Source organism: Ruegeria sp. BB1, from assembly GCF_056539465.1.
The window spans coordinates 230,687-288,357 of the sequence record NZ_JBQFVB010000002.1 but is presented as its reverse complement, the minus strand read 5'-3'; the positions used below and the strand labels follow the sequence as shown (position 1 = coordinate 288,357).

Sequence of the window (57,671 nt, the reverse complement as noted above, 5' to 3'; positions counted from 1 at the left end):
ACCCGTATTTCCCCCGACTGCCGGAAGGCGGTGAATACCCGCAGCTTGCGGGCCGGGAGTCTGTGCCGCTGGCGGCCGAGAACCTGAGACAATATGCGGCGGTGGCCGTCATCACCGATCACAGCGCCCCGGATTACGATCTGGTCGCGCGCACGGCGACGCTGATCTTCGACACACGCAACGTCTTTGAAAAAGCAGAAATTACCGTGACAAGCGGCAAGCTCGTCAAACTCTGAACACATCAGCCCTGTGCAACGCGTCCGGCAATTTTGAAACAGAAAAAAGGTTACTAAAATTACGTACTTTCAATGAGGTAAAAATCAAAAGTAGAATTCTTGTAATGAGTGAAAAGCCCGAGAAAATTTTTGTTGATCTGGACGGGACGCTGATCAGAACTGATCTTTTTGTCGAGGCCATCCTTCAATTCCTGAAAAGGAACCCGCTTAATATCTTTCCCCTCCTTTTATGGTTGTTCAAAGGTATTCCCTACGCCAAGGAACGCATTGCCCAGGAGGTCACCCTCAGGGCCGAGACGCTGCCATACGAAACCCCGCTTCTTGAATACCTGGAACAGCAGAAAGCGGATGGCAGGCAGTTGGTTCTCGCGACAGCTTCGCACCGCATATATGCCGATAAGGTTGCCGCACATCTGGGGATATTCGAGTCCGTGCTGGCAACGGATGCAGATCACAACCTGAAAGGCGCCAACAAGCTGACCGCGATACGCGCCGCCGCCCATGGTGATGCATTTGCATATGCCGGAGACAGCGCCGCCGACAACCCGATCTGGGCCGCCTCTGCGTCGAACATATTCGTAAATGCTCCTGAATCCGAGGTGGCAACGGCGCAGGCGGCGGGCACAGCCGAGAAAGTCATCACATCACGCCCGCCGCTGTGGCGCGCCTTTCTCAAATCAATGCGGCCGCATCAATATGCAAAGAACGCCCTGATCTTTGCGCCGATCTTTACCTCTCAACAATATCTGCCCTTTTCGTCGGTTCTTGCGTCTTTGCTGGCTTTTGTTTGCTTCAGTCTTTGTGCGTCAGGCGTGTATTTCCTGAACGATCTGGTCGATCTGGCCGCTGATCGCCAGCACACAAGCAAACGGCACCGCCCTCTGCCATCGGGCGATCTGTCCCTGCATACAGGCATTGCCGGGGCCATCGCGCTGCCCGTTATCGCCTTTGCTCTCTCACTGACTTTCCTTCCACCCGTCTTTACGGTTGTGCTGATTGCCTATCTGATCATCACCATGGCCTATTCCTTCTGGCTCAAACAGATTGCAACAACGGATGTCATGGTGCTGGCGTCGCTTTACACGCTGCGTGTCATCGCGGGGTCTGCGGCCACCGGAATTGTCCTGTCATCCTGGTTTCTGGCATTCTCGATGTTTGTCTTTGTCAGCCTCGGCTATCTGAAACGCTACATCGAAGTGGCCGCGGCACCTGAAGATGACGGCAATGTCCATGGCCGGGATTATTCCTATGCCGACAGCGAAACCATGTTCAGCCTGGGCGTGGCCAATATCACCGCAGCCGTTGTCATTCTGGCGCTTTATATCAACAGCCCCGAAGTGCAGGAGATTTACCGGACACCCGAAATCCTTTGGCTGCTGTGTCTGCTACTGCTGTACTGGGGCAACCGCATCTGGGTCGGTGCCCGGCGCGGACGGGTCGCGGACGATCCGGTCCTGTTTGCCCTGCGCGACAGGATCAGTCTTATGGTCGGTGGCGCGTTTGTTCTTGTGACCCTGGCTGCGAAATACCTGACCCTTTGATGATGGCCGCGAAAACGAAGGAGAATACTATGTCGTTATACTGGTCTGCGTTGCTATTTGCGGTCTGCGCGAACATTTGCACAAACGTCTCGTTCAAACTGGCTGTGCAACAGCTTTCAGGACCTTTCGATATTCGTGCCCTTGTGGTTTCGCCCTGGGCCTGGGCCGGGTTGATCAGTGGTTTGCTGTTGCTGAGCAGCTTTATTGTCGCCATCCGCGGCCTTGAACTGAGTATCGCCTACCCGGCCGTCACCGGATTGGCGATGGTCGGCATTCTTGTCGTCGGATATTTCTTGTTTTCCGAGACACTGAACCTGCAAAAAATCGTTGGCATCGGGCTGGTCATCGCTGGTGTTTTTGTCCTGTCACAGGTGAAACAAGCCTGAGGCCTGGTCTAAACAAGCCCGGTGCGACTGGTCCAATCCCGCAACAGATCTATATGTTGGCAAGCAAACCTTCGCACATTTTTCGAGGTCTTTTTCAGAAAGCATTGCCGCAGCACGGAATTTAAGGAATAATTGGTTCAGGCTTCTTTTGGCCTCAAAAATACGCAGTGTCGAACGAGTAGTGGGGCGTTGCCCCGTCAGGTAACAATAATCAAATTTTAACCCAAGGTGGTTCACAGTTTTGCCATGATTTAGGCGCGGAATCATCGTGGGCGCTCGCTCCAAGGCATCACTCTTGCCAGTTTGGAGGGGGACACGACCAAGGTCACAGCCGGAGGGCCGAAAGAAATGATGGGAATTTTCGGAATAGCCATCCTTGTTGGCCTATGTGCTGGCGGTTTTGCCTTATATTCCGGTTCTTCTATCCTGATGGCATTGGGGGCCTATATTCTGTTTGGCTGGCTGTTCATTCTGGCAGCTCTCATCGTGATTGGGGTGGCCAAATTGTTGCACAATCGACTCCGCAAACACGATCACGCCTATTCCGGCTAAGCTCCGCTGGGCGGTTTCCATGTTGCCTAGTGTCCTGTTGCACTGAAACTTCCCTCATTCCATGTAGAAGTTATCCATATTCGAACTTCGTGTTTCTCGCGCCTGCCATTATGCGGTGAAATTCAAAGATGCGTCTCATTCCGCTTGTCTGGGCTTGCCTTTAGCGATGCGTGAAAAAAGTCGACCGTCGGTCACGGCAAAGCCCAAAGCAATGATGGCGAACCCAATCCACGCACTCGGCTCCATCCTCTCACCAAGGAATGTCACGCCAAGACCGATAGCAAACGGTGGGATCAGCAGCGTCACCAAAAGAAGATTGGCCGCACCCGCACGCGCAAGAATTGCAAAGTAAAGAACATAGGCCAATGCCGTTGACAACGCGGCCATCCCAAGAAGCGCAGACCAAACGCCTAAAGACAAATCAAAATTGGGGGCGCCATCCATCACAAGAACAATTGGGATCATAAGCACGGTGCTGCCAATCAGCATACCGAGCGCATTCACAAGCGGCGGTTGGCCTGAAAGGGCAGTTCTGCCCCAAACGCCGGCAAAAGCATAGGAAAGTGTGGCCCCAAGGATAGCCAACTGTGCCAGGTTGCTGGGATTGAACTCAGTCAACGCACTTGGCCCCATGATAAAGGCCACACCCAATATACCTAGCGCAGCACCTGCTATCTTCTTTGGCGTCAACGGCTCATCCTTGAGAAGCAAACCAGCCACAACTGCTGCGAACATTGCCGTCGTTGCGTTTAAAATTGACGCAAGTCCACTGTCGATCTGCGTTTGCCCCCAGAAGATCAGCGAGAATGGGATGGCATTGTTGAGCGCGCCCATAACAAGATAAGCGCCCCATATCCGAGGGGTGCGTGGCACGCTCAATCCTTTGATTATGACGATCAGGGCGAGAATAGGAACCGCCCAGATCACCCTGTGCAGCGTAATTGTCAGTGGCGGCACTTCGGTCAGGGCAACCTCGCCGAAGAAAAACGAACCGCCCCAAACGGCCGCAAGCAACAGCAGCATGGCAGTGGCCTTCAAATCCATTGATGGCATGGGCTGCGGAGTCATTTGTTGCCGGTTCCTCGTTAATACTTCTCCCAAAAAACTAGTCCGCGCGCCCCCAACACCGCGACCCGTTTCTTGCGGAAAGCTCTCTAATAATGGTCACTCGACCAAAACCGCGACTTCCAAAAAGGCGATGGATCACCTTGTTGCGCATAGCAAGGCATTTGCGAGATATCGCACGTTCGCGCTTCTGCTTCTCTACACGCCTGAAATTGAAAGATATTTCTAGGATTTTATCCTGATCCGCAAGACGCAGAGGCTTGAGTTCCCCGATCCGTGCCATTCTAAAACAGGAAATTATTCCGCCGCCTCAAGCAATCTTTCTAAGGGCGCCTGGATTTTCCGTTGAACGCCCTGCGGCCATCAACGACGCCTCATAAGATCTCAAAACCGGGCGCGCAGCCTCAAGACCCCGCCCTGATGGCAAATCAAGTTCTGGAAACAACGTCTGGATTTCCGAAACATCCTCTTCATCCAGCGCGGCTGTCCCCGCTTTGCCAAGAAGAAGGCTTTCTGACGCGACGCCATTGGCCCAGACAATCTGGTGATCATCAAAAAGCAGATGGAAATATTCGACTTCGCCACCGATGCGCACAGATATTCCGTCACCGTCAACCAGATACTTTGCTGCTGCCAAAACCTGGGGGCTGGCAAACTGCAACTCGATATCGGCGCCTTGTAACAGAAGGCGATGTTGCGGGCTGACCTCGAATGTGTCCTCGGCGCCCAAAACACCCGCGCGGATTCGGATGGGTGCGAATTTTCCAATAGCCGCCATCGTACGTCGACCGATCCAACGAATTGGTTGTGCGCCGCTATCCATGGTCAGCACCTGATCTCCCGCTTTCAGGGACTCGATGGGCCTGGGCCCGTCCGGGCAGGCAATCAACGCCCCCCGCACAAAACACAACGGATCGGAATCGGCCCTTTCCCCGAACAGCGAGTATCCGGTATTGAAGCCGTTCGCATAGATCGGCGAGACCAATTGAATCGACTCGATCGCGCTTGCGTCGATCGCGTCCTGATCCGCGTTATCCTGAAATTCCGGTGCCCAATAGGTGTTGCCGTTGGTATCTTGAAAAACAACAGCTGTAATACTTACGGTCGAGCCATCGGTATATGTAATGACAGCATCGAATTGCATTGCTGCATCAAACGACTGCGGCGACCCACCGTCGATGCTGAACTGATCGTTCGAGACGTTGTTGTCCAGATCATAGGCCGTAGAATCCCCGCCGCTGAAACCAGACCCTGCCTCGGCGAAAGTCTGTCTACTGTCAAACAGAGGATTTCCCGCTGACCCATAGGTGCCAAGGGACGAATTCACTGCGCCGGTTGAAAGGGTTTGGTTGCCTTCAGCCGTGTCCCAGATTTGCTGGTTGCCAAGGGAAAAGACGGTAAATGTTGTCGGCATGGAAAACTCGTAAAAAACAAAAAAACGAACGTACAGCAGTCAAATAACCTTCGACTTCTTAACAATTCAAGAATTTTTATTTGTGGATCGGGTTTGGTGGTCAAAACAAATACCGAAGCGTGTCTTATTGGTATCTGGGTCGGGCTGGTCAATCATCAGCAGAGTACAGATCTTTATCGTGTAGTGATGCGCAAAAGAACCGAACCCGTGTTGCGCATCAATTACTTAGGGTGCAAATCCTTGATGGTCTGTTTTCTCATGTTAGGATCGCGTTCATGCTCAGCTTGGTGCAAGTGAAGATCGCATTCGAAAGAGCTAATAAAAACACTGTTGATAGAAAGCAGTCTGTTGGGCCAAATACCTGCAACTGTACTGTTTTTCGATACAGCAAACAAAAAAGGCCAAAATGGCCAGTCCACCAACGGAGGTCACACAATGACTATTTCAAACTCTCTGAAGCCTGCTTTGCTGGCTTCAGCCGCACTGCTGTTAAGCCAGGGCGCTGCTCTGGCCGATCCCATCAAGATTGCTGTCAACGAATGGACCGGTCAGCATATCTCGGCCCATTTTGCAGGGGCGCTGTTCGAACAGCTGGGCCACGAGGTCGAGTACGTGACCGCCGGTGCCGTGCCGCAGCTGGCCGCCATTGCCGAGGGCAGCCTGCATTATCAGCCGGAACTTTGGACCAACAATGTCGGCGACATCTACCCCAAGGCCGTTGAGGCCGGGGATATCATTGTTGTCGGCGGCCTGGGGCTTGAGCCGCAGGAAGGCTGGATTTATCCGCCGTACATGGCCGAAAAGTGCCCTGGGCTACCGGCCTATGAGGCGCTGTATGACTGCGCGCAGGCTTTTGCCGCCGCGGATACCTTCCCGGATGGTCGTCTGATCACCTACCCGGCAGACTGGGGAACCCGGTCAGCCGATCTGGTTGAGCTGATCGATCTGCCGTTCAAGCCGGTTCCGGGCGGTTCCGAAGGAGCGATGCTGGCCGAACTGAAAAGCGCCGTGGCCGCCGAGCAGCCTATCCTGATGATGATGTGGCAGCCGCACTGGGTCTTTGCCGAGACCGATGTGAACTGGGTCGAATGGGACACGCCGCATGGCACCTGCGACGAGGCCAGCCAGAAACGCGGCGAGGCGTGCGGCTTCCAGCAGGCGACTGTCGATAAGATCGTCTCGAAAGATTTCGCGTCGACCTATCCGGATGCGATGAAGATGGTTGAGCAAATGAACCTGACCAACGACGTACAGAACGTACTGATCCTGGAAGTGGATCAGAACGGGCGCGAAGTCAAAGAAGTCGTGGCCGAGTGGATGGGCGCAAACGAAGACGTGTGGCAGCCTTGGGTTGCAGCGGCAAAACAGTAACCCGTCTCTGACCATGGTGGAGCGCGACATATGCGCTCCACCCTTTGTAAGGCTGCTAAAATGACTGCATCGTCCCCAACCAGCACCCCGAAACTGTCCTGCAAACATGTTTGGAAACTTTACGGTAAAGGGGCGGATCAACATCTGCGCAACATCGGTGTGGCAGGTCAGGACCCAAGCGAGGCTAAGGCCCTGGCTCAACACATTCGCGATGACGGCGGCATTGTCGCCTCGACCGATGTCAGCTTTGATGTCATGCCGGGCGAGATTTTTGTGATCATGGGGCTTTCAGGTTCGGGTAAGTCCACCATTGTGCGCTGCCTGTCCCGTCTGGTCGAACCCACCGCCGGGGAAATATTGCTGGATGGTGAGGATCTGCTGAAGGTCTCGGCGAAGGAACTGATAGACATTCGCCGTCACAAGATGGGGATGGTGTTCCAAAGCTTTGGCCTGATGCCGCACCTGAACGTACTGGAAAACGTGGCCTTTCCCCTGAAGTTGCAAGGGCTGGACGACAAAGAGCGTCTGGAGCGCGCCGAGCGCGTGATCTCATTGGTCGGCCTAGAAGGGCGCGAAAGCAGCTTTCCCAGCCAATTGTCGGGCGGGCAGCAACAGCGTGTCGGCATTGCACGGTCGCTGGCTGTAGAACCAGAGGTCTGGTTTCTGGACGAACCCTTCAGCGCGCTGGACCCATTGATCCGACGCCAGATGCAGGACGAGTTTCTGCGGCTACAGCAAGAGCTGCACAAATCTATCGTCTTCATAACCCATGATTTTCTTGAAGCGCTGCGCATTGCCGATCGAATGGCAATCATGAAGGATGGCGCAGTGGTTCAGATCGGGCGTCCAGTCGATCTGATCTTGAACCCCGTCGATGATTATGTGCGTGAATTCACCAATGACGTCCCGTGGGAACTGATCCTGACGGCTGGCGATGTGGCTTCGGACAACGTCCCGCCGAGCGGGATCAAAGAGGTTCCGGCCTCAACCAATGTGGCCGATCTGCTGCCCTATCTGGCCTCTCACGACAACGGGGTGGCCGTGCGCAAGGACGACAATGCGCTGGTACACATGACCAGTCAGAACGTGATTGCCGCTTTGGCCAGCGGTGTATCAGACGCCTCAGCGGTCAAGGACTGACCTAATGGATGCAGTTTCGAACAGATCGCTGGTGGTCTGGCTTGCGGTCACAGTGCTTGTGGCCATTTGCGTCGTCTTTGCCAAAAGCCTTGGGCCACTGGTCACCTATCCTGATGCACTGGTTCTGCCGGTAACCGACCCGATGAATATCGCGATGCGGTGGTTTGTGGTGACCTTCGGCTGGTTTTTCAAAGCCATTTCTTGGCTGTTGGATTGGCCCATCCTTTTGGCCAAGACGGTTCTGCATGCGGTGCCATGGGTGGCGTGGTTTATGCTGTGGGTCTATCTGGCCCTTCGTGCAGGGGGTCGGGGGCTTGCGATCTTTACCGCCGTCAGCCTTTTATACATGGTCACGTTTGGGTTCTGGACACAGTCCATGAACTCTTTCGCGCTTGTGGTTGTTTCGATTCCAATGGCGGTGGCACTGGGCTTTGCGCTGGGAACCTGGGGGTTTCTGTCTGACCGAGCCTATCGGATCATCATGCCAGTCCTGGATCTGATGCAAACCGTTCCGGCCTTTGCCTATCTGCTGCCGATCCTGCTGTTGTTCGGATTTGGCACTACGGTCGGTTTGGTCGCTTCCATCCTGTTCGCCTTTCCTCCAATGGTGCGCAATACCATCGTTGGCCTGCGCGGTGTTCCGGACGAAGTGATCGAGTCCGGCCTGATGAGCGGTGCCACCCCATCCCAGCTATTCTGGCGCGTGCGGGTTCCAACGGCGCAGCGGCAAGTCCTGCTGGGGGTGAACCAAACGACGATGGCATCATTATCCATGGTGATCATTGCATCGATCATCGGCGGCACAAACGATATCGGCTGGGAGGTGCTATCGACCATGCGCAAAGCGCAGTTCGGTGAAAGCCTATTGGCAGGGATCGTGATCGCGTTGATGGCCATGGTGCTGGATCGGATCACCTGGGGGTTCGCGGTGCAGTCCAGTTCAGCTAAACGCGGGGCCAAGGGCTGGATCATCTGCGCTGCGCTGTTTGGCGTTGCTTGGGCGCTGGCCATGGTTTTCCTACCCCTCAAAGACTGGCCCGAAGCGTGGGTGCTGAACCCCGCCCCGGCTATGAACGCGGGGCTTGAGTGGATCTTTGTCGAATTCCGCACCACGCTTGAAGCAATCAAACGGGTCGCGCTGTTCTACCTGATGCTGCCAATCAAGATCGGGCTGTCTCAGGCCGTCAGCCCGTTTACCTGGGGTTTTGCCATGACACCCGCCGTGACCACGGGTTATGCACTGATCGTCGCGGTAATAGCTGGGTATTTCGCGTTCAAAGGCAAGCAGTTGCAAGCTCTTTGGGTGATCCTATTCGGCCTGGTCTTGTATTCCGGCCTGACCGGGCTGGCCTGGATTGCGCTTTGCGCCGTGATCCTGGCCCTGGCCTGGCAGGCCGGAGGGAAGAACCTTGCACTCTGGGCGCTGGCCGGGGTCGCTTTTTTGCTTCTGACCGGAATTTGGGAACCGTCAGTCATTTCCTTGTACCTCTGCGGCGTAGGCGTTCTGCTGTCATTTCTGTTCGGCAGCGCCATCGGCATCTGGGCGTCCGAGAATGACACTGTGTCCCGCATAGTAAGGCCCGTTATCGACACGTTGCAGACCATGCCGCTATTCGTGATCCTCATTCCCTTTGTGATGGTGTTCAAAATTGGTGAATTCACGGCTCTTCTGGCCATTATCGTCTATGCGATTGTTCCGGCGATCCGATACACCGAACATGGGCTACGTAACCTGCCGCATGACGTGATCGAGGCGGCAACAGCCATCGGAACGACGCCCCGGCAGTTGCTGTGGCAGGTGAAATTGCCACTTGCGGTGCCATCAATCATGCTGGGCCTAAACCAGACAATCATGTTCGGGATTTCAATGTTGGTGATTACCGCCCTAGTGGGCACTGACGATCTGGGCCAGCAGATTTATATCGGCCTCGGAGATGGCGATTTCGGGGTCGGGATGACTGCCGGTATCGGCATGGCCATCATCGCAATGATCGCCGACCGCATCACGCAGGGGTTCAGCCAACAGATTCAAGCACGTCTGGGCGTGAAACTGAACAACGCACTTTAATCTCCAGCGGTACGATATACTGGACACACGGCCTGACAATGTTACGCGGCAGCTCCCGAAAGGTCCAAAGGCCGCAACGGTTGACCGACAGGGTATGATCTATCATCCTGCCCCGTAACGGACTGGCCCGGCGCAATTATTTTACGTTGAGCGAAATTTTCAAATAAGGCTCTCAACATGCCCGATGGATCGCAGAAGCAATATGTGCTGGACACGCATCGGCTGCGCGACCCCGAGCACACCTTGCAAATCGTCAAACCATTTCTAAAAGGCATGGGCATCACCCGGATCGCAAACCTGACCGGTCTGGACAGGATCGGATTGCCCACTGTGATGGTCGCCCGACCCAATTCCCGGTCGGTTGCTGTGTCACTGGGCAAAGGGTTGTCACTGCGCGCAGCCGAAGCATCAGGCGTCATGGAGGCGATTGAATCCTGGCATGCTGAACGGGTGCATTTGCCTCAGCGTCTGGCCAGATATGCCGAATTGGTCCAGAACGCGACCGTTGTTGAAGTGGCGGAACTGCCGCGCGTGACCGGCGGGCATTTCGACCCGCATGCCAACATGCTGTGGGTTTTGGGTCGTGATCTGGGCACGGACAACGCATGCTGGGTCCCACTTGAGATGGTCGATACCGACTATACCACCGCGCCGGTTGGCGGTCAGGCTGCCTTTCCTCGCACGACCAACGGTCTGGCGTCGGGAAACAATGTGGCCGAGGCCAGCTGTCACGCCATCTGCGAGTTGATCGAACGGGACGCCACAACATTGTGGCATCACCGTGCGAGCGCTCCCCGCCTTGATCCAGACACTGTGGATGATCCGCGCTGTCGTCAGGCCATCGAAATGATAGCCACAGCCGGGCTTGAGATAGGGTTGTGGAACACGACTTCAGATATAGGTATTGCCAGTTTCCGCTGTGTGATTTGCGAAGGCGGCGGACAGCCCGGCCATATCGGTATTGGTGATGGTTGCCACCCAGACCGTGCGATCGCCTTGCTGCGGGCCCTGACCGAGGCGGCACAGACGCGACTTACCTATATCTCTGGCGCACGGGATGATCTGGATCCAGAGGAATTCACCGATCAGGCCAAGATGGATCGGGGGCGCTATGTGCATGACCTAATTGATAGTGTCGCAGCGGATCAAAGATTTGACGATTGTCCGTCTCATGTGACCGGGTCCTTTGACGAAGACCTGGAATTGCTGCTGCAACGGCTTGCCGCCGTGGGCATTTCACAGGTGGTGACGGTTGATCTGTCGCGGCCTGAAATTGATATCGCCGTGATCCGGGCTGTGATCCCCGGGCTGGAGGCTCCGCATGACGATCCAGATTATGTGCCCGGCCTCCGGGCACAGCGCATAGTGGATGGTTTGGCATGACGGCAGTTGTTTTTGTGGGACCTACCCTGACGTCTGACGCAGTGGCCGAACATCTGGATGCGACCATTCTGCCACCCGTTCGACAAGGCGACGTCTATCGTGTCGCGCGCGAAAAACCGACCGCAATCGGGATCATAGACGGATTTTTCGAAGGGGTTCCATCGGTATGGCACAAGGAAATCCTATGGGCGATCGAACTGGGTATTCCGGTCTTTGGCAGCGCCAGCATGGGCGCGTTGCGCGCGGCCGAGCTGGCTGATTTCGGAATGATCGGGGTTGGTCAGATCTTTCAGGACTATTACACCGATGTCCTGCAGGATGACGATGAGGTTGCCGTGCTACACAGCCCGGCCGAACTGGGGTTCCAACCTCTCAGCGAGCCGATGGTGTCGATCCGCGCAACTGTGGAGCAAGCGCAGGCTGCGGGTGTCCTGCCTACGGACACGGCGTCTGAGATGCTACATCTCGCCAAGGTCATGCACTATCGCCAGCGAATTTGGGCGGATATTATCTCTGCCGTGCAGGACTTGCCAGGAGTGGACGGTTTCGCGGATTGGCTGCCGACGGGTCGGGTCGACGCCAAGGCGGTTGACGCATGCGCCATGCTGACCCGCATGTCGGATCACTTGAATGGTACACCTTTGCCCGCGACCGAGGTGACGCGTACCGAACCAACCCTGATGTGGAAAGCCTTATGCGCAAGGGTGGATGGCGGTGAGCCGAAAGCTGATCGCGCCATTGTCGACGAATTGCGTCTGAACCCTGACTTATACGCGCAATTGAAAGATCGCGCCGCGTTGGCGCTGCTGTCGCGCGAAGATGCCTCTAGACGGGATCGTACCCCTACACGCGCTGATCTGGTCCGGAAGATGGACGATCATAGGGCGGCAACAGGCTTGTCACGGCGGTCTGACCTGATGGCGTGGATTGAGGCGAACGATCTGAACCCCGAAAGCTATGAGGCTATGCTGGCAGACGCTGCGCGGATCGACGCCACCGTTGCATCCCGCGCGAGCTATTTGGACACACAACTGCTGTCAGAATTGCGTCGCACGGGTCAATACACCCTGTTGCGGGATCGGGCCGCCAGCAAGGGACAGAACGCCATTCCGGCGGGCTCATCCGGAGTGGATCGTTTGCGGGTGCTAATGTGGTATTTTGAATCTCGTCTTGACCAACAGGTGCCTGATGATCTTGACTCCTACGCAGTGGCGCTTGGTCTGACCGGGCGCGATGCGTTTTATGACCTGATAGAAGCCGAGTTTTTATATTGCCATAAAAGTGCCGACGCCGGAGCCGCCGATTAAAGGCCGCCGGAATTGACCGGGCACGATACCGGAGGGCGTTTTGTGAACTACCCCGAACAGATCGAAGACGAAGAACCCGGCACTCGATTCCTGCTGTATCCGCAGTCGCCTTTTCTGGAACCTGATGCCCCATTGGAACTGGTCGAAATCTCTGCCCCTCAGGGCAGTATCGGCCCGGGGCCGTCCGGGCCGCGCATGTATACGGTGAACCCGGTGGGAAAAACCACGCCTTACGGTGCCATTATACCGGGGCCGAACGGTCCGGGCATGTACCTGCCACCATGGGACGGATATATCCATCCGCCGGCAATGCCGGATGAGTTCGGAAATTTCATCCATATCGACCCAACCGACCCGGCCTTTGAGGCTGCGCATCTGTATGGTTCAGCCCATTTCACAATGGATGTCTGGCAGGGGTATTTCGACCGTCAGATCCCTTGGCACTTTGCCCGGGACTTCGACCGTCTGGAACTGTCACTTCTGCCCAGCCTCGACAACGCGCATATCGGTTGGGGTTTTCTGGAAACCGGTGGCACCCATGAACACGGGAATGAATACCGCCCTTACAGCCTGAATTTCGACGTGGTCGCGCATGAAGTCGGCCATGCGATTATTTACAGTGTGATCGGAATGCCAACAGACGGAGATGCCTCGGGCGAGTATTACGGGTTTCACGAATCCGCTGCCGATCTGGTGGCTCTGCTGGCGTCATTGCACTTCGGTTCGGTGGTGGACGCGTTGCTCGAAAACACGCGGGGGAACCTCTATACTTTCAACCGCCTCAGCCGTTTTGCCGAACTGTCGGACAACGCGCAGATCCGGATTGCCGCCAATGATCGGACTATGTCGGAATTCGCCACCGGATGGTCCAGCGAGCACGCGTTGTCCGAACCCCTGACCGGTGCGATGTTCGATGTGTTCGTCGACATCTACCACGAACGATTGCTGGTGCATGGCCTGATCTCGGCGGAAGAAGAGGACCTGTCGGACCAACTGGAAGGCACGCCAGAATACAGCCAAGTGATGCAGGGTATTTTTGACAAGCGATACGCCGAAAACCCCGAAGGGTTCCGCATCGCCCTTATTGAGGCGCGCGATTATCTGGGCACCTATCTGGCCGACGCGTGGGAGCGACTGGACGCGGATATGCTAAGCTATTTCGGTGTCGAAAAGGCTTTGCTGGCCGTGGATCAAGAGATTTCCGGCGGCGCATTTCGTCGCATCATCGAAGGCAATTTCCGCATGCGCGATATCGGCCTGACAACGGCCGGTCCTCGCGTGCCGGACCCCGATGAAGACAGTCATTCCGATTCAGTTCGCACGCAGGTGCCGGGTTAGCGCCTAAAATCCTTTATTTTTAAACGGTTTTATGGCATGCAATCTTGGGGTGATTATTGGAATGTATTTGCTCGAATTATTTGTTCGAGTCTAATTTAAAGGGGGGAGATGAGGGTTCAAACTCCGTCGATCCCATAGTTGGGAGAAAATGAGATGTCCGAATCTTTGCTCAGTTTTTCAGAAGTGTTGTTGTTTGGCCGTTTGTTGAATGATCTGAAGGTCGCAGCTTCGAAGAATGTGACGCCGGCTAAAACCGTAAAGCTTGTTGCGAAGAAAAAGGTCAAAGTGAACAAGACTTTGTCCGTCGCGGATGACACTATCGACGGTGAAGAAGTTGCGAACGACGAAAAGGTTCTGATTACCGGAAATCGTCCGAAAAAGAATGGTATCTATACTGTAAAAGTAACGAACTCCAACTATACACTAGAGGATCAGACACGGGTGAAAGAGGGCGCTCTTGTTAAGGTCGCCGATGGGGACAAATACGCAGACAGCTATTGGGAACAGACTTTGCCCACGCCGACTGGCTTCAATAAGCAAGAGTTTGTATTCCGCAAGGAACTTTCAGAAAAACTTGGAGCCAATCAGCAGCTCAAAGATCAATATGGCGATGACGCCAGATTGGCGCGTATCTATGGGTTCTCTTACGAGGGCACCTATTATGAGTTGCCGGAGCCCACTATTTTCCTGGTTCACGGAAAGGGTGAAAGCCCAACTGAAGGTAACAAACCCGGTAACCTTGCGTCCAGAGCCCCGAGTGACCCAACCCTCTCTGGCGTTGCTTCAGCTGATTATCAGATCGCCAACGACATCAAGGTGTGGGACTATGACAAGGCCGATTACACCGTCCGGATGGATGTAATGACTGGTCAGTTTGAACAGGTTCTGCTGGATATCTTTTTCGGCTTTGACAGCCCGGCCGTTGGCGGAGCCCGCGTGAGTGGCGCGCGTGTCAGCGGAGCTCGTGTCAGTGGGGCGCGCGTCAGCGGTGCCCGTGTGAGCGGAGCCAGGGTCAGCGGTGCGCGCGCACGAGGCTCAGAAGACTGACGCAGTTTTACAGTATCGGGAAAGAACACGGCAGGCCCTTGCAAAACAGGGCCTGTCTTTATTTAGAAACCTGCCTTTTTCAGGCCCCCAACAAAATGTTGCGTGTCTTCTTCTAACTTGTCCGGCTGCACTGTTTCCCAACGTGCCAGTGAAAAATTAGGATGCGCGATACGGTGCTTATCCGCGATCTGACGCGCAATGTCGGTTTCACCAAGTTGTGCATAGCTTGCTGCCAGCAAACGTTGCCCTTCTGTAGGGTTGTTCATCTTGTTTACGGCGTCGATGGCGTCTTGATACTGCCTGAGATTGAAATATGCCCCACCCAGATGCCATAAGTATTGGTCCGGGAAGTATGGATTCAACCGCATCGCCTGCTGCAGATGAGTGATTGCCGTTTCGTTGTCACCGTAGTGAGCCAGCGCGTCGGCATAATCTGAATGCATATCGGCGTCGTTGGGATTCAATGCCAACGCCCGCCTATACGACTGTAGGGCCGCGTCATGTTCCTTGCGGTATAGGTGGACATACCCCAATTCACCAAAACCGCGCGCGTCCGTGGGATCCAGTTCAATCGCCCGCTGTGCGAAAGTCAGCGCCTGATCCAGGGCTTGCGTAGGATCTTCGGACCAGGAATAGCGCCAGTCGATATTCAGCGTTCGTGACAGGGCAGCCGCAGCGCGTGCATAACCCCCATCCCGGTCAAGCGCACTCTGATAGAAGTTTTGCGCCTTCCGGTTGTCATTCCTGGTGTATTTGAAGATGTGATACTGGCCCTGCAAAACAGAGCCATAAGCCTCGAGGTCGGATGGGACCGACTGGATCATCCGCTGCTTTTCATGCGACTCGATCATCACCGCGGTTGCGGCCACGATGCACTCGGTCACCTCATCCAGAATGTCGAAAATATCGTCGATATTACGATCAAACCGCTCACCCCAGATGGTGCGTTCGGTTGAGGCATCGATCAGTTCCGCCGTGATCCGAATGCGGCTGGCCGAGCGACGCACGCTGCCCCGCGCGATATACCGCACGTTGAGCTTTTGCGCGGCCTCTTTCGGTGGCATCCCCTGCGTCTTGAAGAAAAAGGACGAGTTCCGCGCGATTACGAACAGATTGCGGAACTTGGACAGGTTCATGATGATGTCGTCGGTCAGCCCTTCGGCAATCCAGCTGTCGGATTCGTCTCCGCCATTACTGCTGAAGGGCAGAACCGCCACCGAGGGTGTATCGGGACGTTCCAGAATATTTCCTGGCATATCCGGCCGCATCGTTCCAGCCATCGTGGCGCCAGCGACTTCGCTGCGGACACAATAGGTCGAGACAGGCGCAAGGATGTTCTTCAGGTGTTGCGGACCGAGAAATTCATAACCATAGCGCAGCCGGTTACAGACCTGATCATAAACGGCGGAACTGACGTAAACCCTTTCTGGCTCAGCAATTTCCTGAAGACGCGCCGCGATATTCACATTGTCGCCATGAATGCCGCGATCGTCGATCAGGATTTCGCCCAGATGGACGCCCGCGCGAAAGTTGATTCGTTGTTTTTCGGCGCGATCCTGATTGTGTTGGCTGGCAATGCGGTGCAGTTCGACGCCGAACTCCACGGCACTGGTGGCAGTTTCGAACAAAGCCAGAATACCATCGCCGCGCACCTCGACCACCCGGCCCTGAAAACGCGCGCAGGTCTCTTCAAGATGAGAAATCAACGATTTCAATGCGTTATAGGTGTCCAGCTCGTTCTCACTCATCAGGCGGGAATACCCGACGACATCGGCAAACAAGACTGCACCCAGCTTCTGCGTTATGGAAGAGTTTGGACTCGTGGTGTTCACATTCATAACTCGTATTAGGGGCTGCGTTCGAACCCTATGGTCACCTTATAGCAAAATGTGCCTCTGCGCTTGCAGAGCAATTGCACACCCCGTTAGTCACACTTATCAACCTGTGGTGGCCAAGACCAGCTTGGGCACCCGTTCTCTCCGAAAGTCACAACTGTTTCTGAGCTAATGCTTTTTGCCAGGGTCGGACGAGTATTCATCCAATCCTGACGGAGAAGTCCAACAACAATCATGTCATGAAACGTTCCGTCTGCATACCAGGCTTGCCGCATGGTACCTTCGACCTGACATCCCAGTCTTTCCACAAGGTCGCGGCTGATATGATTATCCTGCCTGTAATATGAGGTCAGCCTGTTCAAACCCAGTTGACGGAATGCAAAATCCGCCACCAGTGCCGTCGCTCTGATGGCAAGGCCCAAACGCCGAACCGATTTTTCGACAAACATGGCGATGACCGCGTCCCGGTTTACCGGGGAAATCGCCTCGAGCCCAACAATCCCCACCACTTGTCCGCTATTGGAGACGACAACGAACCAGCACTTTCCGCTGCCGCCTGACGCGCTAAATGCATCGCGCCAGACGTCTTCGGTTTGCGCAAGGTTGAACGGAATCCGCGATGTACGATCAAATCGGCCGAGGTCCTCGATATCCTGAAACCAGGGTGTGATTACCTCCAGATCTGCTTTTTCAAGTGGGCGCAGTTTGAATACGCTGTCGGACTTGTCTGACAATGGACCAACTACCTTTAACTAATATCAGAAAATATACACCCCAGAGCCTAACATACATAGGCAGCAAATACGAAATGAGAAAACAGCGGCCCGGCGATTATATACCTATGGTTGCGAAGATCAGACCCCGACGTGCCGAAGATCAACATGCCCTTGGTCGCACGATCCGGAAGTATGCCCCGCACCGGTTTGTCTATTGCACGCCCAAGGCGGCGGTGATTTGGTCACATCGAACAGCCTATTGCCGTCGTCGGCGGCTGGACCAACTGAGTTGAAAGGGAACAGGATATGAAGCTGTTACGCTATGGGCCGGTTGGCGCGGAAAAGCCCGGTATTTTGGATGAGGCCGGTAAAATCCGCGATCTGTCGGGGATTGTTGACGATGTAACTGGCGCGATGCTTGGCGATGAAAGCATGGCGCGGCTGCGTGGGCTCGACCTTGGAACATTGCCTGTCGTCGACGGTGATCCGCGGATTGGGGCATGTGTCGGGAATGTTGGTAAATTCGCCTGCATCGGCCTGAACTATGCCGATCACGCAGCCGAAAGCGGTCTGGACCTGCCCGACGAGCCGGTGGTTTTCTTCAAGGCGACCTCTGCCATCGTAGGTCCGAATGACACTGTCGAAATCCCGCGCGGTTCGGTTAAGACCGATTGGGAGGTTGAACTGGGCGTCGTCATCGGTAAGCACACCAAATATATTTCCGAAGCCGAGGCGCTTGACCACGTAGCCGGATATTGTGTGATCAACGATCTGTCCGAGCGGGATTTTCAACTCCACCGCTCGGGCCAGTGGGTCAAAGGTAAATCGGCCGACACGTTCGGCCCGATCGGACCCTGGCTGGTCACCCGGGACGAGATCGCCGATCCACAGAACCTGCAGATGTATCTTGAGGTGAACGGGCATCGCTATCAGGATGGTTCGACCAATACGATGCATTTCAGTGTGGCCACAGTCATTTCGCACCTGTCGCAGTTCATGTCACTGCAGCCGGGGGATGTGATTTCAACCGGAACACCACCGGGTGTGGGTATGGGACGGACCCCTCAAATCTATCTGAAACCCGGTGACAAGATGGAATTGGGCATCCAAGGGCTGGGCGTGCAGCGACAGGACGTAGTGCAGGGCTGAACACCCTTACTCTGGCCAGGGCAAGGAATAGGTCTTGACGTTGGTGAAGAATTTCATCGCCTCGATGACCCCTTCTTTGACCCCGTTGCCGCTGTCCTTGATGCCCCCAAAAGGCGACATTTCGCTCCGGTACCCGGGTTGTTCCCAGATATTGCAGGTTCCGACATTCAGACCATTGATATAGGCAATCGCGCGGTTCAGATCGTTGGTGCAGACGCCCGAGGACAGGCCAAACGCAGTTCCGTTTGAGATTTCCATGACCTTGGCGTCATCATCTGGCACGCGGACGATGGGTATGATGGGACCGAAGGTTTCCTCCATCACCAGCTCGCTGGTGTGGGGAACCTTGTCGACGACAATCGGCGGCAAAAGCGCGCCCTGACGACCGGGGTGGTAGAGAATCACCGCGCCCTCGCCTTCAGCCATGTAAACACGTTTTTCGAACAGTTCCGCAGCCTCGGAATGGATCACGCAGCCCAGTTGCGTTTCAGGATCCTGCGGATCGCCAAAGCGAATGGCCTTGGCCTTTTCCAGAACCAACGGCACAAATCTATCCGCCACGCTTTCCTGTACGAGAATACGTTTGATCGCCGTGCAACGCTGCCCGGAATTGCCAGTGGCCCCGGCCACGGCGATGGCTGCGGCCCGGTCCAGATCGGCCTCGCTCAGATCGTTCAAGACGATCAGGGGATCGTTACCGCCCAACTCTAGCGCCTGACGTTTAAACCCCGCTTTTTCGGCAATCATTTTGCCCACCGGCACCCCACCCGTGAAGGTGACGATGTCGATGTTTTCATTGGTGACCATCTCATCACCAATGTCCTGTGGCCAGCCAGTGACCACCTGGAACATTTCGGGCGGCAACCCTGCCTCGTACAGGATGTCAGCCAGTGTCAGCGCTGTCAGCGGGGTCAATTCGGTCGGTTTGCAGACCATGCAATTGTTGGTGGCAATCGACGGTGCAACCTTGTGGCTGACCATGTTCAGGGGGTGGTTGAAGGGCGTGATCGCGCTGATGGCTTTGACCGGTTCGCGTTTGGTGAAAATCTTCCGCTGCTTGCCACTATGGGTCAGATCGCACGAGAACACCTCACCATCATCCTTCAGCGCTTCGGCTGCGGCGAACTGAAATACATCCTGCGCCCGCTTGGTTTCGTAAATCGCATGCTGGTGGCAGATGCCAAGTTCCAGCGTCAGCCACTTCGCCAGATCGTCGCGTTTTTCACCTATCAATTCACCTGCGCGCTGCAGAATCTGGCTGCGTTCGTACCGGGTAAGCTTTGGGGTATAACTTGCAGCGACCTCAAAAGCCTTGCGTGCGTGTTCGGCGGTGCCTGCTGGCACTGTGCCAATAACCTCGTTGGTATAAGGGTAGTGAACGGGAACCGTAGCCTCGGTAAAAACGATCTGCCCCCCGATGCGCATGCCCTCGTTGCGAATGTCGGATGTATTCATGATCCCGTCCATTTTTCTTAAGCGCCGCTGTTGTTTCATAGATAAATACGTCAATAATCCTGTATATCGTCTCGTACCGTCAGAACGCCATTTTCGCACCAAAGAAATCCCTGCTCATGGTCCGTCAGAATCTGTGCGACACCTAATTGTTATCCTTATTGCAAAAGGCTTGGAAATTGTTCAGGCATTTTGTATTTTGGATACAAGTTTCCAGTACCCGAGACGAAGTGAATGCCCAGAACGCGTGCGATCCCCCGACAAAGCCTGCCCGACGTCATCACCAACGATCTGCGCGAGCGGATTCTGAGCGGTGAAATCGCCGAAGGTGAAACCATTCGTCAAGAGGCACTGGCTGAGGATTACGACGTCTCGCGCATGCCGATCCGCGAGGCGCTGAAACGGCTGGATGCCGAGGGCCTCGTGCAGCTAACCAACAACCGAGGTGCTGCGGTCACATCGCATTCCCTGTCCGAAATCGGAGAGATTTTCGACCTGCGGGTCTTGCTTGAGGTGGATCTTTTCAAACGCGCCATTCAGCAGATGACTGCCGCCGATTTCAACGAATGCGATCGGATTCTGGATGCGATGGAAAAGTCCTATGATGCATATGATGTGGGCCGCTGGGGCAGCTTGAACAATGAATATCACATGGCGCTTTACGCCGCTGCCGGTCGCGGGCTGAGCAACGAAATCCTTCAGCGGGTAAACGTGCAGTCCGACCGCTATGTTCGCATGCATCTAAGTGTAATGGAGCAACGCGAACCCGCCAAGAAAGACCACCGCGAGCTATTGTCGCTGGCCCGTGCGGGGCGGGTCGATGATGCCTGTGACCTGCTGACCCGGCATATCCAGCGCACCAAGGAACAATTGCTAGCCATGATTACGGCGACGCGTAAAACCGAATAAGCGGGTTTAGTCCAACGGGTGCAGGCAAGCGACCTGATGCCTGTCTCCGCTCAGCTCGGGCGGCGCGGCGCGGCATTCTTCGGTGGCCAGCCAGCACCGCTGCGCAAAGGCACAGCCCTTGGGGATATTCATTGGGGACGGCAATTCACCTTCCAGCTTGATCCGCTCTTTCCGGGCCTCAGGGTCAGCGCGGGGTGTCGTAGACAACAGAGCCTTCGAATAGGGATGACGGGGCGCGGCGAATAGCAACTCTTTTGGGGCTTTTTCAACCGCGCGGCCCAAATACATGACGATCACATCATCTGCGAAGTGTTTTACCACCGACAGGTCGTGCGAGATGAACAGATAGGCAAGGTTCAAACGCTCCTGCAACTCGACCAGCAGGTTCAGAATCTGCGATTGGATCGACACGTCCAGCGCCGAGACCGGTTCGTCCAACACAAGTACTTTGGGGTTTAGCATCAGCGCGCGGGCAATGGCGATGCGCTGGCGCTGACCGCCTGAGAACATGTGCGGATAGCGGTCGTAGTGCTCGGGGCGCAGGCCGACAAGGTCAATCATCTCACGCGCTCGGGCCTCGCGGTCGGCGGCAGACATGTCGGGGCGGTTGATGATCAGCGGTTCCTGCAGGATCTGCCCGATCCGCTGACGCGGGTTGAGCGAACCATAGGGGTCTTGAAACACGATCTGCACCGTCTCGCGCATTTGCGCCCATTTCGACGGGGTAATGTCGACCCCATCAATGGTCAGGCTGCCCGAGGTCGGTTCTTCGATCATCGTTACCACGCGCGCGAGCGTGGATTTTCCGCAGCCGGATTCTCCGACAATCGCCAGTGTTTTGCCGGGTTGCAGGTCAAAATCCACACCTGACAGCGCCTTGACCGTTGCCGGTTTCGACAGCAATCCGCCTTTGACAGAATAGAATCTGGCCAATGCGCTGGCCTGAACGATGGGGGCGGTCATGCCAGTTCTCCGGCGGTTATCTTTTCAACATAATGGCAACGGGCCTTACCGAAATCCGCGCTGTGCGGGGTTGGCGGCAGAGATCGGCAGAGGTCGTCCGCATATTGGCATCTGGGGCTGAACAGGCAGCCTTTGGGCCGGTCGAACTGACCGGGCACGACACCAGGAATAGTCGGCAACAGTTTCGAGGTCGCCCGTTCTGGCAACGCGCTCAGCAAGGCAGCCGTATAGGGGTGGCGCGGGGTGCGGAACAAGTCCTTGACTGGCTGCTCCTCGACCTTTTGACCGGCATATTGCACCTGAACCCGTTCAGCGGTTTCAGCGACCACACCCATATCGTGCGTGATCAGTACCAGCCCCATCCCTTGTTCGTCCCGCAGCCGAACCAACAGGTCCAAAATTTGCGCCTGAATGGTCACGTCCAGCGCTGTTGTCGGCTCATCTGCGATCAGCAGCTTGGGATTGCAGGCAATGGCCATGGCAATCATGACGCGCTGGTTCATCCCGCCCGACATCTGGTGCGGAAAGGTGTTCAGGCGGCTTTCGGGGGCCGGGATACCGACCTGATCAAACAGCTCGATGGCGCGCTGGTGGCGATCCCTGCGATTCAGGCCGAGGTGAATCCGCAAGGCTTCCTTGATCTGGAAGCCGACTGTGAAACAGGGGTTCAGTGACGACATCGGCTCTTGAAAGATCATGGCGATGTCTTTGCCGATGATCTTACGGCGGTCACGAGCCGAAATTTTGGTGAGGTCGATGCCTTCAAAACTCAGTTGATCGGCGGTGATAGTAGCCGTCCATGGCAGCAGGCCCATCAACGCCAGCATCGACACGGATTTACCCGAGCCGCTTTCGCCGACGATGGCCATAAGCTCACCCTTGTCGACGGACAGATCGACGCCATCCACGGCGCGGAATTTCCCCGAAGCGGTGGCGAATTCGACGGTGAGGTTTCGGATGTCCAACAGGCTCATGTCGTCAGCTCCGCTTTAGTTTCGGGTCCAGCGCGTCGCGCAGACCGTCGCCCATCAGGTTGATGGCCAGCACGGTGACCAGGATGGCCAGGCCGGGGAATGTCACAACCCACCATGCACGCAGAATGAACTCTCGCGCTTCGGCCAGCATGGTGCCCCATTCTGGCGTGGGCGGCTGCGCGCCCATGCCTAGGAAGCCAAGGGCTGCGGCGTCCAGAATGGCGGTCGAGAAGGACAGCGCCGCCTGCACGATGATCGGGGCCAGGCAATTGGGCAGCACGGTCTTAAACATCAGCCGCGCTTTGCTGGCACCGGCCACGCGGGCCGAGGTGACATAATCCTTCTGACGTTCAGACAAGACCGAGGCACGGGTCAGACGCACGTAGTGCGGCTGAAAAACGATGGCGATGGCGATCATGGCGTTGGTCAGAGAGGGCCCGAGTATGGCGACCAGTACCAATGCCAGCAGTAGCGACGGGAAGGACAGAATGATATCCATCACCCGCATGATCATCGTATCAACCCATTTGGGTGCAAAGCCGGACAACAGACCAATGATCACACCGCCTGTCACGGCCACACAGACCACAACGATGCCGACAAAGAAGGAATAGCGGGATCCCATGATCAGGCGCGACAGCATATCCCGGCCCAGTGGGTCAGTGCCCAGCGGAAAGGCCCAGCTGCCACCCTCTTGCCACGCCGGGGGCTGCAGGATGTGATTGCGGAACTGTTCCGTCGGATCGTAAGGCGCCAGCAGCGGAGCGAAGGCGGCGCACAAGACAAACGCGGCAAAAACCCAAAGCCCCATGACCGCGCCGCGGTTTTCGCTGAAGTAATACCAGAACTCGCGCAATGCGCTGGGGCGGTCTTCGGTTTTGGGTGGGGTTGCGGATAGTTCAGCCATCACCGCCTCCGGATTTTGGGGTTGATGATGCCGTAGAGGACATCGACCAGCAGGTTCACCAGCATGACAATCACCGCGATCATCAACAGGCCACCCTGCACCACCGGATAGTCACGGCGGAAAATGCTGTCGACCATCCACTTGCCGATACCCGGCCAGCTAAAGATCGTCTCGGTCAGGATCGCCCCGGCAAGCAAGGTACCGACCGACAGGCCGATCACGGTAATCACCGGGATCAACGCATTGCGCAGTGCATGCAGCCCGTTGATCCGTGTCGGCGCCAGACCCTTGGCGCGGGCAGTGCGGATGTAATCCTCGCCCAAAACCTCAAGCATGGCCGAGCGTGTCTGACGTGCAATGACCGCCAGCGGGATGGTGCCCAGTACGATCGTCGGCAGGATCAGGTGCCGGACGGCCGAACCAAACGCCCCCGCCTGGCCTGACAACAGACTGTCGATCAGCATGAAACCGGTGACACTGGGGAAATAATACAGCAGGTCAATCCGACCCGAGACTGGCGTCCAACCCAGATTGCCCGAGAACACGATGATCAGCAGCAGAGCCCACCAGAAGATCGGCATCGAATACCCGACCAGGGCTGACGACATCAGCGCCCGATCGAAGAACTTGCCCCTGTTCACCGCCGCGATCACGCCGGCAGGCAATCCCAGTGCCACCGCAAAGATCATTGCACAAAGCGACAGCTCCAGCGTGGCAGGGAACAAGGCGAAGAACTCATCCCAGACCGGCTTTTTGGTGACAAAGCTCTCGCCCAGATCGCCATGCAGGACGCCGACAAGGTAATCCCAGTATTGTTGCAGGACCGGTTTGTCGAAGCCCAGCTTCTCGACCATCTCCTGATAGCGTTCCTCGGTCATGCCGCGTTCGCCAGCCATGACGATGATGGGATCACCGGGCAGAACCCGAATGAACATGAAGGAAATCAGCGTCACGCCCAGAAATGTCGGAACGAACATGCCAAGGCGTGTGAGTAAGTAGCCAAACATCAGCGACCTATGATTGTGAGATCTTTGGGAAAGCGGGTCAGCGACCGGCAGCCATCCCGTGTAACAAGCACGTCATCTTCTATGCGAACGCCGAAATTGTCCAGATCATAAAGGCCCGGTTCGTTGGTCCAAACCATTCCGGGCAAGATTTTCTGGTCATTCCCGCGCATGATATACGGTGCTTCGTGGACGTCCCGGCCCAGACCATGTCCGGTCTTGGTGCGGATGCGGTGGGCAAAAGGCGAAGCCTCAAGCACGCTGATGACCGCGTCGTCGATATCGTGCGCGGTCACCCCGGGGCGGCAGGCCTCGAAACCGGCGAGATTGGCGCGCAGGACTGTATCGTAGACCGCCCTGCCCTCGTCCGAGACCTCTTTGACGAAAAAGGTCCGGGTAATATCGGCGGCAAAACCGTGTTTGCGGGCACCGAAATCGAACAACAGCGCGTCGCCGGGTTTGATTCTGTAATCCGCCCGCGCCTTACCATGCGGCTGCGCCGAGTTATCACCCGCGGCCACAATCGGCGCAAAAGCCAGCGAGGCGGCGCCTTCGGCAAACAACGCCTGGATCAGGGCCTGTTCGATCTGAACCTCGGTCTGGCCGACACGCACATCCTCAATGACCCGCTGCAACGCCCGTTCCGAGATATCAATCGCAGCCTGTAGCGCCGCGATATCCTCATCGGTCTTGATGATACGCAGACCAGAAATCTCACGCTCGCCGTCCACAATGCGCAGATCCGGCATCGCGCGGGTTAGTGCCTTGGATACGAAAACCCGCATCACCTGCCCTTCCACCGCCAGTGACGACAGTGGCATACGCGCGGCCAGCGCGGTAAAGGCATCGTCATAGCCTGCCTGATCGCGCCAATCAAAGACAGCGCCGTCAAACCCGACCAGCGCCCATGACCCCAGCTCAAGATTTGGCACAATCGCAGCTGGGGCACCTTCGGCTGGGATCACAACCACGAAAGGCCGTTCGTGGCTCATGAAGGGTTTTCCCAAAGCGCGGGTGAAATTCGGGCCGGGCACAAGCGCCACGGCGTCTACTGACATGTCCTTTGCCAGTTGACGGTACTCGGACAAATCCGGCATTCGCGCCGACCTCCAGAAATAGAAAACCGGAGCCGCCAATTTGGGCGGCTCCGGTCAGTGAGTGGTGATTTATTCGACGCTCACGCCATAGAAGATGTGGCCACCCAGCGGGTGCACCTTGTAGCCCTGCACCTTATTGCTCATCGGCATGTAAACGACCGAGTGTGCGATGGTGGCCCATGGTGCCTGCTCTTTGAAGACGACCTGAGCATCCTCATACAGCTTGGTGCGTTCAGCCTGATCGGTGGTTTGCTTGGCTTTCAGGATCAGATCTTCGAACGGTTCGTGGCACCATTGTGCACGATTCGAGGCTTCGCGACCGTCACAGCCCAGAAGCACGGCCAGGAAGTTGTCTGGATCGCCGTTGTCACCGGTCCAGCCCAGCAGAACGGCGCCATCGCGGTTCAGTTCTTTCGAGCGCGACAGATACTCGCCCCATTCATAGGACACGATCTCAACATCCACACCGACCTTAGCAAAATCCGCCTGGATCAACTCCGCCATGCGGCGTGCGTTCGGGTTGTACGGACGCTGTACCGGCATCGCCCAGATCTTCATCGACAGATCGGAAACACCTTCGGCTTCCAGCATCGCCTTGGCCGCTTCGGGATCATAGGCATCATCGGTAATGGCGTCGTTGTAGCCCCACATGGTCGGCGGGATCGGGTTCTTGGCCACTTGGCCCGAGCCCTGGAACACAACGTCGATGATGGCGTTCTTGTCGATCGCCATGTTCAACGCCTTGCGGACGTTCGGATTGTCGAACGGCTCCATAGTGGTGTTATACGCCAGATAACCGACGTTCAGGCCTTCCTGCTCCATCATGTTGATGTCGCCGTCATCCTTCATCGCCTGAATGTCAGCCGGGTTCGGATACGGCATGATGTGGCATTCGCCAGCCTTCAGCTTTTGGTAACGAACCGAAGCGTCTGGAGTGATCGCAAAGATCAGGTTTTCTACGTCCGCCGGGTCTTTCCAGTAGTCCGCATTCTGCGCATAGCGGATTACGGCGTCTTTCTGATAGGCCACGAACGAGAACGGACCAGTGCCGATGGGCGCAGTGTTCAGCTTTTCAGGTGTTCCTGCTGCCATCATCGCATCGGCATATTCGGCCGACAGAATCGAGGCGAAATCCATCGCCATGTTGGCCACAAACGGCGCCTCAGGCTTGGTCAGAGTGAACTTGACCGTATAGTCATCGACCTTTTCGATGGACTCGACCAGATCTGGCATGCCCATACCCTGGAAGTATTCCCAGGTGCCGCCGGACACCTGATTGAACGGGTGACCTTCGTCCTTCTGACGCATGAACGAGAAGATCACGTCATCGGCGTTAAAGTCACGGGTCGGGGTGAATTCGTCGTTGGAATGGAACTTGACGCCCTGACGCAGTTTGAACGTGTACTCCAGACCGTCATCGCTGGCTTCGACGCTTTCGGCCAGACCGGGAATGACGTTGGTCGTTCCGGTTTCGAATTCCAGCAGGCGGTTGTAGATCGGGTGCGAAGACGCATCAAAAGTCGTCCCGGCGGTGAACAGGGCCGGATCGAACCCTTCGGGCGATCCTTCAGAGCAATACACCAGAGTGTTTGCCTGTGCCGCGGCAGCCGACAAGGCGATCGCAGCAGTTGCGGCCATCAATTTCAGTTTCATGTGGGTCTCCCAGAAATGAATTTATTCAGACATTCGCGTTGCTCTTTGTGGTCAGAGCATTCCTAGACGACTCGTGTCATCGCGATATCTCTGCCCAATGTATCCAAAATACAAAATCCATTGTCAACTGACTTGCACACGCTAATTTGAACAACCCGTTAACAAGGCGGATACCCCCACACGTTCGGCCTTTTGGGTCGTTCGGGCAAGAGGATAATCACCATGACCTAACGGCCCATGTCTTGCTACGTGACAGCGTGCCGGCCGCCATCGCAGGTCAAGATACAAGAGATCAGTTGGCGCTCAGTGCGAAAAAGTGGGCGTAACCCCGACAGGTGGCCGTTCATTGATATAGGCACCGATACGGTCCAAAAGCGGTCGGCGGGGACAGCCCGGACGCGTTGCCGCGCCCAGGTTTCGCAGATTGCCCGGGCCTTCGAACGGGACAAAGCACAAAGGCCACTTGTCCCGTTTGAACTGTTCCGCCGCCAATGCCGAGACGATGGTGCAATCATCAGAGTGGCAGATATGGCGGCAGATCGTCTCGAACCGAAGCGCACTTAGATCAAACCGCTTGCTGGCCCGGTTCGAGGGGTCTGATTCAGGCAACCGGTCTTCCAGTTCATAACCAAAACTATGGGGAAGCCGGATAAAATCATGCACCGGCACATCTTCTGGTGCGATAGATGGCAACATGCACAGCGGGTGGCCCTCGCGTACGGCCAGAAACAGGGGTTCAGACCAGATCGAGGTGAAATCCAGCGCTTCGCTGTTGTTGACCTTTGCCACCAGGGCGACGTCCAGCGTATGATCTTCAACCATTTGCAACATGTTCTGTGGCAGATCTTCAACCATGGTGACACGCATGTTGGGAAAAAGCGCGCTGAACAGCTCGGAAAAATACTGCGTCAGATAGGGGGCCAGTGTCGGGGTCATACCGATATTGAAAGGCACTGCCTCGGGGTTGCGAAACTGAGTCGCGGTATCGCGGATGTTCTGTGCGTCTTTCAGGATGCGCTCGGCAATGGCGATCACGCGATTGCCACAGGCAGTGGGGCGCACTTCGCTATTCAGGCGCAGGAACAGATCCGTTCCCAATTCCTGTTCCAGCTTCTTTACCTGATTAGACAAAGCGGGCTGCGAGACATTGCAGGCCACAGCCGCCTGACTGAACTGACCGTGTCTGGCAATGGCAAGCACATATTCCAGGTCTCTGAAATTCATGGTTTTGGGCCCGTGATCCGTTTCCCGATCCCGCTGGGGATGCCCTTTACATACGCCAACCGGCGCGCCGCTGCAGGAAATCGGCATCACAATCACTGACAAAACCGTCAATCCGCGCCATTGAATAGAAGGGCGCTGCGGAGACATGCCACGTAACCAATTGAAAAGAAACGAGGCACGGTGGCCAGATATCACGCCATCCGTGACTATTTGTATTGGTTATACCGCCAATTCGAAGGATGAATTTTAGCTGCGCCGTGGTGGTGACTACCCCTTTGCTACGTGGAATGCCCAGACCAGCGGGCGGACCGCATTACGCAAACCCATGATGGAGTCCCCCATGCTGTCCCAACTTATGGAAAGCTTACGCGCACGTCTCTTAACCACGTCCACATTGGCGCAAGAGACCAGCCGCGATGGCCAAACCCTTTTGAACAACTTTTTCCAAAGCACGGTTGTCGATGACACTCCGGCCTTTGTGCTAGCCAATGATTTCTCGCGCCTGCTGAACTTTGGTGAGATAGTCACCAACAACGCGGTGGCCGCGGTGAAGGCGCAGGGTGAAGATGTCGACATCTTCAACTTTGCCTCGGGCCGGATCGAAGCAAATAACGGTCCCGAAGTTCTGGCCACCGGCGTTCAGGTGACCGGCAGCGCCGCAGTCCGAAACTTCGGAGAGATAGCCGGGGAATTTAACGGAGTGCAGTTTGCCGGGCCTGACAGCTCTGGCAGCCTGGATAATTTCCGCGGCGGCGTGATCAGTTCGGACAGTCGTGCGGTTGATATTCAGGGTCAGGGCATTGATGTGCGCAACTTTGGCGACATCATCGGCACCGGCGATCAGCGCAACGGCACGATCTATACCAACAGCACCGCCGAGGATATTGCGATCTCGAACTTCTCAGGCGCCACGATTGATGCCGGTGACGGCAATCAGGGCGCCGGTATTTCGCTGCAAGTTGGTGATGAGCTCGGAGACCGCGTGGAAACCGAAGTGTTCAACGGCTTTGGCGCGACCATTCAAGGCCGCGGTCAGGCGGCGGCAAATACAGGTCTGGCCGGAGACGGCATCCGCATCGATGATGGTGCCGAAGGTGCCATTCTTGAAACCGAGATCATCAATAGCGGTCTGATTTCGACCGAAAGTAATCAGGGCACCGCCGCCGGTATTCGCATTGCCAATGGCGCAAATGCCGAAGGTGAGATTCTGAACACCTCGACCGGTGTGATCGAAGGGCCTCGCAACGGTCTCTATATCGGTGAAGGCGAACATGATCTGGATGTGCTGAACTTTGGCACCATCCAATCCGGCAGCCGCGCGGTTAATATCGACGGCTCCGGCGTTGATCTGGTCAATGGCGGTGACATTCTGGGCTCTGGCGATCAGCGCAACGGCACGATCTACGCCGACGACACCGCGTCTGATTTCTCGATCAACAACCTGGCAACCGGCTCCATCGATGCGGGCGAAGGCAACCAAGGCGCTGGCGTTTCACTTTCCCTGTCTGCCGAAGGCAATGGTGAGGTCGAAGTTACCAACGCAGGCTCCGTCGCCGGTCGCGGCAATGCAGGCGCTGGTCTGGGCACCGCCGGAGATGGCATCCGTCTGGAAGGCGCCCGGCTGGAAGGCGGCGGCTTTGGCCCTGCTCTGTTCACCGGAACGATCACCAACACAGGTTCGGTCTCGTCCGAAGGTGCAAATGGCACTGTCGGCGCGTTCCGCGCTGTGAACAACGTCAATTTCCAAGGCCAACTGGTCAACGAGGAAACCGGCGTCTTTGCGGGTGGTCAGAACGGTGTCTACTTTGGCACAGGCGATCATTCGGGCGGGTCCTTCGTCAACCGGGGTATTGTCACCTCGGACAGCCGCGCGCTGAATATTGACGGAGAAGGGCTCGAGGTCATCAACGAAGGTGACATTCTGGGCACCGGCAACCAGCGCAACGGTACGGTTTATGCCGATGGTACCGCCGACAACTATACCTTTACGAACACCGGTCTGGTTGACGCAGGCGAAGGCAATAACGGCTCAGCCGTCTCGTTGCAAACCGGCGATGTGTCTGGGGATGTGGTCTCGGCCGCTGTCGTCAACGAAGGCACGCTGCAAGGCCGTGGAGACGCCGCAGAGGGCAACCAGGTGGGCGATGGCTTGCGCCTGTTCACCAGCCAGGATGACGCGTCCTTTGCCGGTGTGGTCGTCAACGAAGGTCTGATCGCTGGATCCGAGGACTCGGACGCTGCGGCGGGCTTGCGCGTTGATGGCGGTCTGAACCTTGTTGGTGCCGTCCTGAACGAGGGCGAAATCCGCGGCACGGTCAACGCAATCGACGCCTCGGACGCAGGCACAGTCACCATCGTCAATGACGACGAAGGCGTGATCAACGGTGACGTTCTGCTGAGCGATGGCGACGATATCTTTGTCGATCTGGGCACTACCAATGGTGACATCGACGGTGGCGCAGGTGATGACGTTCTGATTGCCGGCGATGCCGATAATGTTCTGACCGGTGGTCTGGGCAATGACTTCATCGACGGTGGAGACGGCATCGACACGGCCGACTTCTCGGATCTGGACGTCGCGGTCGAGGTTCGTCTGGACGCCAACGGCAATGGCACCGCCACCCGCGATGCCGGGTTCAACATCTCGGTCACCGATGCGGTTGTCGCGGCACCGGATCAGTTCGGGTCTAATATTGCCGATGGTGCCGGTTTTGTTGATCAGGCGGTTCGAGGCAACCTCTACTACAACATCCACACCAACCAGTTCCCGGCGGGTGAAATCCGCGGGCAGCTATCGGTCGACAGCGACGTGACCGAAAACGGTATCCGCACCGTTAGCCTGAGTGGCGGTTTGGACGCTGCGCAAGAGCCAGGGCCGCTGTCAAACAGCGAAGCGGCCGGTGAGGCCACCGTTGTCATCACGCAGAACCTGAACACTGGTGAGGTCACCTATTCCAGCGAGCTGAGCGTTGTTGGCATCAGCGAGGCAGAGCTGGGCACCCCAATCCCGGGCACTGTTTCGGCGATCCATCTGCACAATGCTCCGGCGGGCGTGAACGGCCCGGTGGTGCAGGACACGCTGGTCGACGCAGGTGCAACGCTGGATGTGAATGCGACCGGGGGCACCGGTGTCATCGGTCAGGACGTTGTCGAAAACCAGTTCGAGACCGACGTGCTGCAGTCCATTGAAAACGTCATCGGGTCCGATGATGGCGACGTGATCGTCGGCAGCGATCTGTCCAACGTGCTGAATGGCGGCGCGGGCGGAGACCTGATCTCGGGCGAAGGCGGTGATGACATTCTCATCGGCGGGCTGGGACGAGACACGTTCTCGTTCGGTGAAGACTTCGGCAATGACGTGATCCAGGACTTTGAGATTGGTCGCGATCAGCTGCAGTTCGGCGACCTCGGACCCGATTTCGGCGGCGCGGTGAATGTTGCGCAGGATGGCAATGACACCCTGATCACCTTTGGCAACGAAGGCTCGGTCCGTCTGGCTGGGATCAACAGCGCAGACCTAACCGAAGACGACTTCGTCGCCTAAGCGATCCACAACGGGGCGGTCTTGTGGCCGCCCCGCTTGCCAAACCGGAAAGGGCTATCCGATGTTCCAGAATTCCAATCCCGTCAAAACCGCCTGGGGATCGCTGCGCAAAGGCTTTGTTGCGGTTGCGATCTTCAGCCTGTTCCTGAACCTCTTGATGCTGGCCGGGCCGCTATACATGCTGCAGGTCTATGACCGGGTTCTGACCAGCCAGAACATAGACACATTGATCGCCTTGTCCGTGCTGCTGGCGGGGGTATTCATCGTCATTGCGTGCCTCGACCTGATGCGGATGCGCATTCTGGGCCGCTTGGCCGCCCGGTTCGAACTCAGCGTCGGCGCGCCCGTCCTGGGGGCCGCCATGCGCCGCCGGGTCCAAGGAGAAGCTGAGGCAGGCGAAAACCTGGTCGAGGATGTGAACGGGTTCCGCGAATTCATTTCCGGCACCACCCTGACCGCCTTTTTCGATGCTCCGTGGATACCCATCTATCTGATGGTTCTTTATGTGCTGCACCCGTTTCTGGGTTTGTTGGGTCTGGCCGGAGCGCTGACCTTGACATTGATGGCGCTGATCAACAACGCCCGATCCCGAGGTCCGATGCAGCAGGCCGCGCAGGCACGAGGGCGGTCGGATGCGCTGTTCAAGATCAGCGACAGGAATGCCGAACTGGTCCATGCGCTGGGTATGAAATCCGATCTGGTACGCCGCTGGACCGCGCTGCAAACTGACGCGCATCAACACAAAACCCGCGCCGCTGATCGGGTGGCCAGCTTTTCCGTATTGTCCAAGACCATACGTATGGGCCTGCAATCAGCGGTTCTGGGGATGGGTGCGGCACTGGCCGTGATCGGCGAGTCCACCGCAGGCGTCATGATTGCTGCCACGATTGTTCTGGCCCGAGCGCTTGCTCCGATTGATCAGTTGATCGGGCAGTGGCGCACTTTTCTGGCTGCACGCGGGTCCTATAGCAAAATCAAACAATTGACCGAAGATTTTGCCGAGGCGCCTCAAAACCTGAACTTGCCGCGTGCGTTCAAATCGATGGACGTCCGCATCGCTCAGGCAGGCCCTCCGCTTGCGATCAATGCCACCATCCGGGCGATTGATTTCAGCCTCACGGCCGGGGACGTTCTGGCAGTGATTGGCCAGAGTGGTTCGGGCAAGACCACGCTGAGCAAGATGCTTGCGGGCATCTGGCATCCGCAACGGGGCGAGGTCCTGCTGGACGGCAGCCCGATGTCGAAATGGAATCCCGAAGACTTGGGCAAACAGATCGGATACCTGCCACAGGATGTCCAGCTGTTCGATGGCACAATCCGCGAAAACATTGCCCGGTTCTCCACCGCGATCGACGATGCCGAGGTCCTGCGTGCCGCGCGCGAAGCAGGGGTTCACGAACTGGTCAGCGGTTTGCCCGACGGGTACGAAACCAGGCTTGGCCGCGGTTTTTTCCTGTCCGGCGGTCAGCGTCAGAGGCTGGCTCTGGCACGTGCGCTATACGGTGATCCGTTTGTTCTGGTTTTGGATGAACCCAACTCGGATCTGGACGCCGAGGGCGAACAGGCCCTGCGCGACGCTTTGCTGGCCGTGCAGGAACGCGGCGGGATTGCCATTGTCATGACGCATCGCCCAGCCACGCTGCAGGCGGCGAACAAGGTGATGGTGTTGCGCAATGGCAATCAAACCCAGTTCGGCGACAAGCAGGACGTTCTGAAAGTCAATCGCCGCAACGTTCTGGACAAACCAACACAGCCGGCACCCAGCCGGGTGGATGAAACTCAGATCACAGGAGCGGCCCAATGACTGACCTGGTCAAATACTCAGCCCCTCGCACTGCCGTGGGATTTCACGACGCACAGCTGAAAGAGATTTCGGACAGTTCCCCTGGCGTCGCCCGCTATGTCCTGTTCGGCCTGTTCACCCTGGCGGTATTCGTCGGTGGTAGCGCCTATTGGGCCTTTGCCTCGAAACTCGATGGTGCCGTGGTTGCACCCGCATCCTTTGTGGTAGAGGGCCAACGCAAAACGGTCGAACATCTGGACGGCGGCATAATTCAGTCGATCCTGGTCACAGACGGCCAATTTGTGCAGGCAGGGCAGCCTCTGGTTCAGCTCGACAGCACCGAGATTAACGTGGATCTTAGCGTTCAGGGTAGCCAGTTGGGTGAGCTGTCGGTTCGCCGCGCGCGCCTGCTGGCGCAAATGAGCGGGCAGAGCCAATTTGAAGAAACCACCGCCCTGGCGGGATTCCGCGAAGGAATGGACCGCCTGCATTGGGTGTCGCCTTACCTGACCCAGAAACAACTATTTGACGCCGAAGCCCGTGCCCGCCGGACCGAAGCGCAGATCAACGCGCAACGTATCGCGGGCCTACGCAACCAGGTCACGGGTCTGGATGAACAGCGCCGCGCGGCCCGGAACCAGATCAAGATCACGCGGGTTGAGTTGTCCAACTTAGAGACGCTGTTGAATAAGGGTCTGGTCGCCGTCACGCGGGTCAGCGCACGGCAGATCGAGTTGGAACGGCTGGCTGGCGTTGACGCATCATTGCGCACCCAGATCGCCCAGGCCGAAGATCAAGTGCAAGAGTTGGAGCTGTCCCTGCTCAGCCAGCAAAAACTACGCGATGAGGTCCTCGCCGGGGAGCTGGCTGTTGTTGAGGCCCAGCTTGATCTGGTTCGACCGCAATTCGCGGGCACGCTGGCACGCCTGAAGCGAACACAGGTTCTGGCCCCGACCAGCGGACGCGTTGTGAATTTGGAAGTGTCAACCAATGGCGGGGTGATCCGCCCGGGTGCGCCGATCATGGATATCGTCCCAGCCGATCAAGCCCTGATCGTCGAGGCACGAGTCAAGACCGGCGACATTGATAAGCTGCGGATCGGTCAATCCACGCGCATCCGCCTGTCGGCCTTTGCGCAAGCGGACGTGCCCGAAGCTGTGGGGCATATCTTCGACATCTCAGCCGATGCGCTTGAGGATGAACGCACCGGCGAAGCCTATTACAAGGCGCGGGTAAAGCTGAATGCCGAACAACCGCGAGACGTGGCCGCATTGGAACTGGTGCCCGGCATGCCCGCAGATTTGTTCGTCAATACCGGCGAACGCGCCGTCATAAGCTATCTGTCGCAACCCATAAGCGACCGGTTGGCCAAGACCTTTATCGAGTGATTTTAGACGCCTGCGTCCGAGACTTGGGCGCAGGCATTTCTGAGATCGTTGTCCCGATCCAACCAGTATCAATGCGTGCTTAAGTGTCAGACGCCGTAACGCGCCATGAACATGTCCACTGCGTGCAACGCGATCTCATCAATCTCGGATTGTTTGAAATTGGTCTGGATGCCCAACGCGGCTTTGGTCCAGAAGCGAACCTTGCACAGTTCTGAGAACTGTTCGGCTGCAATCTGAACATCTTCGATAACCAATTCGCCTTTTTGAACGGCCTTTTCCAAATATTCGACCATATGACGCTGGCCATTCTGAGGTCCGGATTCGTAAAACGCCTGGCCCAATTCAGGGAACCGATCCCGCTCGGCCACGCAGATACGAAACACCTGCTGCGCGAAATCGGACACTAGAAATGCGGTTAGCTGCGTCGCCGTGATCGTCAACACTTCGCGCGCAGGTTTGGAGTCGTCGATCATCGAAATGACTCTTTCAGCCATACGCTTGCATTCGGTCTGGGCGACTTCCATGAACAGCAGACGCTTGTCGGGGAAATAGCTGTAGAGCGTCGCCTTGGAGACGCCCGCCGCCCGCGCGATGTCATCGACGCTGGCACCTTCGAACCCATCCGCCATGAAAACTTCTCGGGCTCCGCGCAAAACCTGATCGAATTTGCGGCCCGTGCGAAGGATGGCGGCTGTCTGAGTCATGAGCTCTCCTAGGGTTAGTGTTCCCCTCAAACTATAAACCGATCAGTACAGATACAACGATTCGCGTTGTCCCGTTGCGTAACGGAATGTGAATTCTGAATGTTTTGCCCCGCAAACCCGCGGCTTCCGGTCGTTGTCGTTCAAGGCTTGCTGCGCGGTCAAACGATGCTAACACTTTGGGCATGGTCGAAATATTTCTGCGCACGCTTCCGTTTTTTGCAATCATCGGCCTGGGATACTGGGCCGGGCGCAGCCGCTTTTTCACCGAAGACGCGACAGCCTATCTGACAAAGTTCGTGTTCTATTTCGCACTGTCGGCGATGCTGTTTCGCTTTGCCGCCACCCTGCCCTTTGCCGACATTTTCAACGGGCGGCTGATGGCGGGCTATCTGCTGGGAACTCTCGCCGTGTATGGTCTGGCAACTGGAGTGGCCTGGGTTCGCAGGCTTGATATTCCTACCGCGGCGGTCGAGGCCCAATGTGCTGCCATCGGAAATGTCGGCTTTCTGGGACTACCGATGCTGGCGCTGTTGTTGTCCGAGGCCGCCATTGGGCCGGTCATGCTGGTTCTGACCGTTGATCTGGTGGTGTTTTCGTCCTTGATCGTGATTTTGATCAACGCGGGGCGCGACGGACGGCTGACCCCGGCAACGTTGCGCCTGATTGGGTTGGGATTGTTGAAGAACCCAATGATCGTTTCGATTTCCGCAGGGCTTCTGTGGTCGGCTGTGCAAGTGCCGGTTCCGGCGGCACTCAATGATTTTCTGACCATTCTGGGCGGGGCGGCCACACCGGGGGCTTTGTTTGCAATTGGGGCCTCTTTGGCGTCCAAGTCCGCCGAACGCATTCAGGTTGCGGCATGGCTGAGTTTTTGCAAGTTGGTCATTCACCCGGCTTGTGTGGCCGTGGTGCTGCTGTGGTTGATGCCAGTCGATGCCTTTTCCGCCACGGTCGCAATTGCGGCAGCGGCGCTGCCGGTGGCCGGAAATGTTTACATGCTGGCGGCCCACTACCGTGTGGCCCCGCACCGGGCCTCAGCAGCGATCCTGCTGTCGACTGCGGTCAGTATCCTGACCGTGCCGGTGGTCATCGCCTGGGTTGGGACGCTCTGAGCCAAAGCATTCAAAAAAACGCGCGCCGAAGTCGTGCGGCCTTTACGCGGCGTCCCTGGATCGTTAGCCATAACGCGATCTAAATTTAAGGACTCTGCCAGATGGAAACCCTTTCGGAAAACGCCTGTTTCGGTGGCGTGCAGGGCGTCTACCGCCATGCGTCACCAGCCTGCCAATGCGACATGACCTTTGGTCTGTTTCTACCTGCCGAAGCAAAGGACGGCCCGGTTCCCGTCCTGTGGTATCTGTCTGGCCTGACCTGCACCCACGAAAACGCCATGACCAAGGCTGGTGCGCAGGCCTGGGCAGCCGAACAAGGCATTGCCGTTGTATTCCCCGACACCTCTCCACGGGGTGAAGGCGTGGCCGATCACGATGACTATGATCTGGGCCAGGGTGCCGGGTTCTATGTGAATGCAACACAAACCCCATGGGCACCGCATTTTAACATGTGGAACTACGTGGCCGAGGAACTGCCGAACCTGTTGGCAGAAAACTTCGCCATCGACATGGATCGTCAAGCGATCACTGGTCATTCAATGGGTGGCCACGGGGCGCTGACCCTGGCGATGAACTTGCCAGGTCGGTTTCGGTCGGTTTCGGCCTTCGCGCCGATTTCGAACCCGACCGGCGCGGATTGGGGGCGCAAACAGCTGAGCGCCTATCTGGGTAATGACGAAGCCACTTGGGCCAAGCACGATGCCTCGCTGATGATGAAAGAGGTTGGCTTTGACGGACCGATCCTGATCGACACCGGTGCAAATGATCAGTTCATCGACCTACTGCGTCCCGAGGCGCTGGCGACAGCCATCGCGGAACGACGCCAGCAGGCAACCTATCGTTTACAGCCGGGCTATGATCACTCGTATTTCTTTGTATCGACCTTCATGGAAGACCACATCACCTTCCACGCCGAAGCGCTGTACGGGGACTGACGGATGAGCAAATTTGACTATGACCTGATCATCATCGGGTCAGGGCCATCAGGGCGTTCCGCGGCAATCCAGGCGGGCAAACTGAAACGTCGTGTGCTGGTGATTGACCGCAAAGACCGATTTGGCGGCGTGTCGGTTCATACCGGCACAATCCCCTCGAAAACCTTGCGCGAAACGGTGCTAAACCTGTCCGGCTGGCGCGAGCGCAGTTTTTATGGCCGGTCTTACCGGGTCAAGGATCAAATCCGCGCCGAAGACCTCAAGGCGCGTCTGCACATGACGCTGGATCACGAGGTTGACGTGCTGGAACATCAGTTCAACCGCAACCACGTGGAAACCCTGAACGGTCTGGCCAGGTTCGTCGGCCCCCATGAGATTGAGGTCGCCACCGATGCCGGTGAAACCACGCGCCTGACTGCAGCCAAGTTCCTGATCGCCACAGGGACCAAAACCTACCGCCCGGATTACGTGCCCTTTAACGGCAAAACCGTGGTCGACGGCGATGACTTTCTGGAAATGGCCGAGATTCCGCGCTCGCTTGTCGTGATCGGCGCGGGGGTAATCGGCGTTGAATATGCCACGATGTTCTCGGCACTGGATGTACGCGTGACTCTGATCGAGCCGCGCGAAACCTTCCTTGATTTCATCGACAAGCGGTTGATCCACGATTTCACCCATCAAATTCGCGAAAACGGCGTCGATCTGCGGCTGGGCTCTGCCGTGGAAAAGATCGAGGACACAGGGGATCATGTCGAAGTCACACTGGATAATGGCCGCCATGTCCGTGCTGAAATGCTGCTGTTTGCGGCCGGGCGCATGGGTGCGACCTCGGCGCTGAATTTGAACTCAGTTGGTTTGGAGACGGACCATCGCAACCGCATCAAGGTGGACCGCAAAACCTATCAGACCACTGTGCCGCATATCTATGCCACCGGCGATGTGATCGGGCACCCGTCGTTGGCCTCAACTTCGTTGCAACAGGGCCGTGTCGCGGCCTGTCATGCGTTGGACACCCCCACACTGCCAGAAAGCCCTTGGTATCCATATGGCATCTATTCGGTGCCCGAGATTTCCACCTGCGGTATGTCCGAGGAAGAATTGGAGGAACGCGGCATCCCATATGAGGTTGGTGTCGCACGATTCCGTGAAACCTCGCGCGGGCATATCATGGGGTTGGAGCATGGCATGCTGAAAATGCTGTTCTCGCTGAAAACCCGCCGGGTGCTGGGCGTGCAGATCGTGGGCGAAGGGGCGACTGAGTTAATCCATATCGCGCAGGCGGTGCTGAACCTGAAAGGCACGGTGGACTACTTCGTGCAGAACACGTTCAACTACCCGACCTTGGCCGAAGCCTACAAGATCGCCGGTCTGGACGCGTTCAACCGGATGCCGATCCCCGAAGAGTTCAAGGTGCGCAAGAAACCCGCAGAACCCGCCAAGAAACAGGCCAAGAAGGCGTGACCACCCTGTATGTCGATGGCGATGCCTGTCCTGTGAAGGCCGAAGCCGAGCGGGTGGCGACACGCCACAAGGTGCCGATGGCGTTGGTCTCGAATGGTGGGTTGCGGCCATCGGCCAATCCCCTGGTGCAGGTCGTCATCGTAGCAGAAGGCGCGGACGAGGCGGACAAGTGGATCGCCGAGCGTTGTGGGCCTGGGGATGTGGTGGTGACCTCGGATATCCCTTTGGCCGCCAAATGCGTTGAAGCCGGGGCACGCGTGCTGCGCCCAAATGGTGAAGCGTTTACGGCAGCCAATATCGGCCAGCAGCTAGCCATGCGCGATCTGATGGCCGACCTGCGGGCAGCCAATCCGCTGGGGGCTGGTGGCGGAGGCAAACCTTTTGGCAAGGCGGACCGATCGCGGTTTCTGGATGCGTTGGAACGTGAACTGCGCGCAGCGCGGCGCAGGTAACTCTCCCGCCGTCGGCGACGAATCGATGATGCGCCTTCTCCCGTTGGGCCGGGCAGCGCTGCGCGCTGCGGTTCCGACTTGAAAGTCCTGTCCGGGATTGGTTCAGTCGGGCGCAAGCAGAGACTAATTTGACAGGGGCGTAACATGCCGATTGAAGCCGTAATTTTCGACATTGGAAATGTTCTGATCGAATGGCAGCCAGAGCGTTACTATGACAAGGCCATTGGAGAAGACCGCCGCCGCGCCATGTTTGCCGAGGTTGATCTGCACGGGATGAACGATCTGGTTGATCAGGGCCACCATTTTACCGATACGATCTATGATTGGGCTGAGAAATACCCCGAATGGCGCGACGAAATCCGCTTGTGGCATGACAAGTGGATCGAATTGGCCACGCCGGAAATCCCGCATTCCGTTCGCCTGCAACGAGCTTTACGGGCCAAGGGCGTTCCAGTTTTTGCGCTCACTAATTTTGGGGTGCAGAATTTCGACTATGCCACCACGATTTATCCGTTCCTGAACGAATTTGACCGGCAATATGTCTCGGGCCGGATGAAAGCGGTCAAGCCGCACGCCCCGATTTATGAGATGGTCGAGGATGATTGTGGTCTACCGCCCAGCAGTTTGCTGTTTGCCGATGACCGGATCGACAACATCGAAACTGCACGCGCGCGGGGCTGGCAGACGCATCACTTCACTGGCCCTCAGGGCTGGGCGGAAAGGTTGGTGGCCGAAGGTCTGTTGACCCCGGACGAGGCCAAGTAGATCAGGCCGGAACCGCCGTTCCGCTGCGGTTTTCTCGAATGGGCAGGTGAACTATAGCGCTGAAGGCGCCAACGGCTACGCCAATCCACCAGACCATCGTGTAATCGCCATAGACATCATACATGCGCCCGCCCAGCCAGACGCCCAGGAAACCGCCAATCTGGTGGCTGAGGAAGATGAAACCGTACAGGGTACCCATATAGCGCAGCCCGTACAGATGCGCGACAAGACCCGAGGTCAGAGGCACAGTCGCCAGCCAGAGCGAGCCCATGACAATCGAAAATACGATGACCGACATTGGTGTAATCGGCATGAGGATAAAGACCGCAGCCGCCAATGTGCGGGCGGTATAGATCGACGCCAGCAGGTATTTCTTGGGGAAGTGATTACCGGCCCAACCGGCCAGTAAGGTGCCACCAATATTCGCCAGCCCCACCAGCGAGATTGCCACAGCCCCCAGGGCCGAGGTGGTGGTGATGCCCAGCGAATGCAGCACACCACCGGGTTGGATCGGGCCGCACATCTCGGTCACGAAGGCTGGGAAATGGGCGGTGATGAACGCCAGTTGATAGCCGCAGCTGAAGAACCCCAGAAAAATCATCGCATAAGAGGGGTCGCGGAACGCACGGCTCAGAATCTGGCTCATGCTCTCTTCCAGTTCGGCCTTGCTGACCGGTTGTGGTGCGCGCATGAAAGGCAGCGTCAGCACAAGGGCTAGAATCGCAGCTGCAAAGACAAGAAACACCTGTTGCCAGGGCAGGAAGCTGAGCAACCATTCCGCCGTCGGTGCGCCAATCACCTGTCCGAAACTGCCCGCCGCCGTGACAATGGCCAAAGACATCGAGCGGTTCTTGTCGGACGACGCACGCCCGACCACCGCCAGTACGACACCAAATCCCGTGCCCGCGATGCCAAATCCAACCAGCCACGCATACATTTGATGACCAAACGGCGTTACAGACCAAGCCGACAGAACCATACCAGCCGCATAGGTCAACGCACCAAGAATGATGGCTTTCCGGTCGCCAATCTTTTCAGCCATTGCAGCAAAGATCGGCTGTCCAATCCCCCAGGCCAGGTTCTGGATCGCGATGGCCAGCGAGAAATCGGTGCGTAGCCAACCAAACTCAGTGGCAATTGGAATCTGGAAAACTCCGAACGACGCCCGCACGGCAAAGCTGACCGTGATGATAATACATCCTACGATCAGGATCGGATTCAGCAGGCGCGTAGAATGCGACATAGGGACCTCGGGGGTATCGGTTCGACGGACGGTAGTGGATTTGAGCAGTCGGTCAAATCAGCAGATTTGCGGTCACGGATAAGGAAATTTGATGGGTCGTGGGAAATGGCCGCTTTTCAAGGCTCAACGCGGGCGCTATGGCTCGAATCCATGACGGATCTGATTTCGATTTACAACGCCCGCATTGCCGAGGGCAGCCTGACCCGGGACGATGCGCAAGAGGCCGTCCTACCCCATTTCGAACGCATCCGCGCGGCGCTGTCCGCCCCGGTTAAACGCGGGTTGTTCCGCAAGGCTCCGCCCCCGCCCAAGGGGTTGTATCTTTGGGGTGGCGTGGGGCGCGGGAAATCCATGTTGATGGATATGTTTGTCGATGCGCTGGAGGATATTCCTGCGCGTCGAGTGCATTTTCATGCGTTCATGCAGGAAATTCATGCCGGCATGCACAAAGCCCGTCAGGATGGGGTCGAGGATGCCTTGGCTCCGGTGGCGAAAGAGGTCGTGAATTCGGTCAGGCTGCTTGCTTTTGACGAGATGCAGATTATCGATATCACCGATGCCATGATCGTCGGGCGTCTGTTCGACCTGCTTTATGAAGGCGGCGTTGTGGTTGTGACCACGTCAAACCGGCACCCTGACGATTTGTACAAGGACGGGCTGAATAGGCAGTTGTTCCTGCCTTTCATCGCCCGCATCAAGGAACAGCTTCAGGTGTGGGAGCTGGTATCTCCCACAGATTACCGCCAAAACCGGCTGGAGGGCGCACCGGTATACTTCACTCCAATCGGACCCGAGGCACGGCAGAACATTCGTGACGTCTGGACCGATTTGTCGGGCGGTGCGGCGGAACCGCTAGTCTTGCAGGTCAAAGGCCGGTCGGTCGAGCTGCCGGCCTTTCGGAACGGAGTTGCCCGGGCCACGTTCTACGATCTGTGTGGTCGCATGTTAGGCCCGGCGGATTACCTAGCAATTGCAGATGAGTTGAAGGTTCTGGTGCTAGAGGACATCCCGCGCTTGTCGCGCAACAACTTCAACGAAGCCAAACGGTTCGTCACATTGATTGACGCCTTGTACGAGGCCAAGGTTCGGTTGATCTGTTCCGCCGCGGCTGAGCCCGAGATGTTGTATGTCGAAGGCGAAGGGACGTTCGAGTTTGAACGCACTGCCTCGCGACTGCGGGAAATGCAGGATCAGGACTGGGGGAAATAGGGGGCTGAGCCCCCGCCGCGCTTTGCGTGGCTCCCTCGAGGTATTATTGGCCAGATGAAGCCCCTGCGGGCAGAGAATTTAGCCGTTTTCGCGCAAGATGTTTCCCGCCAGATACAGCGAACCGCAGATCAGAACACGGGCTTGTGAGTTTTCCCCGACAATTGCTTTCAGAGCGTCGGCAACACTGTCGGCGGTTGTGGCGGTTAGGTTGACTTTAGCCGCGGCAGCGGCCGTGTCTTCGGCACTCAGCGTTGCGGCCTCGCCAGGGATCGATACTGCGGTCAGGCTTTGGGCCTGTTTCGCGAGCGGTGCGAGGTAACCCGTCACGTCTTTAGTGTTGAGCATTCCGCAGATCAAATGCGTCGGGCGCTCTGGCAGTTTGGTCAAAACATCCGCCAGTGCTACTCCAGCAGCGGTATTGTGGCCACCATCCAGCCACAGCTCAGCTTGTGGCGCAGCCTCGACCAGGGGACCGGTTTTCAGGCGCTGCATACGAGCGGGCCATTCGGCACGGGTCACTGCGGCCTCGTAGGCGTCGTCGCCCAGATCAAGGTACCGTAGAACGGCCAGCGCGGCACCAGCGTTCTGAATTTGATGCGCACCCAGCAGGTTGGGCAATGGCAGATCACGTAACCCGGTTTCGTCCTGATAGATCAGGCGCCCGTTTTCCTCATGCACATGCCAGTGCTGACCGTGGACCAGCAGCGGCGCTCCCAGGCGTGCGGCGGTGTATTCGATGACCTCTAGCGCCTCGTCCTGTTGCGGGCCGACGATACAGGGCACACTAGGTTTGATGATGCCCGCCTTTTCGGCTGCGATCTTGCCCAGCGTATCTCCCAAAAACTGTTCGTGGTCGATCGAAACTGGCGTGATCACCGTTACTGCCGGTTCGTGTATGACATTCGTGGCATCCAGACGGCCACCCAAGCCGACCTCAAGCAGCGTGTAATCTGCCTGCGTCCGTGCAAAAGCCAGCAGGGCCGCGCAGGTCGTGATCTCAAAATAAGTGATGTTTTCGCCATCATTGGCGGCGTAGCATTCATCCAGAACGGCGGTCAAAGCGGGTTCCGAAATCAGCTCTCCGGCCAATCGGATGCGTTCGTGAAACCGCGCGAGGTGGGGCGAGGTATAGGCGTGGACTGACAGCCCCGCGCCCTCCAACCCGGCACGGATCATCGCCTGGGTCGAGCCCTTGCCATTGGTTCCGGCGATATGGATCACCGGTGGCAGCTTGACCTGCGGATTGTCCAAAGCTGCCAGCAAACGCCAGACACGATCCAAGGTCAGGTCAATGATCTTGGGATGCAGCGCCATCATCCGGTCGAGGATGACGTCAGATGTCGGGCTGGTCATTCTTCGACCGTTTCCTCGGCTGGGGTTTCGGCCTTGGCCTCTTCGGGCTGAGGCGCGGGAAGATCGCCTTTGACCGCTGGCGGCTGGTTCATCAGCATCCGGGTAATGGTGATCAGTTCCTCACGCATCTCGGTCCGTTTGGTCACACGGTCCAACATGCCATGATCCAGCAGGTATTCCGCGCGCTGGAACCCTTCGGGCAGTTTTTCACGGATGGTCTGTTCAATCACGCGCGGCCCTGCAAAACAGATCAGCGCATTGGGTTCCGAAATATGGACATCGCCCAGCATCGCGTAAGATGCGGTCACGCCACCGGTAGTGGGATGAGTCAGCACGACAATATAGGGCAGGTTCGCCTCTTTCAGCATCTCAACGGCCACGGTTGTACGCGGCATCTGCATCAGGCTGAGGATACCTTCTTGCATCCGTGCGCCACCAGCGGCTGAGAACAGAACCAACGGGCGCTTCAATTTTACCGCCTCTTGTGCGGCGGCGATGATGGCGTTGCCGACATACATGCCCATCGATCCACCCATGAACGAGAAGTCCTGTGCGGCAGCCACAATCGGGGTGCGCCCGATTTCGCCCCGAGCAACCAGCATTGCCTCAGACTCACCGGTCTTTTTCTGAGCTGCTTTCATGCGATCCGGGTATTTCTTCTGGTCCCGGAATTGCAGCGGGTCAGCTGTTGGTGCGGGAACTTCGACCTCGGTGAAAATACCACCGTCAAACAGGTGTGCGAAACGGTCCCGCGGGGTGATCGCCATGTGGTGATCACATTGGGTGCATACATTCTGGTTTTCCGCCAGCTCGCGGTGGAACAGCATCGTGCCGCATTCATCGCATTTGTGCCAAAGGTTTTCGGGCACTTCCCGGCGCGAGAAGATCGAATTGATCCGGGGACGGACGTAGTTTGTGATCCAGTTCATGTCGGAACCTTGTTTTGCGGCATTGACGTCAAATAAGACGCAACGGAAAGAAATGCAATCAACGCCTGAGCGCAAGACGTGCAGTTAACCAGCTGACAGTCATTACCGCAAAATCAACGAACAGCCATTGCCGTAACGAGCCGGTTTCGGACATGTCGTAAGGCAGCAGATACAATGCCAACCCGCTTAACGTTTCAGGCAGCGAAATGAACAGTAGCGCGACCGCATTGTTCAGAAAATGCAATGCAATAGCAGGTCCTAATGTTCCCGACCTTGCGGTCAAATCCGCCGCCAGCAGGCCGAAAATACACGCCCAAATGGCCACCAGAAGGGCATTCTCGCCGGTGACACCGGGCGCATAATGCCCTGCTGCGAACAGTACCGAAGGTACTCCCATCCAGATCGCCGGAGATCGGAATCTAGCCGCCAAGCATTGCTGGATATAGCCGCGAAACAGCACTTCTTCGGCGCTGGTCTGAATCAGGACCGCAATCACCGACACTGGCAGCAAAAGCAACCATGTGGACAGGGCCAGGTTTTGCGTCAGCGTCTCACCCATACCATAGGGTGGCAGGGCCGCCATGATCAGGCCCAGAATCACCAAGGCACGCAGGACCATCCAGAATTGTTGCAATAACAGGCGGCGCGGGCCAAGGATGGCCGCCAGAGACCGGTGCTGCATTTGACGGGCGGCGATAGCCACGCCCAGCGTCAGGAAACCGAAACTCAACAGCAGAATCAGCGCGGCCGACGTTGAGGTTCCTTGCAAAAGACCCTGCGCCTGATCTGGTTGAAGCAATTGCCCGACAAAGGCAAACAACACTGCGTTCAACGTCACATAGAGAACAAGGACAATACCCAGACCCGCCGCGAGGCGCCACAGTTCGGGCCGGGCGCGTGCGTCGCCCACAAGCCCCTCATGGGCGGCATATGCGTGAGGGTCAGGCATTGTTGCCAGAGCTTTCACCTTCGATGGATTGTGGGATTTCAGGGAACACCTCAGATGCGTGTTGGATGGTGTTGATCCTTGTGGACAACGTGGTCAGATACCCGGCAACGGTTTGCAGCAACTGAACCGCGACCGACGCATCGCTTTCGATCACAGCGCGCAATTCCTCTGCTCCGATGCGCAGGAACGTACAATCTGTGGCCGCTGTCAGATCCAATTGACGGACATCGCCGGTGATAATTGACAGATCGCCGATCAACCGACCGGGTTCAATGATCGATATAGTGCGCGTGCCACCGCTTTCATCGGTCCAGTCCAGATTGGCCTGCCCCTTGATGCACAGATACGCCGCGTCGGGTGCTTGCCCTCGGGAAAAGATCATCTGCCCCGACGCAGCCTCGTACCATTGTGCCGAAAAGGCCAGCAGCCGCTGATTGCGCGCATCCAGCCCCGAAAACAGCTCGGTCGAGGATATGATCTGCAGCTTGCGACTCAGATCAGCCGAGGCCCCGTCTTCGTGGTGGGTTTGGGTGCGCGAGACACCGTCAATCCGACCATCCTTGATCTCGATGAACAAGTCATAGGCCTCAGGGTGCGCAAAATGATCCTCCATGAAGATCATGATCGACTCGGGCAACAATTCGCGCAGCCGCAGACGTGTGCGCAGACGGCTTTGGGAATCGTGGCTGGCCAATGCCTTGTCGAGGATCAGGATATCGGGACGTTTGATCCCCGCGCGGGAAAACGCCGCGCGCTCTTGAAACACGGTTGGCAGGTTGTTTCCGCCCAGCCCGGTCGGTAGATCGTACAAAGTCGACGCAGCCCGACGGCGCAGACCAGCCTCGTTCACGGCCTGAGCAACGACATCTTCGATCTCATCGGCATGGGCTCCGGCCATCAGGGACACCCGGCCATAAATCGCATTCTCCATCACCGTCAGGCGCGGGATGTAGCTGTCGGGCGACAGAGGCACGAACATACCATCCAGCGCCCCACGCAGCCGTTCGGCCTGATCCTTGCGGATTGACAGAATCTTGTCCTTGTATTCCTCGGGGAAGTCCGGGCCAATCTGCTCAGCCGTCAGCAGGAACGGCAGCGTCAGCAGCAAAGCGCGCTCATCCTCGGAAATTCCGTTGTCTCCTCTCGACTTACGCCGATCCTTGATGTCGAGCAGACGGTGATACATGTCCTTGGACATCCCCAGACGCAGGAACAGCGGGTGATCGGTGCCGTCGCGGCCAAAGGCCTGATCCAATGTTTCCATCACGGCGCTGGCCATGGACATGGCGTCATCGGCAAGATCATGCATCCCAAGCATGTTCTTGAACCGCCGATCATCCGCCATAGACTCGGGCGTGATATCCCGAGACGGAGTCGCATAGAGCAGGTTACCCCCCAAAGGAACAGCCGGGTTAAAACGATCCGGGTCGAACCGATAAACGTGTTGGTCCAGCCCTTTTTCCTGCAGCTTTTCCGCAATCGTCCCCCGCAGGTTGACCACGTCCTGCGCCAGATCAGGATGCAAAATGGGATCAAATTGTGTGCGCAGGGTACGGCGCAGCATAAGTTCGTCAGTACCCATCGCTTCGACCAGTTGGAACCACCAGGCGCGAATGTCATCAACATCGTCCAGCCCGGCAAGCCCCGGATCAATCCATTCATCCGTCAGCGAATCCGTCGGATTTCCAGCGCGGGCAGCTTCGATTTGCCAGCGAGTCGGCGCCACGGCGGCATCGGCCTCATGCTGAGGATGCGGACGCAGGGGCATTAACAGATTGTCGCCCAGCGTGCCGTCGAACAGATAGGGCCGCGAATAGGCATAGCCGATCCGGGCCGCAATCACGACCTGATGCAGGTCTTTCAGATTGTGACCCGCCATGATCACGTCGCCCTGCACCGGCAGGACTTCGCGGGTCAGGACCTGCGCCAGCGCATTTCGTTCCGCGGCATGGGTCGATTGGATGGCGACCCGCGCACCCTTGGGAATGGTCAGGTCGATATCTTCCAGAATGGTCTTGCCGTCATCATCGCGCACGGTGACGTTTCGCAACTCGATATCGCCCGTCAGATGCGGAATAGTCTCGGGCTCACCCACGAACAGATTTTCAGGGATCATGTTTGAAGGCGCAAAGCGTTCGGTCACGACCTCCCACCGCAGGGACATGTCCTGTACCTGATTGTAATAGGTCAGCAGGTCCTTCCACGGGCCGCTCAGATCCTTATAGGCCCCAAGTGCAGCAACCAGCGCCCCGACTGTCACCTCACCCGTGATCGCCAGATAGCCGCCTACCGAATAGAACAGGAACGGCGTCATCTGCGTGATCAGATTGTTGAGGAACTTCATGAAGAACTTTTTGTTGTAGATCTTGAACCGGATCTCGAACAAAAGCCCCAAACGATGACTGAACTGCGCCTGCCGATACCGCCAGCCGCCATTGGTGCGCAGATCGCTGATCCCAGCCGCACTTTCGCCAATTTCTGAACTGAGGTTGCGGACCTCTTGAATACGTTCCTTGTTCAGCAGGTTGATCTGGCGTTGCAACTTTGGAATCAGCCAGGCCTGTAGAGGGATTAGAGCCACACTGGCAAGGCCGAACCAGACGCTCTGCATGAACAGGAAGGTGACGATGGTCATCATCTGCCCGAACTGGAACACCGGCTGCGCGATCGCGTCGCCCATCAGGCCACCCATCGGTTCGGCCTCAGAGGTGATCATCGACACCAGCTCACCCTGACTGGTGGTGGCGAAATAGGATTTCGGAAACCGCATGGTGCGATGGATCAAAGTGAACCGCAAACGGCGCAACATGCGTTCAGCAAGGATGCCCTTCATCGTGTTGATGCGCATTTTCATCAACCCGCTGGCAATCACGGTTGCCAAAAAGGCGAAACACAGGATCAGCAAATACTGCACCTGCGTTACCGAGAATCCCAGGATCGTTACCGTATTACTTGGCGCGCCAATGGCCCCGTTGATAATCTGCTTGGGCAACTCAAGCGAGGCATAGAGGAACGGGAATGACAGAACCGTCAGAAACAGCAGCACAAGCTGTTGTTTTTTCGAATGTTTCCATATGAAAGCGAATAGAGTGGGTTCCATGCCCCGGCCTTGCCTCAAATCTATTGGATGCGTTTTCGGATGATCCACTGCAATCAGGTATCAGACGGTACGCACTGACCTTTACGATTGCAAGAATGGCTGGGCTAACAGGTTTCAAATCGATTGCCCATCCGCCCCATCAGTCACAAATTCGCGAGATTTGCCCCTCAGTATCGTTTATTCTCCTTTAAACCCTGCGTTGTCTTTGACTAAACAGGGTCACACTCTGAATGATGGGGCCATGGGCAGACTTCTGGATCGCTATATTCAACGCCGCGCCGTCGAACGCTGGCGTCAGGCCCTGCGTGGCGCACCTGCTGCACCTGAACCGCAACTGCGGCAACAGCGCGATGATGCGCGCAAGCTGCGCACGCATCTGCAGATGCTGATTCATGAGGCCGACAGCCGTCTGGCCCGACCTCGAATTGGGTCGACCCAATTCCCCAAACCCCTTGGCACCGATTGGTGCTGGCGACCGGATCTGTGGCGCGGGCCATTGGCGCGTCCGGGTGTGGCCTCGGCTGCCCGTAAGGCACAGATGGACCGGCAGGTGACCTTGTTCCACGACTGTTCGCTGGCCGAAATAGCAATGCGGCAGACCCGGAATTCCCGCGACAAGGATCTGGCCGCATATGGGATGACAGTCGAGGTGTTCGGGTTTTCGGGCTCTTTCCTGTCCCTGTCTGTGGAATTGCCGTACGAGGCTGCTCAGGGCCTGACCAAACAGCATCTCATGCGTGTGGATACCCTGATCGAGGCCGAGCAGCCGCTTGAGATATTCGCCCGTCTCAACATCCAGCACGGACCCAACGCTGAACAGGTTCTGCGCAAGCTGGACCTGTCTGCAAGCTCCTGCTCAGTCGATTTCGATCTGGCACATTTGCCCTTGAATGAGTCGCGGATCGAGAAGATCTGGCTGGACCTGATCTTTGAAAACCCGCAGATGAACCGCGTTTCCCTGCGCGATCTGACCTTCTGCCGCCACCATCGCGCCGATTTGTAAGAGGTCCGGCCATGACGCAACCGACATTGACACCCATCCGGTTCGAGAACGGCCTCTGGCAGGGTCACCTGCAGGCCGAGGTGACTGTTGAGGTTCTGTACCTGGGCGAACCTTTGGAAGACGTACGCGTGACACCAGCAGATGACGGATGGGCACTGACTGTCCCTGTACCCGTGAAGGCACTGTCCGATGGCGTGCATTGCTTTGTCATCGTGGACGCAGGCACGTCCGAAAAACTTGGCGATTTTACCATTATCGCAGGCGCCCCGGCAGCGGATGATCTTCGCGCTGAGGTCGAGCTGCTGCGCGCGGAACTGGATATGCTGAAACGGGCATTTCGGCGGGCGCAGAGCGTGGGCGAATAGCCCGTATAGGGCCAAGTCCCTATCTTTTCATCAGAATCCCGTGCATCCTTGAGCGACCCGCAGCAACTTGGGCAAGCTCATGGACCGCAGCAGCATCATTAAACTCATCGCGCTGATGGTGACGGGGTTCGGGATCGGCATCGACTTTACCGGCGCGTTGATCCTGGTTCCGGCTATCGAAAACGGTTTCGACGCCGATATCACCAGCACCCAATGGGTTTTGAACATCTATGCCCTGTTCTTTGCCATGACGATGGTCGCCGGAGGGCGGCTTGGCGACATGTACGGGCACCGCAAGATGATGCTGATCGGCCTGTCGATCTTTATGTTTTCCTCAGTCATGTGTTTTGTATCGCCTAGCCTGGATTTTCTGATTGTCTCACGCGCATTACAGGGGATCGGCGCGGGATGTGTCTGGCCCTGCACGCTGGCCTATGGCGCCACCAAAGTCTCGCGCCCCGAACATCGCGCCATGATCATGGGGCTTATTCTGGCAGGCGTCACATGCGGTAACGTCATTGGCCCGCTGATCAGCGGTACGGTCGTGAACCTTGGGGATTGGCGGCTGTTTTTCCTTGCAAACGTTGTGTTTGCGACCATTTCAATGGTCACCGCCCTGGTGTTGATGGAGCGCGAAACCCAGCACAAAAAAGGCGAACACATCGATGTCGCAGGTATGGGTGTACTGTCTGTGGCTGTCCTGCTGTTGCTTTATGGGTTGGACGTGGGTGCAGATTGGGGCTGGACCTCATCGCCGTTGCTGATGCTGTTCTTCGTCTGCGCTGTTTTGTTCGTCTTGTTCCCACAAGTGGAAAAACGCGTGAAAGAACCCCTGTTGCTGCCCCAGATGATGGCGAACAGAGAGTTTCGCATCACGCTGGGCCTGAACATGTTCAATGTCTCAGCAGCGTTCGTAGGGTTGATGTATTTCCCCCAATACATGCAAAAGGTATTGGGCTGGTCGACGTTGCAATCTGCATTCGGGTTGGCCCCGCTTACTGTTCTGCTTGCCGTGGGGTCCATCTTGTCGGGCAAACTGTACAACGATTTCGGTCCCAAACGGCTTTTGTTCTGGGGTTACCTGTGCGCCACTATCGGTGCGGCCAGTGTTGTCGTGTTGCCCGCAGGGTTGGGCTATTTTCAGATTCTGCCCGGTATGGCGATGATTGGGTTGGGGGCCACGCTGACGGTTGGCCCATCAGGCACCGCTGCGGTTTGCGCGGTGAAACCGGAACGGGCCGGGTTGGTCGGTGGGCTGAGTTTCATGACTCACCTCGTCTATGGTGCCATCTCGGTGGCCTGCGCGACCGCGATCATGTATCTGGCCAGTCTGCGTAGCCTGGGCGAACGTCTGGCGACCGCCGGGATTGATATGTCGGAATCCGATCAGCGAGCCATCAACGGTGGGACGCTGACCACATCCTCTGCACGCGCGATCATGGACAAACTGAGCACGGCCGAAGCCGAAAAGGTCAAAACCGCCATCACCGCAGCGTTTGACACCGGCATGAACATGGCGTTCATTTTCGCCACTGTGTCAGTATCTGTCGGCGTCTTATTGGCGATGTTGCTGGATGAGGAAAAGCTGCACAAAGTGGAAAGCTGATCCACCAAAGAAGAAGGGCCGCCTGTCTGGCGGCCCCGTTTGTTTACTGCGACGGCCCGTTCGGGTTGAAGGCCGACAAACCTTTGAGGATATCGATAGCATAGGCCATTTGATAATCTTCTTCCCGTAGCTCGGCTGTGGCTTCGGCCCGGGCTCGGTCTTCCTCGATCTGACGAATCTCATCTTCGCTGAGGCTGTCATTGTTCAGGCTGCCGCGCAGGTCGGCTTCGGACCGGGCGGGACGGTTCGAATCTTCCTCTTCCGAATCCGGCACCGGGCGCGGTTGCTCGACAATGATGTCGGGGCTGACGCCAAGCGCCTGGATCGAACGACCCGACGGTGTGTAATACCGCGACGTAGTCAGGCGCATGGCCCCGTCGCCACGCAGCGGCATGACCGTCTGAACAGAACCTTTGCCAAAGCTTTTGGTGCCGACCACGATGGCGCGGCGGTGATCCTGCAAGGCACCGGCAACAATCTCGGACGCCGAGGCCGAACCCCCATTGATCAGAACCACAATCGGCTTGCCTTCGGCCAGATCGCCTGGGGTTGCGTTGAACCGCTCACCCTCGCCCGGATCGCGGCCACGGGTAGACACGATCTCACCCTCGTTCAGGAAGGCATCGGAAACCTTGATCGCCTGCGTCAGCAGACCGCCCGGGTTGTTGCGCAGGTCCAGAACAAAGCCATTGACCTTTTCGATGCCACCAGCCTCTTCGATCTGTTCGTTCAGCCCTTCCTGAAGGTTGGGGAATGTCTGGTCGTTAAAGGTGGTCACTCGCAGCACGACGCTGGTGCCTTCGGTGCGGGCACGCACAGCGGTCAGCTTGATCGTGTCGCGAATGATCGTGACGTCAAAGGGTTCCTGTTCCCCTTCGCGCACGACCGTAATCACGATTTCCGAACCCACAGGTCCGCGCATCAGATCCACCGCCTTGTCCAGCGTCAGGCCCAGAATGCTTTCGCCATCGACATGGGTGATGAAGTCCCCAGCCTCGATCCCAGCCGCATCCGCCGGGGTGTCATCGATCGGAGAGACGACTTTCACAAAGCCCTCTTCCTGCGTGACTTCGATACCCAGCCCGCCAAATTCGCCGCGTGTCTGCACGCGCATCTGTTCGGCATCGTCAGGCGACAGATAGCTGGAATGCGGGTCCAGCGATGTCAGCATGCCATCAATCGCGGCTTCGATCAGCTCCTCGGGCTCAACCTCTTCAACATATTGCGCACGTATGCGTTCGAAAATGTCCCCGAACAGATCAAGCTGCTCATAGACGCTGGCCTTGTTCTCAGCCTCTTGTGCCAACAGGGGTCCTGCGATCTGAGTAGTTGCGAGTATGCCTGCCACGGTTCCGGCCAAACCGGCCATCACAAATTTCTTCATATGTATTTATCCATCCTTGCTGGTCCGAAACCACGATTCCGGGTCCACGGGGCTGTTATCCTGTCTTACCTCTATATAGAGCGTTTCTGACCGATCAGTTCCAGTGCCATCACTGCTTGTTGACAAAATAGCGCCGATTTCGGGCGTTTCACCAGGCATCAAGCCGACCGGAGTGCCCTCGGGGATCACCTGACCGGGGTTGCCGTAGACCTCTTGCAGCCCCGAAAATACGAATAAAAGACCGGGTTGAGGCTCTAGGATGACCAGATTCCCCAAATCCAGCAGTGGCCCGCGATAACGTATCGTAGCCGCGGTAGGCGATGTCACAATCGCGCGTGGACGTGTGCCCAGCACCACACCCGGGCGCTTGACCCCTGCTGCATCCGTGTCACCAGCGCGGTGCAGCACAACACCCTGAGCGGGCAAGGCAACTTCACCCTTGCGCTGTGAAATATCCGCGTTGGTTTCAGCAATCTCCCCTTCTGAGATTTCCGACAGTCCGCTGGCAAACCCTTCCAGCGTTTCTGTGGACGAGATCAGGATCGCCGTTCGAACCGGATCTTCGACAAAACGCACCGGCAAATCGGTCCGATCTGCTATGGCGGTACTGAGCTTCGTGCGCGCGGTCTGCACACCGGTCAGGCCTTCGGTCAGAGTATCAGCGGCGCTTTGTTGTAGCTGCCGCAGGGTTTGGACCTCTTGCAGGTCGTGGGCCAGTTCTTGCGCGTGAGCGTTCAAACCTGGCGTGACCTCGGACAGCATCATACCTGCGCGGGCCGATCCCAACGGGCCAGAGGGGTGCAGCATCAAAACCGGCGGCGCGGTTGTTTCGATGGTTTGCAACACGCCCAGCAACTGCGCGATTTCATCCTCGCGGCTGCGCAATTCAGTGGTCAACTGTGCCTCGCGCGTGGCGGCGCGGCGCAGGCCCTCGCGCATGGCGGTCAGACCGGCCTCATAGGCCTGAATGGTTTCGGTCAGGGCACGCACGCGGTCACGGGCGCTGTCGGCCTCAGTCAAGGCAACGGATGCGTCTTCCAGCATTTGCACCGCATTCAGCGCCGCTGTGGACGGGTCGGTCTGGGCGTGGACCGGCGTCGCAAACAGCACTGCCCAAAGAAGCGCGCGCAAGGTCATAACAACAGACTCTTGCCGGTCATTTCGGGTGGCTGTTCAAGGCCCATCAACTGCAACAGGGTCGGTGCCAGATCGGACAGACGCCCATTGCGCAACGTGGAACCCTCCGGCCCACCCACCAGCGCCACGGGAACGGGATTCAAGGTATGCGCGGTGTGCGGTCCGCCGGTTTCGGGATCCACCATCATTTCACAGTTGCCGTGGTCGGCAGTGATGATCATCGCACCACCTGCCTTTTTCAGCGCGGCAACCACCTGTGCCAGGCCCTGGTCCACCGCCTCGCAGGCTTTGATTGCGGCTTTCAGATCACCGGTGTGACCCACCATATCGGGGTTGGCATAATTGGTGACGATCAGGTCGTACCCGGCCTCGATCGCCTCGACAAACTTGGCGGTAACCTCAGCCGAGGACATTTCGGGCTGCAAATCATATGTCGCCACTTTTGGTGACTTCGGCATAAAACGATCTTCGCCCACTTCGGGCGTTTCTTTGCCACCGTTGAGGAAAAACGTAACATGCGGGTATTTCTCGGTCTCGGCCAAGCGGAACTGACGCAGCCCCTGTTTAGCGACCCATTCGCCCAGCGTGTTCACGATATCGCGCTTTGGGAACACGGTTGTCATATAGGCATTGTGACCGTCCGAGTATTCCACCATACCCAATAGCGCAGACAGGTGCGGGCGCGGACCGGTGTCGAAATCAGCAAAATCCGGCTCGCCAATCGCGCGTAGAATCTCGCGCGCCCGATCAGCGCGGAAGTTGAGGCAGAAAACACCATCGCCATCACTTACGCCGTCATAGCCTTGTAGAACCGTCGGCACAATGAACTCGTCGGTTTCCGACTGGTTATAGGCGTGGTCAACCGCACCGTGGGCTGTGGCCGCAGTCCGCCCCTGCCCCTTGGTCATCGCTTGAAAGGCCTCACTGACGCGTTCCCAGCGGTTGTCGCGGTCCATCGCGAAATATCGCCCGCTGACAGTCACAACGCGCGCACCTTCGGGCAGTCGGTCCTCAAGCTCGGCAATGTAAGTGAAAGCCGATTTCGGGGCCACATCGCGCCCATCCGTGATCGCGTGCAGCGCGACAGGAACGCCCGCATCGGTGATGGCTTTGGCCGCTGCGATGATGTGGTTCAGATGCCCATGCACCCCGCCATCCGAAACCAGCCCCATCAGATGCGCTGTACCACTCGCGGCCTTCACCTTGGCGATGAAGGCCTGCAGGGCGTTGTTGTCGAAGAATGAGCCATCTTCGATCGCCAGATCAATCTGACCCAGATCCATGGCCACGATGCGGCCCGCGCCAATATTGGTATGGCCGACCTCGGAATTGCCCATCTGACCGCTGGGCAGGCCAACATCGGGCCCGTGCGTTATCAAAGTGGCATGCGGCCCGTTGGCCATGATTGCGTCGAACGTAGGGGTATTGGCCAGATACGGCGCGTTGGCTTTGGTGTCCTCGGACAGGCCCCACCCATCGAGAATGCACAGGACAACGGGTTTGGGGGCGGTCATTATAGCTCTCCGGATTTCTGCTCTTGGTCGATCTTTTACCGCCTGACCATCGGCGGGTGAACCGCCTTTTGGCCTGTGGTGGGCAGATTTAATGCCGGGGCGGTTTTTCATTGCCGATATATTCGGTGAATGGCCGAGCCTTGCGCCCCCGGTACTTTACGGTCAGATCCAGCGGAGCATCGTTTTCGTCATAGACCCCGACAACAACACCCCTGCCGCGGCTTTTGGTCCGCATATCGATCAGTTGTTGTTCCGAGCGCGTGGTCCGTTGCGAGGCGCGGCGCGTCCACGCGAAAAGGTAATCGTACATACGGTCGATAATTTCGGCATGATCCGCGCTTTCACCAAGATCAATCAACTCGTCCGGGTCGTATTCCAGATCAAACAGGATCGGCCGGTGGCCACCTTCACAATGGATCAGCTTCCACTTTTTGTCGGCAATCATGAACATCACCGCATCCCGGACCGAGGCGTTCAGCGTATCGGCAATCGGTGAGGCCGAATAATCATATTCACATATCACCACATCGCGCGCGGTCTCTTCCTGCTGCCCGTATAGGATCGGCAGCAAGGAATGCCCTTCGAGGATGTGCAAAGGCGCATCGCCCCCCGCAACCTCCACAAAAGTCGGGGCAAGGTCGATGGATTCGACCAGCGCATCACTGACAGTGCCGCGCGTGGCGTCGGCCTCGGGTGACGGGTCGTAGATGATCAGGGGCACTTTGGTCGAGGCATCGTGGAAGAAGGTCTTCTCCCCCATCCAGTGATCGCCCAGAAAATCCCCATGGTCCGAGGTCAACACGATCATCGTATCGTCCATCCGGCCGGTTTTCTCCATCCAGTCGAACAGGCGGCCCATCTGGTCATCGGCCTGTTTGATCAGGCCCATATAGGCGGGGATCACCGCCTCGCGCACATCCTGGCGCGAGAATGTCTGGCCGATCTTCGTGTCCATAAAGGCCCGCAGCACCGGGTGGGCTTTTTGGCGCTCGACCTCGGATCGC

At 57.2% G+C, this 57,671-nt stretch carries 47 protein-coding genes (2 of these 47 running past the window's edge); 25 read left to right on the top strand and 22 right to left on the bottom strand.

Annotated features, from left to right (window positions below; translation table 11 throughout):
- The 4 genes from ACR0AL_RS09040 to ACR0AL_RS09025 all read left to right on the top strand — a co-directional run.
- Positions 1-236, top strand: partial view of a nucleotide sugar dehydrogenase gene (locus ACR0AL_RS09040; RefSeq protein WP_170350079.1) — the 3' portion only. Its footprint begins 1,135 nt before the window's first position; 236 of the gene's 1,371 nt are visible here — the last part of the coding sequence; its start codon lies beyond the left edge, outside the window; its stop codon occupies positions 234-236.
- A gap of 104 nt (positions 237-340) precedes the next feature.
- Entirely contained in the window at positions 341-1,777 is a 1,437-nt protein-coding gene (locus tag ACR0AL_RS09035; protein ID WP_480647443.1) for a UbiA family prenyltransferase, read from the top strand.
- A gap of 29 nt (positions 1,778-1,806) precedes the next feature.
- Positions 1,807-2,163 (top strand): DMT family transporter, encoded by a 357-nt coding sequence (locus ACR0AL_RS09030; RefSeq protein WP_170350077.1) that lies wholly within the window; start codon positions 1,807-1,809, stop codon positions 2,161-2,163.
- 348 nt (positions 2,164-2,511) lie between these two features.
- Positions 2,512-2,715: a hypothetical protein gene (locus tag ACR0AL_RS09025; protein ID WP_170350076.1), complete on the top strand. Its 204-nt coding sequence runs from the start codon at positions 2,512-2,514 to the stop codon at positions 2,713-2,715.
- Between the two features lie 135 nt (positions 2,716-2,850).
- On the opposite strand, the gene ACR0AL_RS09020 is transcribed toward ACR0AL_RS09025, so the two are convergent.
- Together ACR0AL_RS09020 and ACR0AL_RS09015 are read right to left on the bottom strand one after the other, a co-directional pair.
- Complete coding sequence (locus tag ACR0AL_RS09020; protein ID WP_480662720.1) at positions 2,851-3,783, bottom strand: DMT family transporter; 933 nt, start codon at positions 3,781-3,783, stop codon at positions 2,851-2,853.
- 307 nt (positions 3,784-4,090) lie between these two features.
- A complete protein-coding gene (locus ACR0AL_RS09015; RefSeq protein ID WP_480662719.1) occupies positions 4,091-5,194 on the bottom strand; it encodes a Hint domain-containing protein in 1,104 nt (367 codons plus the stop codon).
- A 435-nt stretch (positions 5,195-5,629) separates the two neighbouring features.
- On the opposite strand from ACR0AL_RS09015, the gene ACR0AL_RS09010 reads away from it, so the two are divergent.
- The 7 genes from ACR0AL_RS09010 (at position 5,630) to ACR0AL_RS08980 (ending at position 14,848) form a co-directional block, all read left to right on the top strand.
- Entirely contained in the window at positions 5,630-6,565 is a 936-nt protein-coding gene (locus ACR0AL_RS09010) for an ABC transporter substrate-binding protein (RefSeq protein ID WP_170361707.1), read from the top strand.
- Between the two features lie 60 nt (positions 6,566-6,625).
- Positions 6,626-7,705, top strand: coding sequence for a quaternary amine ABC transporter ATP-binding protein (locus tag ACR0AL_RS09005; RefSeq protein ID WP_170551862.1), 1,080 nt, complete (start codon positions 6,626-6,628; stop codon positions 7,703-7,705).
- 4 nt (positions 7,706-7,709) lie between these two features.
- The gene (locus ACR0AL_RS09000) at positions 7,710-9,773 is read left to right on the top strand and encodes an ABC transporter permease (protein WP_480662717.1); all 2,064 of its coding nucleotides are present in this window, start codon (positions 7,710-7,712) and stop codon (positions 9,771-9,773) included.
- Between the two features lie 177 nt (positions 9,774-9,950).
- Positions 9,951-11,156 carry a YcaO-like family protein gene (locus ACR0AL_RS08995; RefSeq protein ID WP_170350071.1) on the top strand — a complete coding sequence of 402 codons (1,206 nt, stop codon included), beginning with the start codon at positions 9,951-9,953 and terminating at the stop codon, positions 11,154-11,156.
- Positions 11,153-12,463 carry a TfuA-like protein gene (locus ACR0AL_RS08990; RefSeq protein WP_170350070.1) on the top strand — a complete coding sequence of 437 codons (1,311 nt, stop codon included), beginning with the start codon at positions 11,153-11,155 and terminating at the stop codon, positions 12,461-12,463. The genes ACR0AL_RS08995 and ACR0AL_RS08990 overlap by 4 nt, the downstream gene beginning before the upstream one ends.
- A 42-nt stretch (positions 12,464-12,505) precedes the next feature.
- Positions 12,506-13,801, top strand: coding sequence for a gluzincin family metallopeptidase (locus ACR0AL_RS08985; protein ID WP_480662715.1), 1,296 nt, complete (start codon positions 12,506-12,508; stop codon positions 13,799-13,801).
- Positions 13,802-13,954: 153 nt separating this feature from the next.
- A complete protein-coding gene (locus ACR0AL_RS08980; RefSeq protein ID WP_170350069.1) occupies positions 13,955-14,848 on the top strand; it encodes a hypothetical protein in 894 nt (297 codons plus the stop codon).
- A gap of 62 nt (positions 14,849-14,910) precedes the next feature.
- On the opposite strand, the gene ACR0AL_RS08975 is transcribed toward ACR0AL_RS08980, so the two are convergent.
- Together ACR0AL_RS08975 and ACR0AL_RS08970 are read right to left on the bottom strand one after the other, a co-directional pair.
- Entirely contained in the window at positions 14,911-16,629 is a 1,719-nt protein-coding gene (locus ACR0AL_RS08975; protein ID WP_480662713.1) for a tetratricopeptide repeat protein, read from the bottom strand.
- 143 nt (positions 16,630-16,772) lie between these two features.
- Positions 16,773-17,417 carry a GNAT family N-acetyltransferase gene (locus tag ACR0AL_RS08970; protein WP_170350067.1) on the bottom strand — a complete coding sequence of 215 codons (645 nt, stop codon included), beginning with the start codon at positions 17,415-17,417 and terminating at the stop codon, positions 16,773-16,775.
- Between the two features lie 288 nt (positions 17,418-17,705).
- On the opposite strand from ACR0AL_RS08970, the gene ACR0AL_RS08965 reads away from it, so the two are divergent.
- Positions 17,706-18,548, top strand: coding sequence for a fumarylacetoacetate hydrolase family protein (locus ACR0AL_RS08965; RefSeq protein WP_170350066.1), 843 nt, complete (start codon positions 17,706-17,708; stop codon positions 18,546-18,548).
- A 6-nt stretch (positions 18,549-18,554) separates the two neighbouring features.
- Here ACR0AL_RS08965 and phnY read toward each other — a convergent pair whose 3' ends face one another.
- The gene (gene phnY / locus ACR0AL_RS08960) at positions 18,555-20,003 is read right to left on the bottom strand and encodes a phosphonoacetaldehyde dehydrogenase (RefSeq protein WP_480662711.1); all 1,449 of its coding nucleotides are present in this window, start codon (positions 20,001-20,003) and stop codon (positions 18,555-18,557) included.
- A 231-nt stretch (positions 20,004-20,234) separates the two neighbouring features.
- On the opposite strand from phnY, the gene ACR0AL_RS08955 reads away from it, so the two are divergent.
- Complete coding sequence (locus ACR0AL_RS08955; protein ID WP_170350064.1) at positions 20,235-20,909, top strand: GntR family transcriptional regulator; 675 nt, start codon at positions 20,235-20,237, stop codon at positions 20,907-20,909.
- Positions 20,910-20,915: 6 nt separating this feature from the next.
- Here the strand turns inward: ACR0AL_RS08955 and ACR0AL_RS08950 are convergent, their stop codons facing one another.
- The 7 genes from ACR0AL_RS08950 to ACR0AL_RS08920 form a co-directional block, all read right to left on the bottom strand.
- The gene (locus ACR0AL_RS08950) at positions 20,916-21,872 is read right to left on the bottom strand and encodes an ABC transporter ATP-binding protein (protein ID WP_170376836.1); all 957 of its coding nucleotides are present in this window, start codon (positions 21,870-21,872) and stop codon (positions 20,916-20,918) included.
- Positions 21,869-22,846, bottom strand: a complete 978-nt coding sequence (locus ACR0AL_RS08945; protein WP_170350062.1) for an ABC transporter ATP-binding protein — start codon at positions 22,844-22,846, stop codon at positions 21,869-21,871. The genes ACR0AL_RS08950 and ACR0AL_RS08945 overlap by 4 nt, the downstream gene beginning before the upstream one ends.
- 4 nt (positions 22,847-22,850) lie before the next feature.
- A complete protein-coding gene (locus ACR0AL_RS08940) occupies positions 22,851-23,753 on the bottom strand; it encodes an ABC transporter permease subunit (RefSeq protein ID WP_170350061.1) in 903 nt (300 codons plus the stop codon).
- Entirely contained in the window at positions 23,753-24,760 is a 1,008-nt protein-coding gene (locus tag ACR0AL_RS08935) for an ABC transporter permease subunit (RefSeq protein ID WP_170376837.1), read from the bottom strand. The genes ACR0AL_RS08940 and ACR0AL_RS08935 overlap by 1 nt, the downstream gene beginning before the upstream one ends.
- Entirely contained in the window at positions 24,760-25,854 is a 1,095-nt protein-coding gene (locus ACR0AL_RS08930; protein ID WP_480647428.1) for a M24 family metallopeptidase, read from the bottom strand. The genes ACR0AL_RS08935 and ACR0AL_RS08930 overlap by 1 nt, the downstream gene beginning before the upstream one ends.
- Positions 25,855-25,923: 69 nt before the next feature.
- Positions 25,924-27,507 carry an ABC transporter substrate-binding protein gene (locus tag ACR0AL_RS08925; RefSeq protein ID WP_170350058.1) on the bottom strand — a complete coding sequence of 528 codons (1,584 nt, stop codon included), beginning with the start codon at positions 27,505-27,507 and terminating at the stop codon, positions 25,924-25,926.
- Between the two features lie 303 nt (positions 27,508-27,810).
- Entirely contained in the window at positions 27,811-28,731 is a 921-nt protein-coding gene (locus ACR0AL_RS08920; protein ID WP_170350057.1) for a LysR family transcriptional regulator, read from the bottom strand.
- Between the two features lie 340 nt (positions 28,732-29,071).
- Here ACR0AL_RS08920 and ACR0AL_RS08915 point away from each other — a divergent pair, with 340 nt between their 5' ends.
- From ACR0AL_RS08915 to ACR0AL_RS08905, 3 genes are all read left to right on the top strand, one after another.
- Positions 29,072-32,275 (top strand): beta strand repeat-containing protein, encoded by a 3,204-nt coding sequence (locus ACR0AL_RS08915; RefSeq protein ID WP_170412048.1) that lies wholly within the window; start codon positions 29,072-29,074, stop codon positions 32,273-32,275.
- 61 nt (positions 32,276-32,336) lie between these two features.
- Positions 32,337-34,079, top strand: coding sequence for a type I secretion system permease/ATPase (locus ACR0AL_RS08910; RefSeq protein ID WP_480662708.1), 1,743 nt, complete (start codon positions 32,337-32,339; stop codon positions 34,077-34,079).
- Entirely contained in the window at positions 34,076-35,446 is a 1,371-nt protein-coding gene (locus ACR0AL_RS08905) for an HlyD family type I secretion periplasmic adaptor subunit (protein WP_480662706.1), read from the top strand. Before ACR0AL_RS08910 ends, ACR0AL_RS08905 begins: the two co-directional genes overlap by 4 nt.
- Positions 35,447-35,532: 86 nt before the next feature.
- Here the strand turns inward: ACR0AL_RS08905 and ACR0AL_RS08900 are convergent, their stop codons facing one another.
- Positions 35,533-36,150: a TetR/AcrR family transcriptional regulator gene (locus ACR0AL_RS08900; protein WP_170350053.1), complete on the bottom strand. Its 618-nt coding sequence runs from the start codon at positions 36,148-36,150 to the stop codon at positions 35,533-35,535.
- Between the two features lie 182 nt (positions 36,151-36,332).
- Between ACR0AL_RS08900 and ACR0AL_RS08895 the strand changes: the two genes are divergently transcribed.
- The 5 genes from ACR0AL_RS08895 (at position 36,333) to ACR0AL_RS08875 (ending at position 40,875) form a co-directional block, all read left to right on the top strand.
- Positions 36,333-37,262, top strand: a complete 930-nt coding sequence (locus ACR0AL_RS08895; RefSeq protein ID WP_170350052.1) for an AEC family transporter — start codon at positions 36,333-36,335, stop codon at positions 37,260-37,262.
- Between the two features lie 101 nt (positions 37,263-37,363).
- On the top strand, positions 37,364-38,197 hold the full coding sequence (gene fghA / locus ACR0AL_RS08890; protein ID WP_170361673.1) for an S-formylglutathione hydrolase: 834 nt from the start codon (positions 37,364-37,366) through the stop codon (positions 38,195-38,197).
- 3 nt (positions 38,198-38,200) lie between these two features.
- A complete protein-coding gene (gene sthA / locus ACR0AL_RS08885; protein ID WP_170350050.1) occupies positions 38,201-39,658 on the top strand; it encodes a Si-specific NAD(P)(+) transhydrogenase in 1,458 nt (485 codons plus the stop codon).
- Positions 39,655-40,110, top strand: a complete 456-nt coding sequence (locus ACR0AL_RS08880; protein WP_170350049.1) for a YaiI/YqxD family protein — start codon at positions 39,655-39,657, stop codon at positions 40,108-40,110. The genes sthA and ACR0AL_RS08880 overlap by 4 nt, the downstream gene beginning before the upstream one ends.
- A gap of 144 nt (positions 40,111-40,254) precedes the next feature.
- On the top strand, positions 40,255-40,875 hold the full coding sequence (locus tag ACR0AL_RS08875) for an HAD family hydrolase (RefSeq protein WP_170350048.1): 621 nt from the start codon (positions 40,255-40,257) through the stop codon (positions 40,873-40,875).
- A gap of 1 nt (position 40,876) precedes the next feature.
- Here the strand turns inward: ACR0AL_RS08875 and ACR0AL_RS08870 are convergent, their stop codons facing one another.
- Positions 40,877-42,118, bottom strand: coding sequence for an MFS transporter (locus ACR0AL_RS08870; RefSeq protein WP_170376857.1), 1,242 nt, complete (start codon positions 42,116-42,118; stop codon positions 40,877-40,879).
- A gap of 150 nt (positions 42,119-42,268) precedes the next feature.
- Between ACR0AL_RS08870 and zapE the strand changes: the two genes are divergently transcribed.
- The gene (zapE, locus tag ACR0AL_RS08865; protein ID WP_170376859.1) at positions 42,269-43,327 is read left to right on the top strand and encodes a cell division protein ZapE; all 1,059 of its coding nucleotides are present in this window, start codon (positions 42,269-42,271) and stop codon (positions 43,325-43,327) included.
- Positions 43,328-43,405: 78 nt separating this feature from the next.
- Here zapE and ACR0AL_RS08860 read toward each other — a convergent pair whose 3' ends face one another.
- The 4 genes from ACR0AL_RS08860 to ACR0AL_RS08845 are packed head-to-tail and all read right to left on the bottom strand — an operon-like array spanning position 43,406 to position 49,658.
- Positions 43,406-44,680, bottom strand: a complete 1,275-nt coding sequence (locus ACR0AL_RS08860) for a bifunctional folylpolyglutamate synthase/dihydrofolate synthase (RefSeq protein WP_480647412.1) — start codon at positions 44,678-44,680, stop codon at positions 43,406-43,408.
- Positions 44,677-45,609, bottom strand: coding sequence for an acetyl-CoA carboxylase, carboxyltransferase subunit beta (gene accD, locus ACR0AL_RS08855; RefSeq protein ID WP_170350044.1), 933 nt, complete (start codon positions 45,607-45,609; stop codon positions 44,677-44,679). The genes ACR0AL_RS08860 and accD overlap by 4 nt, the downstream gene beginning before the upstream one ends.
- Positions 45,610-45,667: 58 nt before the next feature.
- Complete coding sequence (locus tag ACR0AL_RS08850; RefSeq protein ID WP_170361657.1) at positions 45,668-46,558, bottom strand: CPBP family intramembrane glutamic endopeptidase; 891 nt, start codon at positions 46,556-46,558, stop codon at positions 45,668-45,670.
- Complete coding sequence (locus ACR0AL_RS08845) at positions 46,551-49,658, bottom strand: ABC transporter transmembrane domain-containing protein (protein WP_170350042.1); 3,108 nt, start codon at positions 49,656-49,658, stop codon at positions 46,551-46,553. The genes ACR0AL_RS08850 and ACR0AL_RS08845 overlap by 8 nt, the downstream gene beginning before the upstream one ends.
- Before the next feature lie 241 nt (positions 49,659-49,899).
- Here ACR0AL_RS08845 and ACR0AL_RS08840 point away from each other — a divergent pair, with 241 nt between their 5' ends.
- The 3 genes from ACR0AL_RS08840 (at position 49,900) to ACR0AL_RS08830 (ending at position 52,632) form a co-directional block, all read left to right on the top strand.
- Positions 49,900-50,661, top strand: coding sequence for a DUF6478 family protein (locus ACR0AL_RS08840; RefSeq protein ID WP_170350041.1), 762 nt, complete (start codon positions 49,900-49,902; stop codon positions 50,659-50,661).
- Positions 50,662-50,672: 11 nt separating this feature from the next.
- Positions 50,673-51,026 (top strand): hypothetical protein, encoded by a 354-nt coding sequence (locus ACR0AL_RS08835; protein WP_170350040.1) that lies wholly within the window; start codon positions 50,673-50,675, stop codon positions 51,024-51,026.
- A 79-nt stretch (positions 51,027-51,105) separates the two neighbouring features.
- Positions 51,106-52,632 carry an MFS transporter gene (locus tag ACR0AL_RS08830; RefSeq protein WP_170350039.1) on the top strand — a complete coding sequence of 509 codons (1,527 nt, stop codon included), beginning with the start codon at positions 51,106-51,108 and terminating at the stop codon, positions 52,630-52,632.
- A gap of 43 nt (positions 52,633-52,675) precedes the next feature.
- On the opposite strand, the gene ACR0AL_RS08825 is transcribed toward ACR0AL_RS08830, so the two are convergent.
- From ACR0AL_RS08825 to ACR0AL_RS08810, 4 genes are all read right to left on the bottom strand, one after another.
- On the bottom strand, positions 52,676-54,016 hold the full coding sequence (locus ACR0AL_RS08825) for a S41 family peptidase (RefSeq protein ID WP_170350038.1): 1,341 nt from the start codon (positions 54,014-54,016) through the stop codon (positions 52,676-52,678).
- A 6-nt stretch (positions 54,017-54,022) separates the two neighbouring features.
- Entirely contained in the window at positions 54,023-55,153 is a 1,131-nt protein-coding gene (locus tag ACR0AL_RS08820; protein ID WP_170350037.1) for a murein hydrolase activator EnvC family protein, read from the bottom strand.
- On the bottom strand, positions 55,150-56,667 hold the full coding sequence (gene gpmI / locus ACR0AL_RS08815; protein WP_480662703.1) for a 2,3-bisphosphoglycerate-independent phosphoglycerate mutase: 1,518 nt from the start codon (positions 56,665-56,667) through the stop codon (positions 55,150-55,152). The genes ACR0AL_RS08820 and gpmI overlap by 4 nt, the downstream gene beginning before the upstream one ends.
- Positions 56,668-56,755: 88 nt before the next feature.
- Positions 56,756-57,671 carry the 3' portion of a sulfatase-like hydrolase/transferase gene (locus ACR0AL_RS08810; RefSeq protein ID WP_480662701.1) on the bottom strand. 773 nt of this gene lie beyond the right edge of the window, so 916 of the gene's 1,689 nt are visible here — the last part of the coding sequence; the start codon falls outside the window, past its right edge — the gene reads right to left on this strand; its stop codon occupies positions 56,756-56,758.

Excerpts from the sequence above, each read along its gene's own strand:
- ACR0AL_RS09035 (WP_480647443.1), top strand. The coding sequence starts at position 341 with ATGAGTGAAAAGCCCGAGAAAATTTTTGTTGATCTGGACGGGACGCTG.
- ACR0AL_RS09030 (WP_170350077.1), top strand. The coding sequence starts at position 1,807 with ATGTCGTTATACTGGTCTGCGTTGCTATTTGCGGTCTGCGCGAACATT.
- ACR0AL_RS09025 (WP_170350076.1), top strand. The coding sequence starts at position 2,512 with ATGATGGGAATTTTCGGAATAGCCATCCTTGTTGGCCTATGTGCTGGC.
- ACR0AL_RS09020 (WP_480662720.1), bottom strand. The coding sequence starts at position 3,783 with ATGACTCCGCAGCCCATGCCATCAATGGATTTGAAGGCCACTGCCATG.
- ACR0AL_RS09015 (WP_480662719.1), bottom strand. The coding sequence starts at position 5,194 with ATGCCGACAACATTTACCGTCTTTTCCCTTGGCAACCAGCAAATCTGG.
- ACR0AL_RS09010 (WP_170361707.1), top strand. The coding sequence starts at position 5,630 with ATGACTATTTCAAACTCTCTGAAGCCTGCTTTGCTGGCTTCAGCCGCA.
- ACR0AL_RS09005 (WP_170551862.1), top strand. The coding sequence starts at position 6,626 with ATGACTGCATCGTCCCCAACCAGCACCCCGAAACTGTCCTGCAAACAT.
- ACR0AL_RS09000 (WP_480662717.1), top strand. The coding sequence starts at position 7,710 with ATGGATGCAGTTTCGAACAGATCGCTGGTGGTCTGGCTTGCGGTCACA.
- ACR0AL_RS08995 (WP_170350071.1), top strand. The coding sequence starts at position 9,951 with ATGCCCGATGGATCGCAGAAGCAATATGTGCTGGACACGCATCGGCTG.
- ACR0AL_RS08990 (WP_170350070.1), top strand. The coding sequence starts at position 11,153 with ATGACGGCAGTTGTTTTTGTGGGACCTACCCTGACGTCTGACGCAGTG.
- ACR0AL_RS08980 (WP_170350069.1), top strand. The coding sequence starts at position 13,955 with ATGTCCGAATCTTTGCTCAGTTTTTCAGAAGTGTTGTTGTTTGGCCGT.
- ACR0AL_RS08965 (WP_170350066.1), top strand. The coding sequence starts at position 17,706 with ATGAAGCTGTTACGCTATGGGCCGGTTGGCGCGGAAAAGCCCGGTATT.
- phnY (WP_480662711.1), bottom strand. The coding sequence starts at position 20,003 with ATGAATACATCCGACATTCGCAACGAGGGCATGCGCATCGGGGGGCAG.
- ACR0AL_RS08955 (WP_170350064.1), top strand. The coding sequence starts at position 20,235 with ATGCCCAGAACGCGTGCGATCCCCCGACAAAGCCTGCCCGACGTCATC.
- ACR0AL_RS08950 (WP_170376836.1), bottom strand. The coding sequence starts at position 21,872 with ATGACCGCCCCCATCGTTCAGGCCAGCGCATTGGCCAGATTCTATTCT.
- ACR0AL_RS08945 (WP_170350062.1), bottom strand. The coding sequence starts at position 22,846 with ATGAGCCTGTTGGACATCCGAAACCTCACCGTCGAATTCGCCACCGCT.
- ACR0AL_RS08940 (WP_170350061.1), bottom strand. The coding sequence starts at position 23,753 with ATGGCTGAACTATCCGCAACCCCACCCAAAACCGAAGACCGCCCCAGC.
- ACR0AL_RS08935 (WP_170376837.1), bottom strand. The coding sequence starts at position 24,760 with ATGTTTGGCTACTTACTCACACGCCTTGGCATGTTCGTTCCGACATTT.
- ACR0AL_RS08930 (WP_480647428.1), bottom strand. The coding sequence starts at position 25,854 with ATGCCGGATTTGTCCGAGTACCGTCAACTGGCAAAGGACATGTCAGTA.
- ACR0AL_RS08925 (WP_170350058.1), bottom strand. The coding sequence starts at position 27,507 with ATGAAACTGAAATTGATGGCCGCAACTGCTGCGATCGCCTTGTCGGCT.
- ACR0AL_RS08920 (WP_170350057.1), bottom strand. The coding sequence starts at position 28,731 with ATGAATTTCAGAGACCTGGAATATGTGCTTGCCATTGCCAGACACGGT.
- ACR0AL_RS08915 (WP_170412048.1), top strand. The coding sequence starts at position 29,072 with ATGCTGTCCCAACTTATGGAAAGCTTACGCGCACGTCTCTTAACCACG.
- ACR0AL_RS08910 (WP_480662708.1), top strand. The coding sequence starts at position 32,337 with ATGTTCCAGAATTCCAATCCCGTCAAAACCGCCTGGGGATCGCTGCGC.
- ACR0AL_RS08905 (WP_480662706.1), top strand. The coding sequence starts at position 34,076 with ATGACTGACCTGGTCAAATACTCAGCCCCTCGCACTGCCGTGGGATTT.
- ACR0AL_RS08900 (WP_170350053.1), bottom strand. The coding sequence starts at position 36,150 with ATGACTCAGACAGCCGCCATCCTTCGCACGGGCCGCAAATTCGATCAG.
- ACR0AL_RS08895 (WP_170350052.1), top strand. The coding sequence starts at position 36,333 with ATGGTCGAAATATTTCTGCGCACGCTTCCGTTTTTTGCAATCATCGGC.
- fghA (WP_170361673.1), top strand. The coding sequence starts at position 37,364 with ATGGAAACCCTTTCGGAAAACGCCTGTTTCGGTGGCGTGCAGGGCGTC.
- sthA (WP_170350050.1), top strand. The coding sequence starts at position 38,201 with ATGAGCAAATTTGACTATGACCTGATCATCATCGGGTCAGGGCCATCA.
- ACR0AL_RS08875 (WP_170350048.1), top strand. The coding sequence starts at position 40,255 with ATGCCGATTGAAGCCGTAATTTTCGACATTGGAAATGTTCTGATCGAA.
- ACR0AL_RS08870 (WP_170376857.1), bottom strand. The coding sequence starts at position 42,118 with ATGTCGCATTCTACGCGCCTGCTGAATCCGATCCTGATCGTAGGATGT.
- zapE (WP_170376859.1), top strand. The coding sequence starts at position 42,269 with ATGACGGATCTGATTTCGATTTACAACGCCCGCATTGCCGAGGGCAGC.
- ACR0AL_RS08860 (WP_480647412.1), bottom strand. The coding sequence starts at position 44,680 with ATGACCAGCCCGACATCTGACGTCATCCTCGACCGGATGATGGCGCTG.
- accD (WP_170350044.1), bottom strand. The coding sequence starts at position 45,609 with ATGAACTGGATCACAAACTACGTCCGTCCCCGGATCAATTCGATCTTC.
- ACR0AL_RS08850 (WP_170361657.1), bottom strand. The coding sequence starts at position 46,558 with ATGCCTGACCCTCACGCATATGCCGCCCATGAGGGGCTTGTGGGCGAC.
- ACR0AL_RS08845 (WP_170350042.1), bottom strand. The coding sequence starts at position 49,658 with ATGGAACCCACTCTATTCGCTTTCATATGGAAACATTCGAAAAAACAA.
- ACR0AL_RS08840 (WP_170350041.1), top strand. The coding sequence starts at position 49,900 with ATGGGCAGACTTCTGGATCGCTATATTCAACGCCGCGCCGTCGAACGC.
- ACR0AL_RS08835 (WP_170350040.1), top strand. The coding sequence starts at position 50,673 with ATGACGCAACCGACATTGACACCCATCCGGTTCGAGAACGGCCTCTGG.
- ACR0AL_RS08830 (WP_170350039.1), top strand. The coding sequence starts at position 51,106 with ATGGACCGCAGCAGCATCATTAAACTCATCGCGCTGATGGTGACGGGG.
- ACR0AL_RS08825 (WP_170350038.1), bottom strand. The coding sequence starts at position 54,016 with ATGAAGAAATTTGTGATGGCCGGTTTGGCCGGAACCGTGGCAGGCATA.
- ACR0AL_RS08820 (WP_170350037.1), bottom strand. The coding sequence starts at position 55,153 with ATGACCTTGCGCGCGCTTCTTTGGGCAGTGCTGTTTGCGACGCCGGTC.
- gpmI (WP_480662703.1), bottom strand. The coding sequence starts at position 56,667 with ATGACCGCCCCCAAACCCGTTGTCCTGTGCATTCTCGATGGGTGGGGC.